The organism is Fodinibius sp. (genome assembly GCF_034521915.1).
Taxonomy (GTDB): Bacteria; Bacteroidota; Rhodothermia; order Balneolales; family Balneolaceae; genus Fodinibius.
The window spans coordinates 507,672-565,342 of record NZ_JAXHLU010000004.1; the positions used below are offsets into that span (position 1 = coordinate 507,672).

General features: G+C 41.7%; 54 protein-coding genes (1 of these 54 only partly in view). 26 read left to right on the forward strand and 28 right to left on the reverse strand.

The genetic code is table 11. The annotated features are described in order from the left end of the window. Positions 1-148: 148 nt before the first annotated feature. On the forward strand, positions 149-1,330 hold the full coding sequence (locus U5J89_RS04915; protein WP_322574492.1) for a sensor histidine kinase: 1,182 nt from the start codon (positions 149-151) through the stop codon (positions 1,328-1,330). 264 nt (positions 1,331-1,594) lie between these two features. Next, positions 1,595-2,008: a hypothetical protein gene (locus tag U5J89_RS04920; RefSeq protein WP_322574493.1), complete on the forward strand. Its 414-nt coding sequence runs from the start codon at positions 1,595-1,597 to the stop codon at positions 2,006-2,008. A gap of 59 nt (positions 2,009-2,067) precedes the next feature. Here U5J89_RS04920 and asd read toward each other — a convergent pair whose 3' ends face one another. After that, on the reverse strand, positions 2,068-3,126 hold the full coding sequence (asd, locus tag U5J89_RS04925) for an aspartate-semialdehyde dehydrogenase (RefSeq protein WP_322574494.1): 1,059 nt from the start codon (positions 3,124-3,126) through the stop codon (positions 2,068-2,070). A gap of 183 nt (positions 3,127-3,309) precedes the next feature. Between asd and U5J89_RS04930 the strand changes: the two genes are divergently transcribed. After that, entirely contained in the window at positions 3,310-4,779 is a 1,470-nt protein-coding gene (locus tag U5J89_RS04930) for a glycine--tRNA ligase (RefSeq protein WP_322574495.1), read from the forward strand. 81 nt (positions 4,780-4,860) lie between these two features. On the opposite strand, the gene U5J89_RS04935 is transcribed toward U5J89_RS04930, so the two are convergent. Together U5J89_RS04935 and U5J89_RS04940 are read right to left on the reverse strand one after the other, a co-directional pair. Continuing rightward, on the reverse strand, positions 4,861-6,255 hold the full coding sequence (locus U5J89_RS04935) for an alpha/beta fold hydrolase (RefSeq protein WP_322574496.1): 1,395 nt from the start codon (positions 6,253-6,255) through the stop codon (positions 4,861-4,863). A gap of 96 nt (positions 6,256-6,351) precedes the next feature. Then, entirely contained in the window at positions 6,352-6,918 is a 567-nt protein-coding gene (locus U5J89_RS04940; protein WP_322574497.1) for a superoxide dismutase family protein, read from the reverse strand. A 222-nt stretch (positions 6,919-7,140) separates the two neighbouring features. On the opposite strand from U5J89_RS04940, the gene U5J89_RS04945 reads away from it, so the two are divergent. Further along, positions 7,141-7,569, forward strand: coding sequence for a VOC family protein (locus U5J89_RS04945; protein WP_322574498.1), 429 nt, complete (start codon positions 7,141-7,143; stop codon positions 7,567-7,569). 209 nt (positions 7,570-7,778) lie between these two features. On the opposite strand, the gene U5J89_RS04950 is transcribed toward U5J89_RS04945, so the two are convergent. Beyond that, positions 7,779-9,743, reverse strand: a complete 1,965-nt coding sequence (locus tag U5J89_RS04950; RefSeq protein WP_322574499.1) for an ABC-F family ATP-binding cassette domain-containing protein — start codon at positions 9,741-9,743, stop codon at positions 7,779-7,781. Between the two features lie 148 nt (positions 9,744-9,891). On the opposite strand from U5J89_RS04950, the gene U5J89_RS04955 reads away from it, so the two are divergent. From U5J89_RS04955 to U5J89_RS04970, 4 genes are all read left to right on the forward strand, one after another. Continuing rightward, positions 9,892-10,974: a hemolysin family protein gene (locus tag U5J89_RS04955; RefSeq protein WP_322574500.1), complete on the forward strand. Its 1,083-nt coding sequence runs from the start codon at positions 9,892-9,894 to the stop codon at positions 10,972-10,974. Between the two features lie 290 nt (positions 10,975-11,264). Further along, positions 11,265-11,825, forward strand: coding sequence for an RNA polymerase sigma-70 factor (locus U5J89_RS04960; RefSeq protein WP_322574501.1), 561 nt, complete (start codon positions 11,265-11,267; stop codon positions 11,823-11,825). Positions 11,826-11,989: 164 nt separating this feature from the next. Beyond that, positions 11,990-13,048 carry a FecR domain-containing protein gene (locus U5J89_RS04965; protein WP_322574502.1) on the forward strand — a complete coding sequence of 353 codons (1,059 nt, stop codon included), beginning with the start codon at positions 11,990-11,992 and terminating at the stop codon, positions 13,046-13,048. 111 nt (positions 13,049-13,159) lie between these two features. Next, positions 13,160-13,504 (forward strand): hypothetical protein, encoded by a 345-nt coding sequence (locus U5J89_RS04970; protein ID WP_322574503.1) that lies wholly within the window; start codon positions 13,160-13,162, stop codon positions 13,502-13,504. On the opposite strand, the gene U5J89_RS04975 is transcribed toward U5J89_RS04970, so the two are convergent. Continuing rightward, complete coding sequence (locus U5J89_RS04975; protein ID WP_322574504.1) at positions 13,476-15,470, reverse strand: ABC-F family ATP-binding cassette domain-containing protein; 1,995 nt, start codon at positions 15,468-15,470, stop codon at positions 13,476-13,478. The two genes, U5J89_RS04970 and U5J89_RS04975, sit on opposite strands and share 29 nt — an antisense overlap. Positions 15,471-15,576: 106 nt before the next feature. Here U5J89_RS04975 and U5J89_RS04980 point away from each other — a divergent pair, with 106 nt between their 5' ends. The 11 genes from U5J89_RS04980 (at position 15,577) to U5J89_RS05030 (ending at position 29,943) form a co-directional block, all read left to right on the forward strand. Continuing rightward, on the forward strand, positions 15,577-16,659 hold the full coding sequence (locus U5J89_RS04980) for a hemolysin family protein (protein WP_322574505.1): 1,083 nt from the start codon (positions 15,577-15,579) through the stop codon (positions 16,657-16,659). 480 nt (positions 16,660-17,139) lie between these two features. Then, positions 17,140-17,700, forward strand: a complete 561-nt coding sequence (locus tag U5J89_RS04985) for an RNA polymerase sigma-70 factor (RefSeq protein ID WP_322574506.1) — start codon at positions 17,140-17,142, stop codon at positions 17,698-17,700. 164 nt (positions 17,701-17,864) lie between these two features. Next, a complete protein-coding gene (locus U5J89_RS04990) occupies positions 17,865-18,923 on the forward strand; it encodes a FecR domain-containing protein (RefSeq protein WP_322574507.1) in 1,059 nt (352 codons plus the stop codon). A gap of 110 nt (positions 18,924-19,033) precedes the next feature. Beyond that, positions 19,034-22,504, forward strand: coding sequence for a SusC/RagA family TonB-linked outer membrane protein (locus tag U5J89_RS04995; RefSeq protein ID WP_322574508.1), 3,471 nt, complete (start codon positions 19,034-19,036; stop codon positions 22,502-22,504). Positions 22,505-22,521: 17 nt separating this feature from the next. After that, positions 22,522-24,009: a SusD/RagB family nutrient-binding outer membrane lipoprotein gene (locus U5J89_RS05000; RefSeq protein ID WP_322574509.1), complete on the forward strand. Its 1,488-nt coding sequence runs from the start codon at positions 22,522-22,524 to the stop codon at positions 24,007-24,009. A gap of 19 nt (positions 24,010-24,028) precedes the next feature. Then, entirely contained in the window at positions 24,029-24,511 is a 483-nt protein-coding gene (locus U5J89_RS05005) for a hypothetical protein (RefSeq protein ID WP_322574510.1), read from the forward strand. Between the two features lie 100 nt (positions 24,512-24,611). Next, the gene (locus tag U5J89_RS05010; RefSeq protein ID WP_322574511.1) at positions 24,612-25,523 is read left to right on the forward strand and encodes a serine hydrolase; all 912 of its coding nucleotides are present in this window, start codon (positions 24,612-24,614) and stop codon (positions 25,521-25,523) included. After that, complete coding sequence (locus U5J89_RS05015) at positions 25,520-26,560, forward strand: LD-carboxypeptidase (protein ID WP_322574512.1); 1,041 nt, start codon at positions 25,520-25,522, stop codon at positions 26,558-26,560. Before U5J89_RS05010 ends, U5J89_RS05015 begins: the two co-directional genes overlap by 4 nt. Before the next feature lie 19 nt (positions 26,561-26,579). Continuing rightward, complete coding sequence (locus tag U5J89_RS05020; RefSeq protein WP_322574513.1) at positions 26,580-27,569, forward strand: hypothetical protein; 990 nt, start codon at positions 26,580-26,582, stop codon at positions 27,567-27,569. Positions 27,570-27,733: 164 nt separating this feature from the next. Then, the gene (locus tag U5J89_RS05025; RefSeq protein WP_322574514.1) at positions 27,734-28,255 is read left to right on the forward strand and encodes a peptidoglycan recognition family protein; all 522 of its coding nucleotides are present in this window, start codon (positions 27,734-27,736) and stop codon (positions 28,253-28,255) included. A gap of 338 nt (positions 28,256-28,593) precedes the next feature. Beyond that, on the forward strand, positions 28,594-29,943 hold the full coding sequence (locus U5J89_RS05030; RefSeq protein WP_322574515.1) for a D-alanyl-D-alanine carboxypeptidase/D-alanyl-D-alanine-endopeptidase: 1,350 nt from the start codon (positions 28,594-28,596) through the stop codon (positions 29,941-29,943). A gap of 32 nt (positions 29,944-29,975) precedes the next feature. On the opposite strand, the gene U5J89_RS05035 is transcribed toward U5J89_RS05030, so the two are convergent. The 3 genes from U5J89_RS05035 to U5J89_RS05045 form a co-directional block, all read right to left on the reverse strand. Further along, the gene (locus tag U5J89_RS05035; RefSeq protein WP_322574516.1) at positions 29,976-31,319 is read right to left on the reverse strand and encodes an aspartate kinase; all 1,344 of its coding nucleotides are present in this window, start codon (positions 31,317-31,319) and stop codon (positions 29,976-29,978) included. Between the two features lie 74 nt (positions 31,320-31,393). Beyond that, positions 31,394-32,455: a serine protease gene (locus U5J89_RS05040; RefSeq protein ID WP_322574517.1), complete on the reverse strand. Its 1,062-nt coding sequence runs from the start codon at positions 32,453-32,455 to the stop codon at positions 31,394-31,396. 153 nt (positions 32,456-32,608) lie between these two features. After that, positions 32,609-34,459 carry a sodium:proton antiporter gene (locus tag U5J89_RS05045; RefSeq protein WP_322574518.1) on the reverse strand — a complete coding sequence of 617 codons (1,851 nt, stop codon included), beginning with the start codon at positions 34,457-34,459 and terminating at the stop codon, positions 32,609-32,611. A 254-nt stretch (positions 34,460-34,713) separates the two neighbouring features. Between U5J89_RS05045 and U5J89_RS05050 the strand changes: the two genes are divergently transcribed. The 3 genes from U5J89_RS05050 (at position 34,714) to U5J89_RS05060 (ending at position 39,453) form a co-directional block, all read left to right on the forward strand. Continuing rightward, on the forward strand, positions 34,714-34,965 hold the full coding sequence (locus tag U5J89_RS05050) for a hypothetical protein (RefSeq protein ID WP_322574519.1): 252 nt from the start codon (positions 34,714-34,716) through the stop codon (positions 34,963-34,965). 74 nt (positions 34,966-35,039) lie between these two features. Further along, the gene (locus U5J89_RS05055; RefSeq protein WP_322574520.1) at positions 35,040-37,163 is read left to right on the forward strand and encodes an amino acid permease; all 2,124 of its coding nucleotides are present in this window, start codon (positions 35,040-35,042) and stop codon (positions 37,161-37,163) included. A gap of 163 nt (positions 37,164-37,326) precedes the next feature. Further along, on the forward strand, positions 37,327-39,453 hold the full coding sequence (locus U5J89_RS05060; protein ID WP_322574521.1) for an amino acid permease: 2,127 nt from the start codon (positions 37,327-37,329) through the stop codon (positions 39,451-39,453). Positions 39,454-39,600: 147 nt separating this feature from the next. Here the strand turns inward: U5J89_RS05060 and U5J89_RS05065 are convergent, their stop codons facing one another. The 18 genes from U5J89_RS05065 to U5J89_RS05150 all read right to left on the reverse strand — a co-directional run bounded on the left by U5J89_RS05065 (position 39,601) and on the right by U5J89_RS05150 (position 52,784). Continuing rightward, on the reverse strand, positions 39,601-41,328 hold the full coding sequence (locus U5J89_RS05065) for a Na(+)/H(+) antiporter subunit D (protein ID WP_322574522.1): 1,728 nt from the start codon (positions 41,326-41,328) through the stop codon (positions 39,601-39,603). Next, the gene (locus tag U5J89_RS05070) at positions 41,318-41,533 is read right to left on the reverse strand and encodes a hypothetical protein (protein WP_322574523.1); all 216 of its coding nucleotides are present in this window, start codon (positions 41,531-41,533) and stop codon (positions 41,318-41,320) included. The genes U5J89_RS05065 and U5J89_RS05070 overlap by 11 nt, the downstream gene beginning before the upstream one ends. Positions 41,534-41,544: 11 nt before the next feature. Then, positions 41,545-42,204 carry a proton-conducting transporter membrane subunit gene (locus tag U5J89_RS05075; RefSeq protein WP_322574524.1) on the reverse strand — a complete coding sequence of 220 codons (660 nt, stop codon included), beginning with the start codon at positions 42,202-42,204 and terminating at the stop codon, positions 41,545-41,547. Further along, entirely contained in the window at positions 42,204-43,022 is an 819-nt protein-coding gene (locus U5J89_RS05080) for a complex I subunit 5 family protein (protein WP_322574525.1), read from the reverse strand. The genes U5J89_RS05075 and U5J89_RS05080 overlap by 1 nt, the downstream gene beginning before the upstream one ends. Positions 43,023-43,043: 21 nt before the next feature. Continuing rightward, positions 43,044-44,543, reverse strand: coding sequence for a complex I subunit 5 family protein (locus U5J89_RS05085; RefSeq protein ID WP_322574526.1), 1,500 nt, complete (start codon positions 44,541-44,543; stop codon positions 43,044-43,046). Continuing rightward, positions 44,540-44,908 (reverse strand): cation:proton antiporter subunit C, encoded by a 369-nt coding sequence (locus U5J89_RS05090; RefSeq protein WP_322574527.1) that lies wholly within the window; start codon positions 44,906-44,908, stop codon positions 44,540-44,542. The genes U5J89_RS05085 and U5J89_RS05090 overlap by 4 nt, the downstream gene beginning before the upstream one ends. Continuing rightward, positions 44,901-45,341: an MnhB domain-containing protein gene (locus U5J89_RS05095; RefSeq protein ID WP_322574528.1), complete on the reverse strand. Its 441-nt coding sequence runs from the start codon at positions 45,339-45,341 to the stop codon at positions 44,901-44,903. Before U5J89_RS05095 ends, U5J89_RS05090 begins: the two co-directional genes overlap by 8 nt. Beyond that, complete coding sequence (mbhE, locus tag U5J89_RS05100) at positions 45,331-45,639, reverse strand: hydrogen gas-evolving membrane-bound hydrogenase subunit E (protein ID WP_322574529.1); 309 nt, start codon at positions 45,637-45,639, stop codon at positions 45,331-45,333. The genes U5J89_RS05095 and mbhE overlap by 11 nt, the downstream gene beginning before the upstream one ends. Then, on the reverse strand, positions 45,636-45,881 hold the full coding sequence (locus U5J89_RS05105; protein ID WP_322574530.1) for a Na(+)/H(+) antiporter subunit B: 246 nt from the start codon (positions 45,879-45,881) through the stop codon (positions 45,636-45,638). Before U5J89_RS05105 ends, mbhE begins: the two co-directional genes overlap by 4 nt. A 6-nt stretch (positions 45,882-45,887) precedes the next feature. Continuing rightward, complete coding sequence (gene mnhG, locus U5J89_RS05110) at positions 45,888-46,205, reverse strand: monovalent cation/H(+) antiporter subunit G (RefSeq protein WP_322574531.1); 318 nt, start codon at positions 46,203-46,205, stop codon at positions 45,888-45,890. Next, positions 46,198-46,473, reverse strand: coding sequence for a monovalent cation/H+ antiporter complex subunit F (locus U5J89_RS05115; protein WP_322574532.1), 276 nt, complete (start codon positions 46,471-46,473; stop codon positions 46,198-46,200). The genes mnhG and U5J89_RS05115 overlap by 8 nt, the downstream gene beginning before the upstream one ends. Continuing rightward, positions 46,473-47,027: a Na+/H+ antiporter subunit E gene (locus tag U5J89_RS05120; RefSeq protein WP_322574533.1), complete on the reverse strand. Its 555-nt coding sequence runs from the start codon at positions 47,025-47,027 to the stop codon at positions 46,473-46,475. The genes U5J89_RS05115 and U5J89_RS05120 overlap by 1 nt, the downstream gene beginning before the upstream one ends. Before the next feature lie 266 nt (positions 47,028-47,293). Beyond that, entirely contained in the window at positions 47,294-48,301 is a 1,008-nt protein-coding gene (locus tag U5J89_RS05125) for a hypothetical protein (RefSeq protein ID WP_322574534.1), read from the reverse strand. Positions 48,302-48,333: 32 nt separating this feature from the next. Beyond that, entirely contained in the window at positions 48,334-48,594 is a 261-nt protein-coding gene (locus U5J89_RS05130; protein ID WP_322574535.1) for a type II toxin-antitoxin system RelE/ParE family toxin, read from the reverse strand. Positions 48,595-48,616: 22 nt separating this feature from the next. Further along, complete coding sequence (locus U5J89_RS05135) at positions 48,617-48,832, reverse strand: hypothetical protein (RefSeq protein ID WP_322574536.1); 216 nt, start codon at positions 48,830-48,832, stop codon at positions 48,617-48,619. 64 nt (positions 48,833-48,896) lie between these two features. After that, positions 48,897-50,159 (reverse strand): histidine--tRNA ligase, encoded by a 1,263-nt coding sequence (gene hisS, locus U5J89_RS05140; protein ID WP_322574537.1) that lies wholly within the window; start codon positions 50,157-50,159, stop codon positions 48,897-48,899. 130 nt (positions 50,160-50,289) lie between these two features. Further along, positions 50,290-51,276 carry an NAD(P)H-quinone oxidoreductase gene (locus U5J89_RS05145; RefSeq protein WP_322574538.1) on the reverse strand — a complete coding sequence of 329 codons (987 nt, stop codon included), beginning with the start codon at positions 51,274-51,276 and terminating at the stop codon, positions 50,290-50,292. Between the two features lie 17 nt (positions 51,277-51,293). Then, a complete protein-coding gene (locus U5J89_RS05150) occupies positions 51,294-52,784 on the reverse strand; it encodes a lipopolysaccharide biosynthesis protein (protein WP_322574539.1) in 1,491 nt (496 codons plus the stop codon). 123 nt (positions 52,785-52,907) lie between these two features. On the opposite strand from U5J89_RS05150, the gene U5J89_RS05155 reads away from it, so the two are divergent. Beyond that, positions 52,908-54,056 (forward strand): glycosyltransferase, encoded by a 1,149-nt coding sequence (locus U5J89_RS05155; protein ID WP_322574540.1) that lies wholly within the window; start codon positions 52,908-52,910, stop codon positions 54,054-54,056. After that, positions 54,056-54,979, forward strand: a complete 924-nt coding sequence (locus U5J89_RS05160; protein WP_322574541.1) for a sulfotransferase — start codon at positions 54,056-54,058, stop codon at positions 54,977-54,979. The genes U5J89_RS05155 and U5J89_RS05160 overlap by 1 nt, the downstream gene beginning before the upstream one ends. Here U5J89_RS05160 and U5J89_RS05165 read toward each other — a convergent pair. After that, positions 54,976-55,887 carry a glycosyltransferase gene (locus U5J89_RS05165; RefSeq protein WP_322574542.1) on the reverse strand — a complete coding sequence of 304 codons (912 nt, stop codon included), beginning with the start codon at positions 55,885-55,887 and terminating at the stop codon, positions 54,976-54,978. The genes U5J89_RS05160 and U5J89_RS05165 overlap by 4 nt on opposite strands. A gap of 85 nt (positions 55,888-55,972) precedes the next feature. Between U5J89_RS05165 and U5J89_RS05170 the strand changes: the two genes are divergently transcribed. Continuing rightward, positions 55,973-56,806 (forward strand): glycosyltransferase, encoded by an 834-nt coding sequence (locus U5J89_RS05170; RefSeq protein ID WP_322574543.1) that lies wholly within the window; start codon positions 55,973-55,975, stop codon positions 56,804-56,806. After that, on the forward strand, positions 56,803-57,582 hold the full coding sequence (locus U5J89_RS05175; RefSeq protein ID WP_322574544.1) for a sulfotransferase family 2 domain-containing protein: 780 nt from the start codon (positions 56,803-56,805) through the stop codon (positions 57,580-57,582). Before U5J89_RS05170 ends, U5J89_RS05175 begins: the two co-directional genes overlap by 4 nt. Before the next feature lie 14 nt (positions 57,583-57,596). On the opposite strand, the gene U5J89_RS05180 is transcribed toward U5J89_RS05175, so the two are convergent. Beyond that, positions 57,597-57,671, reverse strand: partial view of a YfhO family protein gene (locus tag U5J89_RS05180; RefSeq protein WP_322574545.1) — the 3' portion only. It continues 2,424 nt past the right edge of the window; the window shows 75 of its 2,499 coding nt (coding positions 2,425-2,499); the start codon falls outside the window, past its right edge — the gene reads right to left on this strand; its stop codon occupies positions 57,597-57,599.

Here is a 57,671-nt window from a genome sequence, read left to right on the forward strand (position 1 = left end):
ATTGACAAGTAGCTATTATTAATGTTTGTTAGATTAATTTTATTGAATGATAAAAACTAAAGTGCCTGATCAATACTCATCCTAATTACCTCATCCGAGATAATTTATAACCAATTAAGTTTTTAGAATTAGCAATAATTTTTTAAAATTGTTTGATATCAAAGCTTTAGGTACAGGGAGAAACTTTTTGGGAAAAGTTGGCGTGGGTATAAAAGAAAAGGTAGGACAGGCAATTCAAGCGTTAGAATCTGGGGTACAGCTCTCTGAAGAAACTACGCGTTCCATTGTCGATACGTTAAAACAGTCCGAGCAAGAAGTAACGAAGATTAGAAGGTGGATGCAATCAGCGGAACTTCTTGCAGATATAGGGATTTGGGAGATAGATCACCAAAAGGATGAGATTTTTTGGTCGGATCAGATGTATCGCATTTTGGGATACGAACCAGAACAGCATGAACCTTCCTACAAATCTTATTTACGTCAGATGTCTCCTCAAGAGCAGGAGCGAGTTCACCTGAATTTTATTGATTCATTGTACAACAAGAATTCGTTTGAGATTACCTATCGTATTAAACTTCCCAATAATCAAATCAAGTATGTCGAAGCCCGTGCTATTCATTTTTATAATGATGTAGGGGAGCCATTTTTTACTATTGGTACAAGTCAAGATGTAACAGATTGGATACTTGATAAACAACGATTAGAAAAATCGTTAGAAGAAAACCAAACATTGTTGGGGGAGATCCATCATCGGGTAAAGAATAATCTGGCGGTCGTGGCAGGTTTGTTACAGCTCCAGTGGTTAAAAGAAGATGATCCAGAGCTTGTCAAAACGCTTAAAGAGGGAGCAAACCGCATGAGAGCAGTAGCTGGTATTCACAAACAGCTATATGAATCTGGTGATTATAGCAGTGTTGCGTTAGGTGAGAATATTACCAAGTTAGTAACAGATATTGTTAGCACAATGATGTCTGAGAAAGAGATTAATATTAAAAGCAATTGTGATAGAGTTTATCTAAATATCAAACAAACAATGCCTTGTACGTTAATTGTTAATGAATTAGTAACTAATAGTATAAAATACGCATTCGAGGGAAAAGCAAAGGGAACAATTACAGTTGATTTAACAATGTCAGACGATCTTGTAAGATTGGAAGTTAGTGATAATGGTGTGGGTTTACCGGATGATTTTGACAGCGAAAGAGAGTCGTTAGGTATGAATCTTATTAAGACATTAACTAATCAATTGAATGCTGAGTATAATTTTAGATCATCAGAGAAAGGGACAACTTTTTCGATGCAATTTCTTAAAGAGGGAAGAGAAGAATAGGAAATAATCAAAGTGAATCCCGTATAGTGGAAAAGCTTACAATGGCAGAAGTGGTATCGTTAAAGCCCCCTATAATAAAAGAGGGTGAAACTGCTACCAACAGCTTCACCCCGGAAGGACATTTGATATTACTCTCTATTTCAACGGCTTATACGCTTTTACACGTTTCTGTTAGTAAGACCATTGGGATGACGAATCCTTACAAAATTTTTTCAGAAATTTTCTATACTTTTTCTATTCAATATTGAACCTAATAAAACACCCATGAATTATACTTCAAATCCATCCGTTCCTTTTGAAATCTCAAATATTAATCATGGATTGCAAGTTGCCAAGGGACTATTAAAGGTAAAAGAGGAGGGATTGGTTTTTGAATTTGAAGTAGAAGATAGTTTTCTGGGAATAATAAAATCAGGAGTTAAAACTGAAACTATTCCCTATCGAAATTTGGAAAATATTCGTTTTGAAAAGGGATGGTGGAGCGGAAAAGTTATATTGGAGGGTACCTCAATGAAAGTGTTTGAATCATTTCCGGGTAGTGAACAGGGGAGGCTAAAACTTAAAGTCAAGCGTTCAAATAAGGATGATGCTCAGAATACGGTTTCTTCGGCCCGGGTTCATCTCTCTGAGTACAAGCTTAAAGAATTAGATGACGAGAATACAGAAGGGGAGATTTGAGTTAATAATCACTGCCGGAGATCAGATTTCCGACAGTGATGTAATTTGAGGAATAAATATTAGCTTATATATCCTTTCGCAGCTAAAAGTTCAGCATTTAAAATAGCGCCGCCGGCTGCGCCGCGAATGGTATTGTGTGCCATGGTTACATATCCCAGATCCATGACGGTACCTTTGCGTAGACGTCCCACCGCTGTTTGCATTCCACCTTCGCGATCGGCATGGAGTCGCGGCTGCGGATAGCGATCTTCTTTATACAGTCGTACGGGATTTGCCGGCGATGATGGCAGATCCAGATCCGCAATAGGATTCTTCCAATCAGTAAAAGCTTGTTCGGCTTCTTCGATGGAGGATGGAGCATTTTTCAGTTTTACCGATACCGAAAGGAGATGTCCCTCGATCGTAGGGACGCGCACAGCTGTAGCCTGAATAGTGAAGTTGTTAAATGTAATGGAATCATCCGACAGCGTACCTAACACTTTTGTAGCCTCGGTTTGTACTTTGGATTCTTCGCCACCAATATAGGGTACTACGTTTGCTATGATATCCATGCTGGAAACGCCGGGATAGCCAGCACCAGAAACCGATTGCATGGATGTAACTACCAGGGAGTCGATCCCAAAAGCATCGTGTAGCGGACGCAGGGACATCGAAAGTGGTACGGAAACACAATTCGGATTGGTGACAATCCAGCCGCTACCTTCGGAGTCGAAACTCTGTCTTTTAATGAGTTCTGCGTGATCGGGATTTACTTCGGGAACCAACAGTGGTACTTGGTCATGCATACGGTAATTTTTGGCGTTGGAGATTACGGGAATACCTGCTTTGGCAAAAGCTTGCTCAATATCTCCGGCCACGGCTGAATCTAATCCCGAGAATACGAAATCTACTCCTCTGAATTTAGCAGGATTACATGCCAGAACGGTGAGTTCAGCTGCATTCGAGGGAAGTTCGGTTTTCTCTATCCAGTGGGCAGCCTGTTTATATTTTTTCCCGGCTGATCGTTCTGAGGCTCCTAATACTTTTACAGTGAACCATGGATGATGGTCGAGCAAGCGAATAAACTTTTGTCCGACGGCCCCGGTAGCACCGAGCACGCCAACTTGATACGAGTGCATAAATAGATCTTGTTTTTAAACTGTTGTTTGGTTTTTTAATGGAATTGATGGGATTAGCATTCCCAACTAAATCTTACAAAAGCCTCTAAAATACGGATAAAAGGATAATTAATTAAAGCAGTAATTTTTTCTATCTTTGGGCATCTTAAAAATCATTATTGAATCTAAATTCTTAGCACGTACATGTCAGTTACCGAACTCGATAGCTTAGATACGCTTGTGTCGTTGGCGAAGTCCCGCGCCTTTATTTATCAATCCTCAGAAATTTATGGCGGACTCGGAGCCGTTTACGATTATGGTCCGTTGGGTACAGAACTCAAACGAAACATTCGCGATTTCTGGTGGAAAGAAATGACCCAGCGTCACGATAATATTGTTGGGCTCGATTCAGCCATTTTTATGCATCCCAAAGTGTGGGAGGCCAGCGGTCACCTGGAGGGTTTTAACGACCCCATGATTGATGACAAGCAGTCGAATAAACGCTATCGGGCAGATATGCTGATCGAAAATCATATTGCGAAATTGCGCAGTGACGGCAAGGCCGATAAGGCGGATGAACTGCAGGAACTTTTGGATACCGCCGGTTCGCGAAAAGGCGTGTGTGAGGATCTATATGAAATTATTATGGATGAGGAGATCCGGGCTCCTGAATCCGGCGCGTTTGAGTGGACTGAAGTGCGCCAGTTTAATCTGATGTTCAAAACACAGTTTGGTGCTACTTCTTCTGGTAAGGATGATGATGCAGTCTATCTTCGTCCGGAAACAGCGCAGGGCATTTTTGTGAATTTTAAGAACGTAATGGATACCGCTCGTCAGCAGGTACCGTTTGGTATTGCCCAGATTGGAAAGGCCTTTCGTAATGAGGTGGTTGCCCGGCAGTTTGTGTTCCGCATGCGGGAGTTTGAACAGATGGAGATGCAGTATTTTGTTGAGCCGGGAACTGATGAGGAGAGTTATGATCACTGGCTCAACAAACGGCTGGACTGGCACAGGAAATTGGGTATTCGTGAAAGCAAGCTACGTACTCATCCGCATCCCGAGGATAAGCTGGCACACTATGCTGAACAAGCCGCTGATATTCAGTACGAATATCCTATCGGCTGGCAAGAGGTTGAGGGTGTACATAACCGCACTGATTTTGATTTGAGTCAGCATATGGAACATTCCGGCAAAAAGCTGGAGTATTACGACCAGCAGAAGCAGGAAAAATATGTCCCCTATGTAATTGAGACTTCTATTGGATTGGATCGCACGGTGATGATGGTATTGTGCGATGCGTATCGAGAGGAGGAAGTAGATGGTGATACTCGAACGGTGCTAAAGATGAATCCACAGCTGGCACCAACAAAAGTGGGCATCTTTCCGCTGATCAAAAAAGATAAACTGCAGGATCTGGCGCATAAAATTACCGATGATCTGCGCGAAGATTATAACGTGTTGTATGATGAGTCCGGATCTATTGGTAAGCGTTATCGTCGGCAGGATGAAGCGGGTACGCCGTTTTGTGTGACGGTTGATTTTGACGGCGTGGAATCAGAAGGCGAAGATACGGTTACAATACGCTATCGTGATGATATGACGCAGGATCGCGTGCCGGTAAGTCGACTGAAAGAAGTGATTGATGAAAAGATGAAAAGCTGGAAGTCGGAGTAGGTTCTGGAAACTAGAAGTTTGAACTTGGATTTCAGAAGCCTGTTAGGCTTAGGAAGTTTTACAGGCTTTTATTTATAGATCTTATTTTTTGATCCATTTTGAGATTGACTGAATTAATCCGTCCACAAATTCAGGTTCTAAAGTAGCATATTCATTGACTGATCCCGTTTTTGCGTTTTGGAAAAGATGATTGGCTTCAGGAAAGACTTTCATATCATACGTGGTTTCGGCTGAGTCTAAAGCTGATGTTATGGGTGGTCGATTCATCTGCTCAGTAACTTGCATATCTTTACCACCAAATAGCACTAACACGGGTATATTGAGCTTTATTAAGTCGGTAGTAGGGTTATAGCGGAGGAAGGATTTCAATTGTGGAGACTGGTAAGCATTTAATAGCCGATGAGCCTGTCGATTAGCTAAGGTTTCAGCCTGGGAGGAATCCAAGCCAATCGATAACTGTAATTTCTTAAATTTGTTGGTGTAGTTCTTTCTGGCTTCTTCCATATTTTGATCCTTTAAGACGGCTTCCATGAGTTTTTCGCGTGCGTCAATTTCTTCTGTGATTAGGCTGCTATCGATATTGGCCCGAGAAAATGCCTGCCTTGCCTGAAATCGAAGTATTTCTTGCATCGTACGACCTGTTGAAGCTAACAGGATAAGTTTGTCGACACTGCTATTTTCTGCTGCCACTTTACCGGCAACAATTCCGCCCTGGCTGTGTCCAAGTAAAATAATTTCAGAGAAAGATTTGGTATTATCTCGTCTAAAATAATTGATGATTGTTTTTACATCTGTCGCATGCATATTGAGCGAAGTTTCGGAAAAATTACCACCCGACTGACCAATACCGCGATCATCATACCGAAAAGTAGCTATTCCATTTGTAGTCAGAGAATCAGCCAATGACTGATAAGGTTTAAAATCAGTTATAGATAATTCTCCATCCCGATTTTGTGCACCACTGCCGGAAATTATGATAACCAGCTTATTGGTCTGTAGATCCATAGGCCAAGTAAGTGTTCCACCTATTTCAACAGAATCATTTTTGATGATAATATCTTCTTGATTATATGAGGGAGACGAAGTGCTTTTGCGAGTGGTAGTATTTGCAGAAAGTTTCTTGAAGAGTTCAAACGGAAACTGTTGTCCACTTTGATGGAAGGTGCCGGTAATGGTAGTGTCATTTTTTAAATGGCCGCGGAATTCAACGGTACTCATGCCGGCAAAAAAGGAAAAGTTTACTGAGTCACTTCGGGTTATGGTGATATCCTCGAGGCGAATATCCTGGGCTCCTTGCTGAGGGATATCAATAGTGCCGCTTAGAGAATTATTTGCGCAGGAAAAGTCTGTAATTATCACCAATTTGGTTCCCTGCACATTAATGGATCCCTTCCAATGGCCTTGCAGCTCGTGTTGTGCTGTTGCAACTAAGGGAAGGGCAATAATAATATTAAGAATGGCGATAAGTGTTTTCATGACTGTGAAGCTATGTAAGTAATAATAAATGTCTTATATAAAAATGGAGTCCAACCTGTGAGGTGGACTCCATTTTAATTTAAGTTTTTTTTCTTATCAGGCATCGGCATTCGCTACCCCGATAACACCGCATCCCATTCGAGGACCGGCAGCTCCTGAAGGTTGTGATTCAAAATCATCTTCGCCACCGTGAATTACAATTCCTCGTCCGATAATGCTGTTAGGACCGTTTAATTTAATTTTTGGATCAACATAGTTGATGCTGGCCGAGTCACCCTCTGCGACTAAAAGGTTACCCATATCTCCCATGTGACGGTTGTCTTGTGTAGGCGATCCATGATCATTTTCCGTAGGATTGTAGTGGCCACCCGCAGAAGTACCATCGCCGGCTGAACAATCTCCGTATTCATGAATATGAAACCCGTGCTTGCCTTCGCTCAACCCTTCAAACTCACCTTGGACACGTACGCTATCTCCTTCTTGTTGGAAAGTTACGGTTCCTGTGACGTTTCCATTATCGGTGGGATGAACAACTGCCACGGCTTTGGTGAAGTCAGTTGCCGGCTCTGTAGTTTTTTCTTCTTGCTCCATCTTCTGTTGGGCACATCCCACAGCGAAAAAGAGTAGTACAAATGACAGAAAATACTTTTTAAATAATTGCATGAGTGAATATAATTTTTGGTTTTTATTAATGTTTCAATCCTAATTCTTTAACAAGAGCTAATGTATTGTCATTCAATGTAAGTTAAAAATCGGCATCGGGTTCTATGGATAATTATTATCATCTAAGAGATTTACCATGAATGCATGAGTGCATATTGATTTATATCTTATCATCTATAATTAAGAATTAAGAAATTAAAAACCTTCAAATTGTTAGTAATTATGGCAGAAAAAACAACACCGCTTTTTCACTTGGCATTTCCGGTTTCAGATCTCGAAGAAACCCTTACGTTTTATCGGGATGTCCTCGGCTGTGATACCGGCCGCAGTTCAGATCACTGGATCGATTTTGATTTCTGGGGGCACCAGGTTGTTGCGCATTTAAGTCCTGAAGAGGCAGGTAAATCAAGTATGAACGATGTGGACGGCCACGCCGTACCGGCCAAGCACTTTGGGTTGATATTGGAATGGGAACAGTGGGAAGAGCTTGCCGAAAGATTGGAAAATGAGGGGGTAGATTTCATTATCGAGCCATATGTTCGTTTTGAAGGGAAACCAGGCGAACAGGCTACGATGTTTTTTAAGGATCCCAGTGGCAATGCCCTTGAATTCAAGGCCTTTCGAAATAAAGAACAGATTTTCGCTACGTAAGAATAGTCTTGAGTAGTGAGATGGGAGTATTGAGATGGAATTATTATTTATATCGCCTGAAGATAAATCATCAGGCTAAATGCATCTGAGCTTGTTTAAGTTAGTTTTTTCAGTCCAGATAGGTATTATCGCGACAAATTCTAATCTTAATCTATAACCCATGATAAGGTTAAGGTAAAATCTCACTACTTACTACTCAATATTCATAACTAACTACCAAATTCTTCCTCAATTTCGCTCATTTTCATAGCCAGCTCTTCCCATTCGGCATAGATTTCGACTAGTTTACCCTTGAGCTTTTCGTACTCCATGGATATTTCCTTGACCTGATCTTCATCTTCGTAAAAGTCGGGTTCAGCCATCAGATCCTCAATTTCTTCCTTGCGTTCTTCGAGCTCTTCAATCTCTTCTTCCAGCGGATCAATCTTTCTTTTCAGTGGCTTAAGCTTGTCATGCTTTTTCTGTCGCTTTTGGGCGGCCAGTCGCCTTTCTTCTTTTCTGGATAATCCGTTATTGGAAGTGTCTGATCTGCTATCCTGTTGATTTACAGCTTTATTTGTCTCTTCCCGTTCTTCCACTTTATCAAGATAGTAAGAGACATTGCCGTGAAAAGTATTAGTTTTATTGGGACGCACTTCCAGCACTTTGTCAACAATAGGATCAAGGAAGTCGCGGTCGTGACTGACAATCATGTACGTACCTTCGTACTGATCGAGGGCCTGCTGCAGAATATCTTTGGATTGCATATCCAGGTGATTGGTGGGCTCATCAAAAATCAGGAAATTGGCCGGTTGTACCAGCATACGTGCCAGGGCAAGACGACTTTTTTCTCCGCCCGATAGTACCGATACTTTTTTAAATACATCATCGCCCTGGAAAAGGAAACATCCTAAAATAGTACGCAGCCGCGTTTCATCGGTTTTGGGTGCGGCTTCCCGCATGATTTCAAATACCGTTTTGTTGCGATCCAGTTCATCAGCTTGGTGTTGGGCAAAATAGGAGGTCGTCACGTTATGGCCCGGCTCGCGTTCACCCTCATCAAAATCTTCAAGTCCGGCAAGCATACGAATCATCGTCGATTTCCCCGCACCATTGGGACCCACAACCGCAATTTTATCACCGCGATCGATAGAGTAAGAGAGGTCTTCAAAAACGACGTTGTCATCATATTGCTTGCGGATATTTTTGAGCTTCATCACCACCGCACCGCTGCGTTCAGGGGGAGGGAATTCAAAGTATATTTCCTCTTCGCGCTCGTCGAGCTCAATTTTATCCATTTTCTCCAGCTGTTTGATACGGCTCTGCACCTGGGCGGCCTTGCTGGCGTTATAGCGAAACTTGTCGATAAATTCCTGGATCTCCTTGATTTCCTGCTGCTGATTCTCATAGGCTTTGCGCAGGTGTTCTTTTCGCTCGGCATGCTTTTCCTCGTAATAATCGTAATTGCCGGCATAGTCGTGTAGGTCACCCCGTTCCAGGGCCAGTGTGCGTGTGGTAATTTTATTCAGGAACGCCTTGTCGTGCGAGACAATAATGACTGCGCCCTCGTATCCATTCAAAAACTGTTCGATCCAGCGCAGCGATTCAATATCCAAGTGGTTTGTAGGCTCATCCAATAACAGGTACATGGGACGCTGAAGCAGGAGTTTACCGAGCGCAATACGCATCAGCCAGCCCCCACTGAATTCAGTTGTTGAGCGCTGAAAATCATCCGGCGTAAATCCAAGCCCCATCAGAACTTTTTCAATATTTGATTCTAGCGCGTAAGCACCGGATTGTTCAATACGATTTTGAAGCCGTCCCACTTCTTCCATCGTAGAACGGTATTCTGGAGTTCCTTCTTCAAGAGCTGCTAATTCTTCACGCGCTTTCTGTACTTTGTGCTCTAATTTTTGAATATCGGCAAAAGCACTTTCCATCTCTTCATAGACGGTGAGATCCGGATCCGGATCTACGCCATCCTGCGGCAGATAGCCAACGGTAGCTGCTTTAGACATCGCTATATTCCCACCATTGGGTTCAATTTCTCCGGCAATAATTTTGAGTAGCGTGGATTTGCCGGCACCATTCGGACCTACGAGTCCGACCCGTTCACCCGGATTAATGATGGTGCTGATACCGTCGAGTAGCGTTTCGTCGCCGAATGATAGCGATATGTTTTCGAGTTGAAGCAAGAATATAAGTTCTTTAAAATTGGCACTTAATATAACCAACACAGTGCTTTGGCTAAACGTTAATTTCAGATAAATTGGAGAGGCACTTCAAAGGCAAAATTAGCTAATCAGGTTTTTTAATCAGGTGTAATACTACTATTTTTGACCTATGTATTTACTGATATTTTATTTGGCACTTGCTATTGGAGTATCGTTTATGTGTTCTATTCTGGAGGCGGTGCTGCTTTCAGTGAGCCATTCCTATATTGCTATCATGGAACGAAAAGGGGCAAAGACAGGTAAGTTGCTCCATAAATATAAGGAGGATGTAGACCGACCTCTTTCAGCGATTTTGAGCTTAAATACTATCGCCCATACCGTTGGTGCTGCCGGAGTGGGTGCCCAGGCGCAAATTGTTTTTGGGGATGCGTATGTAGCGATTACATCGGCTGTGCTTACCTTTCTGATCCTGGTAATTTCCGAAATTATCCCTAAAACTATTGGAGCAACTTATTGGAGGAAACTGGCTCCTATATCTGCTAAGACCCTTCGCGTGCTAATGTTTCTGATGTATCCACTGGTAGTAATGTCGCAGGCTATTACAAGATGGCTTGCACAGGATGAAAAAATTCCCAGCTTTAGTCGTGAGGAATTTGGAGCGCTGGCCGATCGTGGGGTGGAAGAAGGTATTTTTGAAGAGGAAGAATCACGCATATTTAAGAATTTGATTCGCTTTAATTCACTTCGGGTCAAGGATATTATGACCCCCCGTACAGTGGTAGTTGGTTTTGATGAAACGTTGAAAGTGAGTGAAGTCAGTGAAAATGTTGAACGGCTTCATTTTTCGCGGCTTCCTGTTTATGGCGACGGTCGTGATGAGGTAACCGGCTATGTGCTTAAAAATGATTTATTGCTGATGTTGGCTCGCGGTGAAACGGATAAGGAGTTGAAGGAATTTAAGCGCGATATTCTTATCGTACCTGAGATGATGCCGCTGCAGGATTTCTTTGAACAGCTGATGAAAAAGCAGGAACATATCGCCATCGTAGTTGATGAGTACGGTGGTTTTGCCGGTGTTGTAACAATGGAAGACCTTGTGGAAACACTTCTGGGGATGGAGATTATAGACGAAGTGGATACTATTGAAGATATGCAGAAGATGGCACGTAAAAAATGGATGGAGCGTGCTAAAAGACTGGGTATCGTTCCTGAAGATACCGAAGAGGCCTCCTCTTTGGATTCAACCTCGTAACAGATCTTAAGCCTAGCTCTTCGCTTATTGGTTTGAATTGTTAATAATCATAGTACTGGATAGGAAATATCGTCAGCAGGGATCGTTCTATTCTATTTTCAATTCGACTTACATTTTTTTACTGTTTTAGGTTCGCCATTTGTACATTTATTTATGAGGTTTGAATGAAGGAAATATTTATAATTATAAACTACCGGCCTGCTCGTAACTTTATTTACAACTCATAATTTGTTTTTTTAGGGGAATATTAATTTAGGTCTACTTATTACCGTATTGGCATTTGCTAACATATGAATATTGCAAAAGAAATAAGAGATAAGTCTGGCAATAATTTGGTGGAAAGGATTCGCCAGGGCGATGAGCAGGCTTTCGAAAAGCTCTTTTGCGAATACTATTATGATTTGTGTTCCTTTGCTTACCAGTTTACAAGCTGTGAGGAGCGAGCTAAAGATCTTGTGCAAGATGTGTTTGTAAAAATCTGGAATCGCCGCGAAAAGTGGAAGGTTCACCGCTCTGTTAAAGCCTATCTTTTAAAAGCGGTTCGTAATACTGCAATTAATCATATTAATGAAAGAGGGCATCGCAGCGAAGTGCGCGAGAACTTTTCAAGAGAGATGCTGCAAGATATAAAGCCATCGGTTGATCTGGGACTTGATAAAAAGGATGAATTGGTTGATCAAATATGGGAAGCTGTTGTGGCAATGCCCAAACGCCGCCGCAGGGTATTTATCCTTTATCACCGGCATGGTCTTAGTTATGACGAAATTTCTGGAGTTTTGGATATTAGCCGCAAGACTGTTGAAAATCACATGGGGTTGGCTCTTAAAGATATTCGCGCACAAATTGGGTGAGTTAGTACCTTCAACAGGTTGATTTTTTGCAGTACGAATCCTTCTAAAAACCCTTTCATATTCTTTAAACGAAGTTTTTGGCCATCTTATATTAAAATTGGGGGGAATGCTTGTTACAACTGTCTTATAAGTGAAGAAAAGATCGATTATTTAAAGGCATTGTGATGGAGCTAAATGGAAAAGAATATCAATTGATTGCCAGCTACTTGGCGGGCGAATGCACCGATCAGGAAAGAAGGAAGGTTGAGCAATGGATTGACCAGAGTCATGAAAATAAGAAACGGTTTCAGGAATTACGTCGCATCTGGCAGCTTTCCGGTGAGGCTGTTTCATCTCAGGATATGGAGTGGAATCTGGATCAAGAATGGAATCGGCTGGGCAAGCAAATAAATAATCAGAAGGCTCCGTCAAGCAGTAAGAACTCCGAAGAAAAGCGCTATTGGTCTTTTCGTAGTTCATCCATTCATTCCGGAACTCAGAAATTTATTCGAATAGCCGCAGTTTTTTTAGTTGCAGGACTTTTCGGAATGCTATCGTATCAGAGCTGGGAACAACCCCAACAAAAAGAACCGGTACTGCGACAAATTAGTACTGATAATGGACAAAGAGCGAATCTTACGTTGGCCGATGGTACTGAAGTTATGCTCAATGCTGATAGTGAACTTAAGCTTCCCCAAAAATTCGCCTCTGATGTTCGGGAAGTCCATCTGGATGGTGAGGCCTATTTTAAAGTGTCAGAGAATGAGCAAAAACCGTTTGTAGTTCACTCTAACGGATCAATAGTTCGGGTTCTGGGTACGGCTTTCTCTGTACGAGCATATCCCGAGGAACAACAGGTGCAAGTTGTTGTTGAAGAAGGACGGGTTTCGTTTGGACAGGAAAAAGAGGCAGAGGATCAAAGAGCGATTTTAAACCGTAACGAGTTGGGAACTTTTGACATTTCAACAAGTACCGTAGCCACTCAAAAAGTGGAAGATATTGAATTATATATGAGCTGGCGGGAAGGGTATTTAAAATTTGAGGAAACGAAAATGAGTGATGTGGCTAAAGCTTTGGAGCGACGATATGATGTAAAAATCTTTTTCGAAAATTCGGCTTTAAAAGAGCTAGAGCTTACGTCCTATTTAAAGAGTCGATCGCTTCGCAATGTGCTGGATGTAATTACGACATCTTTGGAGATTGAATATCAATTAGATGAGAATAAAGTCACTTTTATGAAATAATTGAGTGAGATATAAAAATGATGTTTTGTAATCGGTTTCACTAAAACAGAAAACTTGATAACTCAAACGCGATAGTTTTTTAATAAAAAAATCAATCCAAACGGAGGTTCTATGAAAGAATCGTTATTGCATATTTTGTCAAAGTCGGTGCTCTGGTGCCTGGCGGTATTATTGGTTTCGCCAGTAAGTCAGGCATATACGACCGATGCTCAGGGACAGTATCTTACGTCTGCTGCAAATGAGTCCATTACCAAGTCCTTTTACTCGGTTAGCAAGTATTCCGACAGCATTCCGGAATTACAGAGTATCATTTCAGTTGATGTAGAGAACGCACCGATGCGAGAAGTGTTGGAAAATATCGTATCCCGTGCGGATTTGGGAATAGCTTATAATGCCGAAATGCTTTCGTTAGGACAGCCGATAACCGTTAGCATGAAAAACGGCTCATCTTCATAGCCAGCTCTTCCCATTCGGCATACACCTCAACGAGTTTGCCTTTGAGCTTTTCGTACTCCATGGATATTTCCTTGACCTGCTCTTCATCTTCGTAAAAGTCGGGTTCAGCCATCAGATCCTCAATTTCTTCCTTGCGTTCTTCGAGCTCTTCAATCTCTTCTTCCAGCGGATCGATTTTCCTTTTAAGTGGCTTCAGCTTGTCATGCTTTTGCTGCCGCTTTTGGGCGGCCAGTCGCCTTTCTTCTTTTCTGGATAATCCGTTATTGGAAGTGTCTGATCTGCTATCCTGTTGATTTACAGCTTTATTTGTCTCTTCCCGTTCTTCCACTTTATCCAGATAGTAAGAGACATTGCCGTGAAAAGTATTAGTTTTATTGGGACGCACTTCCAGCACTTTGTCAACAATAGGATCAAGGAAGTCGCGGTCGTGACTGACAATCATGTAAGTGCCTTCGTACTGGTCGAGCGCCTGCTGAAGAATATCTTTGGATTGCATATCCAGGTGATTGGTGGGCTCATCAAAAATCAGGAAATTGGCCGGTTGTACCAGCATACGTGCCAGGGCAAGACGACTTTTTTCTCCGCCCGATAGTACCGATACTTTTTTAAATACATCATCGCCCTGGAAAAGGAAACATCCCAAAATAGTACGCAGCCGCGTTTCATCGGTTTTGGGGGCCGCTTCCCGCATGATTTCAAATACCGTTTTGTTGCGATCCAGTTCATCAGCTTGGTGCTGGGCAAAATAAGAGGTCGTCACATTATGGCCGGGCTCGCGTTCACCCTCATCAAAATCTTCAAGTCCGGCAAGCATACGAATCATCGTCGATTTCCCCGCACCATTGGGACCCACAACCGCAATTTTATCACCGCGATCGATAGAGTAAGAGAGGTCTTCAAAAACGACATTGTCATCATATTGCTTGCGGATATTTTTGAGCTTCATCACCACCGCACCGCTGCGTTCAGGGGGAGGGAATTCAAAGTATATTTCCTCTTCGCGCTCGTCGAGCTCAATTTTATCCATTTTCTCCAGCTGCTTGATACGGCTCTGCACCTGGGCGGCCTTGCTGGCGTTATAGCGAAACTTATCGATAAATTCCTGGATCTCCTTGATTTCCTGCTGCTGATTCTCATAGGCTTTGCGCAGGTGTTCTTTTCGCTCGGCATGCTTTTCCTCGTAATAATCGTAATTACCGGCATAATCGTGCAGGTCACCCCGTTCCAGGGCTAGTGTGCGTGTGGTAATTTTATTCAGGAACGCCTTGTCGTGCGAGACAATAATGACTGCGCCCTCGTAGCCATTCAAAAACTGTTCGATCCAGCGCAGCGATTCAATATCCAAGTGGTTTGTAGGCTCATCCAATAACAGGTACATGGGACGCTGAAGCAGGAGTTTGCCGAGCGCAATACGCATCAGCCAGCCGCCACTGAATTCAGTTGTTGGGCGCTGAAAATCATCCGGCGTAAACCCAAGCCCCATCAGAACTTTCTCAATATTTGATTCCAGCGCATAAGCTCCGGATTGTTCAATACGATTTTGGAGCCGTCCAACTTCTTCCATCGTAGAACGATATTCGGGAGTTCCTTCTTCAAAAGCGGCTAATTCTTCACGCGCTTTCTGTACTTTGTGCTCTAATTTTTGAATATCGGCAAAAGCACTTTCCATCTCTTCATAGACGGTCAGATCCGGATCTGGATCTACGCCATCTTGCGGCAGATAGCCAACGGTAGCTGCTTTAGACATCGTTATATTCCCACCATTGGGTTCAATTTCTCCGGCAATAATTTTGAGTAGCGTGGATTTGCCGGCACCATTCGGACCTACGAGTCCGACCCGTTCACCCGGATTAATGATGGTGCTAATACCGTCGAGTAGCGTTTCGTCGCCAAATGATAGCGATATGTTTTCGAGTTGTAGCAAGAATATAAGTTCTTTAAAATTGGCACTTAATATAACCAACACAGTGCTTTGGCTAAACGTTAATTTCAGATAAATTGAAGAGGCACTTCAAAGGCAAAATTAGCTAATCAGGTTTTTTAATCAGGTGTAATACTACTATTTTTGACCTATGTATTTACTGATATTTTATTTGGCGCTTGCTATTGGAGTATCGTTTATGTGTTCTATTCTGGAGGCGGTGCTGCTTTCAGTGAGCCATTCCTATATTGCTATCATGGAACGAAAAGGGGCAAAGACAGGTAAGTTGCTGCATAAATATAAGGAGGATGTAGACCGACCTCTTTCAGCGATTTTGAGCTTAAATACTATCGCTCATACCGTTGGTGCTGCCGGAGTGGGTGCCCAGGCGCAAATTGTTTTTGGGGATGCGTATGTAGCGATTACATCGGCTGTGCTTACCTTTCTGATCCTGGTACTTTCCGAAATTATCCCTAAAACTATTGGAGCAACTTATTGGAGGAAACTGGCTCCTATATCTGCTAAGACCCTTCGCGTGCTAATGTTTCTGATGTATCCACTGGTAGTAATGTCGCAGGCTATTACAAGATGGCTTGCACAGGATGAAAAAATTCCCAGCTTTAGTCGTGAGGAATTCGGAGCGCTGGCCGATCGTGGGGTGGAAGAAGGTATTTTTGAAGAGGAAGAATCACGCATATTTAAGAATTTGATTCGCTTTAATTCACTTCGGGTCAAGGATATTATGACCCCCCGTACAGTGGTAGTTGGTTTTGATGAAACGTTGAAAGTGAGTGAAGTCAGTGAAAATGTAGAACGACTTCATTTCTCCCGGCTTCCTGTTTATGGCGACGGTCGTGATGAGGTAACCGGCTACGTGCTTAAAAATGATTTATTGCTGATGTTGGCTCGCGGTGAAACGGATAAGGAGTTGAAGGAATTTAAGCGTGATATTCTTATTGTACCTGAGATGATGCCGCTGCAGGATTTCTTTGAACAGCTGATGAAAAAGCAGGAACATATCGCCATCGTTGTTGATGAGTACGGGGGTTTTGCCGGTGTTGTAACAATGGAAGATCTTGTGGAAACCCTTCTGGGGATGGAGATTATAGACGAAGTGGATACTATTGAAGATATGCAGAAGATGGCACGTAAAAAATGGATGGAGCGTGCTAAAAGACTGGGTATCGTTCCTGAAGATACCGAAGAGGCCTCCTCTTTGGATTCAACCTCGTAACAGATCTTAAGCCTAGCTCTTCGCTTATTGGTTTGAATTGTTAATAATCATCGCACTGGATAGGAAATAGCGCCAGCATGGATCGTTCTATTCTATTTTTAATACGACTTACATTTTTTTACTGTTTTAGGTTCGCCATTTGTACATTTATTTATGAGGTTTGAATGAATGAAATATTTAATCGGGATTTCAAGAAAAGAGTTTTTCATAGATTGTATCCTTAGAAGGATAGCCAAAATATTAATCCTCAGGTGTAATAAGGCAAGGGAAGGAAAAAATGCTGTATGCCAACTAATCTCTTCAGGATTTAAGTATAAAATGGGATGAATGTAAATGAGGTATTTAATAGGATCTTTTTGATTCAATATTTATAATTATAAACTACCGGCCTGTTTGTAATTTTATTCCCCACTCATAATTCGTTTTTTAGGGGAATATTAGTTCAGGCATTCTGTTTACTATATCGGCATTCGCTAGCATATGAATATCGCAGAAGAAATAAGGGATAAATCTGGCAATAATCTGGTGGAAAGGATTCGCCAGGGCGACGAGCAGGCTTTCGAAAAGCTCTTTTGCGAATACTATTATGATTTGTGTTCCTTTGCTTACCAGTTTACAAGCTGTGAGGAGCGAGCTAAAGATCTTGTGCAAGATGTGTTTGTAAAAATCTGGAATCGCCGCGAAAAGTGGAAGGTTCACCGCTCTGTTAAAGCCTATCTTTTAAAAGCGGTTCGTAATACTGCAATTAATCATATTAATGAAAGAGGGCATCGCAGCGAAGTGCGCGAGAACTTTTCAAGAGAGATGCTGCAAGATATAAAGCCATCGGTTGATCTGGGAGTTGATAAAAAGGATGAATTGGTTGATCAAATATGGGAAGCTGTTGTGGCAATGCCCAAACGCCGCCGCAGGGTATTTATCCTTTATCACCGGCATGGTCTTAGTTATGACGAAATTTCTGGAGTTTTGGATATTAGCCGCAAGACTGTTGAAAATCACATGGGGTTGGCTCTTAAAGATATTCGCGCACAAATTGGGTGAGTTAGTACCTTCAACAGGTTTATTTTTTGCAGTACGAATCCTTCTAAAAACCCTTTCATATTCTTTAAACGAAGTTTTTGGCCATCTTATATTAAAATTGGGGGGAATGCTTGTTACAACTGTCTTATAGATGAAGAAAAGATCGATTATTTAAAGTCAGTTTGATGGAGTTAAATAGAAAAGAATACAAATTGATTGCCAGCTACTTGGCAGGGGAATGTACCGATCAGGAACGAATAAAGGTTGAGCAATGGATTGACCAGAGTCATGAAAATAAGAAACGGTTTCAGGAATTACGTCGCATCTGGCAGCTTTCCGGTGAGGCCGTTTCATCTCAGGATATGGAGTGGAATCTGGATCAAGAATGGAATCGGCTGGACAAGCAAATAAATAATCAGAAGGCTCCGTCAAGCAATAAGAACTCCGAAGAAAAGCGCTATTGGTCTTTTCGTAGTTCATCCATTCATTCTGGAACTCAGAAATTTATTCGAATAGCCGCAGTTTTTTTAGTTGCAGGGCTTTTCGGAGTGCTATCGTACCAGAGCTGGGAACAACCCAAACAAAAAGAACCGGTACTGCGACAAATTAGCACTGATAATGGACAAAGAGCGAATCTTACGCTGGCCGATGGTACTGAAGTTAAGCTCAATGCTGATAGTAAACTTAAGATTCCCCAAAAATTTGCCTCTGATGTTCGTGAAGTCCATCTGGATGGTGAGGCCTATTTTAAAGTGTCAGAGGATGAGCAAAAACCGTTTTTAGTTCACTCAAACGGGTCAGTGGTTCGGGTTCTGGGAACGGCTTTCTCAGTACGAGCATATCCCGAGGACCAACAGGTGCAAGTTGTAGTTGAAGAAGGACGGGTTTCGTTTGGACAGGAAAAAGAGGCTGAGGATCAAAGGGCGATTTTAAACCGTAATGAACTGGGAATCTTTGATCTTTCAACAAGTACCGTAGCCACTCAAAAGGTGGAAGATATTGAATTGTATATGAGCTGGAGAAATGGCTATTTAAAATTCGATAAGAACCGATTGAATGATGTAGCGAAGGCCTTGGAACGACGATATGATGTAGAAATCTTTTTCGAGGATCCGGCTTTAAAGGAGCTTCTGCTTACGGCCTATTTAAAGAGTCGATCGCTCCGCAATGTGCTGGATGTAATTACGGCATCTTTGGAGATTGAATATCAGTTAGATGAGAATAAAGTCACTTTTATGAAATAATTGAGTGGGATATAAAAATGATGTTTTGTAACCGGTTTCACTAAAACAGAAAACTTGATAACTCAAAAGCGATAGTTTTTTAATAAATAATCAATCCAAACGGAGGTTCTATGAAAGAATCGTTATTGCATATTATATCAAAGTCGGTGCTCTGGTGTCTGGCGGTATTATTGGTTTCGCCAGTAAGTCAGGCATATACGACCGATGCTCAGGGACAGTATCTTACGTCTGCTGCAAATGAGTCTAATACCAAGTCTTTTTACTCGGTTAATAAGTATTCCGACAGTATTCCGGAATTACAGAGTATAATTTCAGTTGACGTAGAGAACGCACCGATACGAGAAGTGCTGGAAAACATCGTATCACGAGCGAATTTGGGCATAGCTTATAATGCCGAAATGCTTTCGTTAGGGCAGCCAATAACCGTTAGCATGAAAAACGTGACTGTAGCTAACGCTTTACAAAAAGTACTTAACAATACTCCTTATGAGGCTGTTATCTCTAAAACGAGAGAAATTATATTACGGGAGCGTCCGGATCCTCCACCACTGGTAATACAGTTTGAGCAAGAAATTTCAGGTACGGTGACCGATGCTGAAACTGATGAACCTATGCCCGGAGTGAATGTGTATGTAAAGGGTACAACTATTGGTACATCTACTAACAAAAATGGAAGATATTCCCTGAATGTCCCCTCCGAATCAGATACGCTTGTCTTCTCTTTTGTAGGTTATGCCAATCAGGAAGTGCCGATCCGAGGGCGGACTACAGTTGATGTCGCTTTATCACCTGAGGCTCAAAAATTTGACGAAGTGGTTGTTACTTCCTTTGGTATTGAGCAAGAAAGAAAGTCACTGGGTTATTCTGTACAAGAGATTTCTGGTGATGAAATAGCGGAAAGCGGTGAATCAAACCTCATCGGTGCTTTACAGGGTAAACTTGCAGGTGTCAATATTCAAAATACGAGTGGTGCTGCAGGTGCAGGAATGGATATCACCATTCGAGGGATTTCATCACTAAGTCCCAGTGGGGACAATCAACCGCTGTTTGTGATAGATGGTGTACCGGTGAGTAATGAAACAACATATGGTAATGTATTACCCAGTGAAGGAACAAACTCTCCGGGTAGTGCAGAACAGTTTTCTTTTTCCAATCGTGGTGCAGATATCAATCCCGATGACATCAAAAATATATCAATCCTTAAGGGTCCATCGGCTACGGCACTTTATGGACAGAGGGCCGCAAATGGTGTTGTCGAAATAACTACCAAGAAAGGGCAATCGGGTCGCACACAAGTAAATTATAATGCCTCTATTGGAGTCAGTGAGGTAAATAAAGTGCCAGAAATCCAAGATGATTTTCAGCACGGCTATTATGGAGCTTTGCCGTATAGAGAGTTTTCATTCGAATTTTGGCAATATGGACCGCCTACAAATGAATCTTCTAAAATTTGGAATAACTATCGGCGATTCTTTCGAAGAGCAACGAATTACAGCAATTCCTTGAGCATTTCCGGCGGTAATGAAAATACTACTTACTTCAGCTCGGTTTCTAATGTTAATGAAGAGGGAATTGTTCCGAATACAACTTGGGATCGAACGACCTTCAAATTGACGGGGTCTCACAAAGTTTCAGATCGTTTTGATATTTCCGGATCAGTGAATTATTCAAACTCCGGAGGTGTGAGGCCAACCGGAGGCGATAAGTCCATCATGAGTTCACTGAGTTATTGGACTTCTTCAAACGATATAACCGATTATAAATTTCCGGATGGAGATCAGAAAAACTATTCTGGTTTTAGAAGTAATCCTAACTCAGGCTTCATTGATAATCCTACCTACTTCGCCCATAACAGTACACTTGAAGATGATGTGAATCGTGTACTGGGTAATTTAGGAGTTAGTTTTGATATCACGGATTGGTTAACGCTCGATTATAAATTTGGAGCCGATTACTACAATGATTCCCGTGAGCGCTTTGTTCCACCAAATTTGGATGTCGGTACTCAGGTTGATGGTTTTCTTGTTAAAGAACAAATAAACTATCGACAATTGAACTCCAACCTTTACTTGAGAGCTAACAGGAGTTTTACAGACAAGTTGAAAGGATCGTTGGTATTGGGTAATCAGGTAACGGATATTAATTCTGATCGCTTAAACACCCGCGGTGAAGGTTTGAATATCCCTGGTTTCCGTTCATTGGCGAACACTACTAACATTTTTACTAGTGAAAGTGGGTTCCAGAGACGGTTAGTAGGTGTCTTTGCTGATGCCAAGTTAGAATACGATGGCACGTACTTCCTAACCGTCACCGGAAGAAATGACTGGTCCTCAACATTGCCTGCTGATAATCGATCCTTTTTCTACCCCTCAGCAAGTCTTGGATATGTCTTTACGGAGGATTTGGGACTTTCTGATAGTGATATACTCCCTTTTGGGAAGCTGCGATTATCTTGGGCCAAGGTCGGGAAAGATGCCCCCGCTTACAGTGTAGGACAGTATTTCGAAGGAGCTTCGAACTTTCCATTTAGTGGAACCGGTGGATTTAGTAAAGATACCCAGGCCGGTGATCCGGATCTGAAACCTGAAATTACCACTTCAATTGAAGTAGGAACTGATCTTCGATTCTTCAACAATCGACTTCGATTAGATCTTACATACTTCAACCAGACAAGTAAAAATCAGATTGTGGCCTTCCCGGTTAGTAATCCCTCTGGTTTGTCAAGATTCACCACCAATGCGGGTGAAATTGAGAGTCGAGGAGTAGAGGTTCTATTAAATGGTACTCCTGTTGAACGAAGAGACTTCAGCTGGGATGTCTCAGTAAATTGGTCATCGGTTACCAGTGAAGTGACAGAAATGCCGGAAGGACTCGATGTTATTGAATTTGCTAACAGCGGTTTTGCCGGTGTTGTCAACCGTATCCAAGAGGGGGGAGAAATGGGAGATCTCTATGGATATAAGTTTGAATACAACGATAATGGTGAGTTGCTTATTGCAGACGACGGATTGCCGACAATTAACACGGATACTTTGGTTAAAGTCGGCAATGCATTGCCGGACTGGCAAGGTGGTATTACCAATACATTTAATTACAAGAATTTTACTGCATCGTTCCTTTTAGAGGTTCGATGGGGGGCTGATGCCTATGATTCCGGCCAGCGAAACAGTATCAGAAATGGTATTATTGAACTCACGAAATGGCGTAATGATGAAGTCATTTTCCAAGGCGTGAAGGACGATGGTTCAGTGAATCAAACACCTGTGAGACTGGGACAAGGATTTTACCGAAGTTCTACGCGCTTCAACAGGGCTTCAGAAGTACTTGTTCAGGATGCTTCTTGGATTCGGCTGCGAAGGGCTCGTATTTCCTATAACTTGCCATCCGAGATACTGGAAACCTTGCCGATTACATCTGCATCATTTAGTGTGACGGGGAGGAACCTATTTTTGAATACGCCATTCAGAGGTTTCGATCCTGAAGGACAACAATACGCTGCTGGTTCAAACACTTATGGATTTACGGGTTTGAATATACCACCTACACGCAGTCTTTCCTTCAGCATGAATCTTAAGTTTTAAATTAAGTGAGAATATCCATGATACGATCAAAAAAATATATTTCGATCTTAGCAAGTATCCTGATTGTTTTCGCCTTTGCAGCATGCGAAAATTATTTGGGTGGTGACACTAATCAAGACCCAAACAGGGTTTTTAAAGATGATATCGGGTTAGAGGCTTTACTGCCTCCGGTATTAGTATCAACAAGTGAAGCTCATTACAATATTGCTTTTACTTTTTCCAGATATGCTCAACATATTTCTTTCACGTCCGATATTGCTCAGCAAGAGACCTCGTTGAATGGAGCTTGGACAGAAATTTATCTGGCAACGCTTAATAACTTGGATGTAATGGAGCAAAAAGCGACTGATGCCGGTGCTTCACACTACTTAGGTATTGTGAAAGTAATGCAGGCATATAACTTAAGTTTGGCCACACATGCCTGGGAAAATATTCCGTGGTCAGAAGCCTTCCAAGAGGGTGAATTTTCTCCGAGTTACGATTCACAAGAGCAAATTTATTCAGATATTCAAACACTCTTGGATGAAGGTATTGCAGAACTTCAAAAATCATCACCATCTGGATTAGATGGCCCGGGTAGTGATGACTTAATTTACGGAGGCGATATCTCTAAGTGGATTAAAACTGCTTATGCTTTAAAGGCTCGAAATGCGATTCATCTGACCGAGAAAGGTGCGGTTTCAGCAGCAAATGAGGCACTTTCGGCTTTGTCAAATGCATATACCAGTAATGCTGATGATTTTCAAGTAGCATATAATACCGATAAAAATCTTAATCCCTGGCACACTAGTGCCTATCTGGCAGCGCAAACTGGTAACCCCGCACCTGATCATGCAGATCAGCTCATCGATATGATGAATGGTGAGACATACCCTGAAGAAGATCCCCGCCTTCCGATCATTGCAAGCAACGGTGGTAATGCCGAATATTATGGAAGTGAGAGTGGTAACTTTGGGGTAAACAATGATGCTCCTGATAATAGTTCTAACACCGTTTTTACTGACGAAACTTTCCATTCAAGGGCAGATGCCCCCATCATTATGATGACCTATGCTGAGATGAAGTTCATCGAAGCAGAAGCTGCATTTCTAGCATTTAATAGCGGAAACGCTTCGGCTACCGGAGCTTCACAACAAGCTTATAATGCCTACATGGATGGCATACAGGCCAACATGGATAAACTTGGAGTTCCAGAACCTGAAAGAGATGATTACATGAATGCACCCAGTGTAGATGTTGGACCGGCGAATTTAACGATGGAGCTTATCATGAAAGAAAAGTTTAAAGCTCTGTTTTTAAATCCTGAAGTGTATAATGATTATCGTCGCTACGATTTTGATAATGCGATTTTCAAAGACTTAGAACTTCCTGCTAATCATAATCCCAAATTAAACGGTGAGTGGATTCAAAGAGCTGTTTATCCGAGTTCTGAGTTAAGTCGTAATTCAGAAGAAGTCGGAAAGGCACAAAAAGATATTGGAACCCCAATGTGGTTTTATAACTAATTAAAAAGAATATCAGATTATGAAAACACTAGCGATTATAAAGAAATTAGTTCTGTTTGTAGCTGTTGGTCTCTTGCTAATGTCTTGTCTTAAGGAAGATAATTGGTTAAAAGATAATATTGAGGAGACGGGCAGGCATTATCCGAATATTTCTGACTTCGAAATTGAAAATTTAAAGGATGAATATAATGAAGGGGAAGTTGTACAATTGGATCTTCTGTTTTGGTCAGAAGACCCAATAGAGGAGATTGTACTGCGCGATTCTGTTGTTAACGAGAGTGCTCAACAGGTATACAGTCGGTTTTCTCCCGATGAGGCAACGTTCTCTGAAGCAAGTCAGACTGACTCGCTGAGAATTGAATATCAGATTCCAACGGTACCGAATGATCCGTCACAGATTAATTTGGAAGTCGAAATTGTCAACCAGAATGGATTGTCAATGACCAATGTTGAGGCGGATAATTTCGCGGCTGGACCTATAAATATCACTGTTATTAAGTGATCTCAAAAAGATAAGTATTCATCACTATGGTAAAGCTCTTCCTCGAATAAGAGCTTTACCATTTCTATTCCAGATTAAGAGAAAAATATTTTTTTGTAGTATGGATGTAGATAAAGTACGTTATTTTTTTATAGCCTTTCTTTGTTTTGGGATGATTATTGGTTGTAAGCAGCAGGAGGTTCCTAAAAACAGTTCTGAATTAAAATCTGATATCCAGGAAAGACTGCAAGAATTAGAAGGGGATTTTGCGGTAGCGTTTAAAAACATAGATGATTCCAGCCAGAGTGTTCTGATTAATGAGCGGGAGATGTTTCATGCGGCAAGCACAATGAAAACGCCAGTAATGATTGAGCTCTTCAAACAGGCTGAGGCCGGACAGTTTTCATTAGATGATTCCATTGAAGTAAAAAATGAGTTCCGAAGTATTGTCGACAGCAGCCGTTATCAGATGGATATCAGTGAGGATAGCGAAGGTGAATTGTACAAGAAGGTCGGTAAAAAGCGTACTATTCGCCGGCTTATCGATGATATGATTACGATGAGTAGCAATCTGGCAACGAATATTCTCATAGAAAAAGTGGGCGCCCAAAACGTAACACAAACGATGCGCAGTTATGGGGCTGACAGCATTAAGGTGTTGCGGGGGGTCGAGGATATTAAAGCATATGAACGGGGTTTAAGTAATCGTACAACAGTTTTGGATGAATCGATAATTTACGTGCGGTTGGGCCGTGGACAGGCGGTAAGCGAAGAGGCTTCAAAGGAAATGATCGAGATTCTGAAACAACAGAAATTTAATGAGATGATTCCTGCCAAGCTTCCAAATAATGTAGAAGTTGCACACAAAACGGGTTGGATAACAGGAGTACAGCACGATTCGGGGCTCGTTATACTGCCCGATGGGCGAAAATATGTGCTGGTATTACTTTCTAAAAATGCTCCCAACAGAGAGAATGTGATATCTGCATTCGCAGATATTTCAAATTTAATTTATAAATTCGTTACTCAATGAGCAGCCGAAAAGATTTCTTAAAAGTGTTAGGGCTATCGGCTTTTGCCCCTTTTTTTAATAATGCCGTTACGGGGCTATTCCGTCCACAAAATATTGTAAAACCTAAACGGCTTAGTAAGGGAGATACTGTTGGGATTGTGAGTCCGGCTGCCCCTGTTTACGGGGAAGAAAAAATCGAAATCATGAAAGAGTCGATGCAAGCCTTGGGCTTTAATGTGGTAATCAGCGATCATGTGACTGATCAGTGGGGATATTTTGCCGGGCAGGATAAATTACGGGCTCAAGAAGTCAATAAAATGTTTTCCGATCCTAAAATTGATGGCATTGTCTGTGCCCGAGGCGGGTGGGGATGCAGCCGAATCTTGCCTTACTTGGACTATGAGATGATTTCTGAAAATCCTAAAGTTATCATTGGCTATAGTGATGTAACCTCTCTGCTTTTGGCTCTTCATGCAAAGACAGGTCTGGTAACATTTCATGGTCCCGTAGGAACATCGGAGTGGAAGGATTTTTCCGTCAATTACTTTAAATCTATTTTGATGGAAGGCAAGACAGTAGAGATGATTAATCCCCAAAAAGTTGAAGATACACTGACCCAAATTGATGACAGGGTATCAACAATTCGCAAGGGCAAAGCTAAAGGCCCGTTAATGGGAGGAAATCTTACGGTGTTAACAACAATTATTGGCTCAGATTTTCTGCCGGATTGGGATAATGCAATTTTGTTTTTAGAAGATGTGAATGAGGGTATTTACCGGGTAGATCGAATGCTTACGCAGATGAAGTTAGCGGGTATTCTGGATCAAATTAATGGATTTGTATTTGGTAAATGTACAGAATGTAATCCCGGAAGTGGGTATGGGAGTTTTACCCTTGACCAAGTTTTTGACCATCATATTGAGCCGCTGAACATTCCAGCATGGTCGGGGGCCATGATTGGACATATCAGTAAGAAATTTACCGTTCCTATTGGCGTAGAGGCTCAAATCGATGCTACGAAAGGAATCATCAAAACGCTTGAACCAGCTGTTCGATAAAATTATTTAGCACCTTTTTATGCTCAATATCATTCAATTAGGACTTGGCCCCATCGGCCAACAACTAACACGCTATCTTGTTGAACGAAAAGGAATTTCAATTGTGGGAGCAGTGGATCCCGATCCTCAAAAAGTCGGCAATGATGTTGGATTATTTGCCGGTATTGAGGAGTTGGGGATCAGAATTTCGCCGAATCTGGAATCCTGCGAAGCAACTGATAGTGCTGATTTAGCGGTGATCTCGACGGTTTCATCTCTGCAAAAGATGGAGTCTCAAATCAAAGAGGCTGCTGATTATGATTTGGATGTCGTATCAACGTGCGAGGAGCTTTCACATCCCTGGCAAACGCAGCCCGAGCTTGCTCAAAGCATTGATAATTATTGCAAACAAAAAGAGATTGCTTGTGTTGGAACGGGTGTAAACCCGGGCTTTTTGATGGATTATCTGCCATCGGTTCTGACATCGGTTTGTCGAAATGTTGAGCATATCAAAGTAGAGCGTATTCAGAACGCAGAGCCGCGCAGGAAGCCGTTTCGAGATAAAATTGGAGTGGGCCTTACCGAATCAGAGTTCAAGGAAAAAGAACACTCTATTCGTCATGTCGGGCTAAAAGAGTCGGTGTATATGATTGCGGATGGTATGAACTGGACGTTGGATAACGTTGAGGAAACACTTGTGCCTGTAAAGGCTGATAAGGCAATTCAAAATGGCAAAATTAATGTAAGTGAAGAGCAGATTGCCGGTGTAGAGCAAGTAGCTCGTGGATACATCGACGGGAACGAAGTAATTGTACTTGTTTTTAAGGCTGCCGTCGGAATTCAAGAACCGCACGATACGGTGACTATTTCCGGAGTGCCGGATTTTAAATCAACAATTCCGGGAGGAATCAACGGAGACATTGCAACTTCTGCTATTATTGTGAATGCAATACGCACCATATGCCACGCTTCACCAGGACTTAAAACGATGCTTGATATACAAGTGCCGGCTTATTTTTCTAACATCTAATTTCAAATCAAATGATAAAATATTTCTCAATATCCCTTTTATTAATATCGGTTATATTCGCGGGATGTGGGAATCAGCCCTCATTTAAAATTCACCAGAAACCTATTCAATTCGATTCTACTCGTGCACAGCTTTCACTACAGTATCTGTCTAATCGATATGGGATGGAGCAAGAGAAGCCAACCATCACTCCGAAAATGATTGTTCTGCACTGGACGGCTATTCCTACTTTTGAAAAGTCATACGATTTCTTTTACGATTCGCGTCTTAATCCCAAAAGGAAAGATATTGAAGATGAAAGTGCATTGAATGTATCGGCCCATTATATGGTGAAACGGAATGGCGAAATCTATCAGTTATTGCCGGATACTCTTTTTGCCCGGCACGTAATTGGGCTAAATCATGCCGCTATCGGAATCGAAAATGTGGGAACGAAAAATAATCGGCTCACGGATGCTCAGTTGCAAGCGAATGTCCATTTGATTCAAGAGTTAACCGAGAGGCATAACATCGAGTATTTGATTGGGCATTATGAATATACTTTGTTTGAGGAGCATCCTCTTTGGAAGGAAAAGGATGACGGATATAGGACGAAGAAAATAGATCCGGGTAAAGAGTTTATGGAAAAAGTTCGAAATCAAGTTGCCGATCTTAATTTAAAAGGACCTCCCGAACGTATCAGATAATTGGAATCGGGGTTATTTTGTTTTCCTCAAAAAAAATATTGGATAGATATTAATAAAATCGAAGTAAGTAACGTGAGTTCGACATAAGAAAATGTTTACAAAGGTCATAGGACGCCATACCCCTTCCTGTCATTTCGACCAACGTGGAGAAATCTCATTAATGGTAGTAAAGGCTCCTGTTTCGTTGCTTCCAACCAACGAATGAGATGTCTCGGCAAGCTCGACATGACTACAGGAAGGGGTAAAGAACTCTATTTGATGGAATTTATCTCGAACTCACATTAAGTGATAAAAAAGATTATCTATGAGTTTGGTTACGTTCAAATATTTCAATGTTTGTGCTTCTAATATTATTGGGCATAAGTGCATGTCAATCTACAGAGGAACTTACCGAAGAGCCCCCGAAAATTGAGCAAAAAGAAGCAACCCCGCTGGCAACAATGATTGACACTTCCCAGGTATTTTCGGCAAATCTTACGGGATTTGCCCTCTATGATCCGGAGACCGATTCAATGATTCACAGCCAGAACGGCAATCGCTATTTTACACCGGCCTCCAATACCAAGCTCTTTACCTTTTACACCGGGTTAAAACTCCTGCCGGATTCGTTAAAAGCGCTTGAATACGAAGTGCGCGGAGACTCACTGATTTTCTGGGGAACGGGTGATCCTTCGTTTTTGCATCCCGATTTTGGTAACAAGAAGGTCTACGAGTTTCTAAAAAACCGGGATGAAGATCTCTATTTTTCCGATTCCAATTTTGACGATGAGCTGCTGGGACCGGGATGGTCTTGGAGCGATTATCAATATTATTATCAGACCGAAAAAGTGCCTTTTCCTATTTTTGGGAATGTAGCAAGGTTTACGATACAGGAGATTGAACTTCGCAAGATTGCTGAAACCGATAGTGGGCTGGCGGTCTCTCCCAAATATTTTCAGTCGTTTGTAAAAGAAAATGGACACCGTGATGATTTTCTGCATCGCGGTATGACTGACAACACATTTTCTTATAAAGCTGAGGCCGATACCAATACTTATACGATTGATAAACCGTTTCATTACAGCCCCGAATTAGTTACCGATATGTTGTCGGATACTCTCGGCAAAACAGTTGAATATGTGGAAATCGAGCGTCCGGAATCTCCCCAAAAGATATACAGCATTAAATCGGATACGGCCTATAAGCGTATGCTGCGTCCCAGTGATAATTTTATTGCTGAACAGTTGCTACTGGTAACCGCTTCTGAGCTGGGTAAGCCGCTGAATTCCAGAACGGTGATCGAAAAAATGAAGGAAGAGTATTTGGATTTCTTGCCCAGAGAACCGCAGTGGGTAGATGGATCGGGATTATCGCGCTATAACATGTTTACACCCAAATCCATGATCCGACTCTTGGGGGCTATTGATAATGAGTTTGTCGATGATGAAAAGTTGTTTCATTTACTCCCTGCAGGCGGAGAGCGGGGAACAATCAGGAGTTGGTATGCCCCTCGTGATGACAGAGAAAAACCGTATGTTTTTGCAAAAACGGGCACACTCAGCAATAATCATTCACTGAGTGGTTATTTACTGACTAAAAGTGGCAAGAAGCTGTACTTTAGCTTTATGAATAATCATTATGTGGGTTCTTCATCTGTCGTAAAAGAAGAGATGGAAAAGGTGCTCTGGTATATCCACAGTAACTTCTGAGGCTGTAAAAGTTACAAATACTAAAGAGGTGATCAGCTGAATAGTTTCTGATGGATATCTTTTACAACAGGAAGAACCTGATCTTCATCAACGACAATATTGAGATTCCCTTTAAACTTGCTATAGGAGATTAAATTTTGTGGTACGTTTTTAACCTTGGAAAGAATATCTGTAACCAGGGAATTTTCGTTGCTGCAGCCAACCAGGCTGATAATACCCTGATTGTTTAATATCTCTACCGAGCCATAGCTATTAAGTTGTTCAATGGCATTGTCAAGATTATCACCATTTTCGATACCAATTGAAACGGATGCCTCGGTGGTTGTTACAACATCGACAGCAAGATGGTGCCAGCGCAGAATGTCAAAAACGCCCGCCAAAAACTCGTATCCCATTACCGTTTGTGATGATGTGACCGTAACGATGGTACAATTTTGTTTATAAGTGATCGCCTTAACTGGTCCGTTTTTTGTAGATTCTGAAGAAATACAGGTTCCGGGTTCATCAGGGTCAAAAATATTTTTTACCCATATGGGGATTTGTTTTTTGGAGGCTGGCTTAGTCGTAGCGGGATGCAGAACCTTGGCACCAAAGTATGCCAGTTCGGTGGCTTCTTGAAAACTGAGTTGTGGGATTGGTTGTGCATCGGGTACAAAGCGGGGATCACAGGTATAAATTCCGCTTACATCAGTCCATATTTCAATGGCTTCGGCATCAAGAGCTGCACCGATAAGACTTGCGGAATAATCGGAGCCCTCGAATCCCAGCGTGGTCGTTTGGCCGTTTTTATCCATCCCATAATAACCGCCCATAACGGGAATGTTACCTTTTATAATTAACTTTTTGAGGGATGGGGCTTGATTGGCAATATAATTTTCATCGGGATTGGCTTGTCCGAAATCAGAGTCAGTGCGAATAATGTCGGCGGCGTCGATCCATTGGGTAGCGATTCCTGTAGCTGATGCACACTGGGCAAATAAGTAAGAGGAGAGCTGTTCTCCGATCGAGGCTATGGCATCCTTCTTTTGTTCCGTTATTTCCTGTTCGCTGCTGATGGCCTCAAGCTGGGTTTCCAATTCTTCAGTACGCTGATCTATCCATTTGTTACAATTGTCCAAAACGGACTCCTCACTCTGGTGTTCATCAAAAAAAACCGTAATTATTTCTTTGTGTCGCCTTTTGATGTCTGATGCTATACGATGAGCCTCTTCGACATCAACGAGGGCTGTTCTTGCTGCTTTTATGAGTTCACGGGTTGTTCGAGCCGTAGCAGAAACGACTACAAAAGGAGATTCATAGCGTTTAATAATATCAATTACCTGTTGCCAGGTTTTTGCATCGCTCATTGAAGTTCCGCCGAATTTGAGAATGCGCATCAACTGCTAATTTTTAGTGATAATTTGTTTATGAGCGTAAAAAATGGGGAAGAGATGATTTTACTATCAAAAATTTAACGTTGCAGTGTGGATAGTCGTTTAAATCCCTTGCTTTCAAGAAGGGGTTGTTGGGCACTCAAAAACTCTTTTACCTGGTTGATGGGAATGGCTTGAGTGATCCCATAATTAATACGGGTTTTTTGTTGTACAAAAACCGAATCGGAATAGGGACGTGTTATTCGGCTATAGTTGTCGCTTTCTGGACGTGGTACAAGCACTTGTTCTCTGGTAGCCGTTGACGAACTTGCCATCCCCACCCATTGGAAAGACTTAAAATTATTATTGCTGGCTAATATCAATCCTCCGCTGATACCTGGATTAAAGGAAGCATCAGTAACGAAAAAACGATCATTCCAACTTTCTGAAGAGCTGGCTAGCCCCCGGGTAACCATGGGATAGCTTTTTGGAAAACCAAGTACATAAATCAATGAACCCAATTGTAGAAAATCACTGTTTCCTGCTTTAACTGAAAGGGGATATAAGTCCAAGTTTCCTGTTTGGTCAAATTCAACATTTAAAAGGGCTAGATCGAAACGCTTATTTGTAGCTAAAACTTTGAATGGTTGTAATTCGGTAGAAGTATAAACGAGATTGGTTTGATTTTTTTTGATACTGATAGATTCAATATAGGTCTCATCCGGTATTTCCGGTCCTTCGTAGTAGGTGATCATTGTATCAGGAAAAAAGACCGCATGTTGGCAAGTGATCAGCAGGGAGTTGTTAATATTCTGGTCAAGGATAATAGCGGTACCGCTTGTACTTTCTTCAGCGGATGTTCGAGATGTAGCAATATCTTTTGGCTTGTTGGTTTTAATATCGGCCAGTGTTATAGCTTTTCCGCTAAAACTATAATTGTCATAAAATCCGGTAGATACAATTCGTACAACTGATTGCTGAGCATCTTTTAATTGAGAACTGATATCCCGGTGCGGAAATGCAGAAGTATAATATTCAGAATACTCTGTTTCTGGCTGTTGATCAGAAGATTCTGTGGACAATGATTGCTGAGAGCTACTACAGAAAGTAAGCGTTAAAGCAATTATTAATAACGATGATATTGCTAACCAGTTTTTCATGGTATAGTTATTTAGTTAATCATAAGTAGGTACTACAATAACACGATACAATGAGTTTTACTGAATTGCACTATTTAAGTTTACAAAATCCTCTACCTATTTATAAAACGGATTGGCGAAATGGGTAGTATATGTTTCAGTATTTTATTTTACCTACTCGAGTTCAGAAGCCTCAATAGATGGGTTCTCCTGCTTTATTTGTTGTCGGGTTTTTTCATCCAAATAGATATAAAATGCTTTATCGCCAGCAGTGGGTGAGGGCGGATTATTAACCGTATAGGGATGAATTTGGTTATTTGAGTCGATTAAGAACAGGGGGATATATTGCTCTCCAATTTGCTCTTTAAATTCACCAGCAGGATTTTCCTCATCAAATGTTTTCGATTGGATTTCCGGATGTTCTGTAAAAAAGCGTGATAAATTATCATAATTTAATCGTTCATGAAATAGAATGCGTCCACTCAAATGGCTGGTTATATCCTTATTTTCTATCTCGCCCTGTGTATTGGGGGCAAGCTGAAAAACGTGAGATCGACCAAGAATATCTTCAAACCGAAGAGCTGCCAATGAATTTGTTTCATCATTGGGCGTTAGTGATAGCATTCGTCCTACGCCGTCAAGATCTAATTCTTCCATGGCAAATTCTGATAGGATATTACCGTGGTAGGTTTCAAGTCCCATAGACTTCGCCTGGCTTATATATTTCCAGTTCGTATCTGCAACTAACACTTTAAATCCTTCATCTTTAATTGCTTTGGCAATTTTTAAGGCCCAGTTGTGAGCCCCAAGAATTAGAAGCCCATTGGGTACCGGCTTGGCAACACCTAATTTACGGGCTACCCATGCTGCCGGCAGACCGTAAATAGTGACCGTGCCGATAATCACGAGGAAAACAATAGGTACGAGTTGATCGGCATGTTCAAAACCATTTTGTGTTAAACTTATTGCGAAAATAGAAGAGATTGATGCTGCTACAACACCACGCGGTGCCATCCAGCATAGAAAAAGTTTTTCGCGCCAGTTGATATCAGAAAAATATGTAGAAATGTATACTCCAAGGGGACGAGCAACAAGAATGAGGATAGCAAGAAAGACTGCCAGGTCCCAGCTCAAATTTTGGATTAAGCTACTCAACTCTACCCGGGCTGCCAAAAGTATAAATAGAGCAGAAAGCAAGAGTACTCGCAAGTTTTCCTTGAATTCTATGATGTGACGAATGTGAGCCGTTTTTTGATTTGCTAATGCGATACCCATTAAGGTGGTAGCCCAGAGACCCGATTCATGTTGGATCATATTGGAAATGGTGAATACTGTGACAACTACCATAAGGTTGACTGGATTTTGTAGATAATCGGGTAACAGGTGACGCTTTAGGAGAAAATAGATCAATGCGGCACCGCCCAAACCTACCAGCGTACCCAGAAAGATTGTTTTCATGATGCTTATTACAGCAACACTGGTAGCCGCTGAAAAGCTGGTGCTTAAAATAACTTCAAAGACGAGAACAGCAAGCATTGCTCCAATGGGATCGATTACAATCCCTTCCCATTTTAGGATGGAACCTACCTGTCCTGAGGGGCGAACTTGACGAAGCAAGGGAATGATAACTGTTGGTCCGGTAACTACGAGGATCGCCCCTATTAGTATGGCAAGTTCCCAATCAAATACAAAAAGGTAGTAGGCCGAAACGGCTGTAATACCCCAGGTTAAGATTACACCTATACTTACAAGGTTGCCAACGGTGCTGCCAATATCTTTAAGTTCAGAAAAACGAAGGCTTAAACCTCCTTCGAAAAGAATAATAGCAACAGATACCGAAATGAATGGAGGAAGCAGATCACCCATTAATTGATCGGGATCAAGGAGTCCAAAAACCGGACCTGCAAGGACTCCGCTAATAAGCAAAAGGAGAATAGCGGGTAATTTAAAGCGCCAGGCAGCCCATTGTGCGCCTATTCCAAAAACTAAAATGCTTGTTATTCCTATTAAGAGAGATTCGCCCATGAATTGTGAGGAATAAGGTTTAATTGTTCCAAAAGGTGAAAATCTATAAATGAGGTGTTAGAAACAACATTATTTCGGATTTCTTGTTAAGGGGTATTTGAAGACTAGTTGTTTGTTTAAAATAAGTTGAGAAGGAGCTTTTAAATATCGCTATGGAATTAAAAACATTTAAAAACTGCTCTAATAATTTTAGGAATAACACAATCCTTGTATTTTAGTGGTTACAATCGATTTAACATATCAAGCAAGGACTGATGAACAGCCAAATAAAAAATAAACTCATTACAGAATTTTCCTGGCTGTTGGGAATTATTATTGTATCAGCTGTATTAGAATATGCTGTTATCGTATTTTTTAACCTGCATCCGATATTAAGTGTTAAGATACAGGGATTTATCGGACTAATTGTAATCGCTTATATTATTCGTATGGTTGCAAGAATGGGTAAACAGGGAGTTATTGTTTTTGAGGATGATGAACAGGAAGAATCCGGTGAACGGGAATAATACTATTCAATAATTATTTTTAAACAGGCTGTTTTCTCAATTCTGAACAGTTTTAAAACCATAATTATTTAACTTTGGCAGAACTGAAAGATTCTAAAAAACTGAACAAGACACTCGGAGCATTTGATGTGTTCGCAATTGCAACGGGAGCTATGTTTAGTTCCGGCTTGTTTTTATTACCGGGCTTGGCTGCAAGCGTTACGGGTCCATCGGTATTTCTGGCATACCTGGTTTCGGGCATATTAGTACTACCAACGATGTTGAGCAAAGCAGAACTTGGTACGGCTTTTCCGCGGGCTGGCGGCACTTACTATATTATAGATCGTACTTTGGGCCCATTGATGGGAAGTATCGGTGGATTTGGCTCGTGGTTATCGCTTGTTTTCAAGAGTGCTTTTGCACTCATCGGAATGGGAGCCTATATCTCGATCTTTTTTGATGTACCCATAACACCGATTGCAATTATTCTTACCATTGCTTTTGGAGCATTGAATGTTTTTGGCGCAAAAGAAACTAGTAGGTTGCAGAATATCCTTGTTATCATACTGCTATCGGTTATGGCTTTTTACCTAGTGCAAGGGTTTTCGCACCTTTTTTCTTTGGAGATACTGGATATTCACCGGGAGAAGTTCACTCCATTTTTTAAGGATGGGATGCAGGGATTCTTTGCTACAGTAGGGATGGTGTTTGTTTCATATGCGGGACTTACCAAGGTAGTCAGTGTGGCTGAAGAGATCCAAGATCCTGATAAAAATATACCGCGCGGAATGTTTCTATCAATATTAACCGCCATCGTAGTATACGTTGCCGGAGTTATTTTGATGACTTCTGTCTTGGAGCCCGAAGCATTTTATAAAGATTTAACTCCTGTTGCCACCGCCGGTAATGTATTTTTGACTTGGCTGCCGGGTGATACCGGACTCATTTTAGTGGTTATTGCTGCCATTGCTGCGTTTGCCTCCACCGGTAATGCCGGGATTATGTCGGCCTCTCGATTTCCATTAGCTATGGCCCGCGATAAGCTGGTTCACTCTAAGTTCTCGAAGCTGGGTAAATTTGATACGCCGGTCTATTCCATTGTTGCAACAACCGGGATGATGATATTTCTACTGCTGGTTTTTAATGTAAAAGAAGTGGCCAAGCTGGCCAGTACTTTTAAATTATTGCTATTCGGGCTTCTTAATTTGGCGGTTATTGTGATGCGCGAAAGCCAAATTGAAGAGTATGATCCCGGTTATATATCACCATTTTATCCGTGGGTACAAATGATCGGGATGTTAACTTCGGGACTACTTATTTTTGAGATGGGACTTCTGTCCATCCTGTTTACCGTAGCTATCATTATATTGTCGGTAGCCTGGTATTATTACTATGCTTACGGTGAGATTGATCGCCAGGGAGCTATATTTCATGTACATGAGCGGTTGGGACAATATAAAGATCGCGGCCTTGAACATGAGATGCGCCATATTTTAAAGGAGAAAGGTTTGCGCGATGAAGATCCATATGAGCTGGTGGTCAGTAAAGCTACAATCCTGGATGTGACCGATGATGGGATATCCTACGAAGATATTTTAGATAAAGCCTGCACCACACTGGCAACAAAAGTAAGCATGGATAAGGAAGAGCTGATCAAGGCATTCCACAAAGAAGATGATTTTGGAGCCCTTTCGATTGGGAAGGGGGCGGCGCTTAATCATACAAGAATACCTGTTGAGTCAGAGCCGAAGTTGTTTATCGTGCGAATAAAAGATGGACTGCTTACACGAGATACCTGTTTTGAGGATGAGAGCAAAGATCAGAAGAAGCATACCTTTTATGCTCTGTTCTTCTTGGTCAGCTCTGAAAAGGATGCTACCCAGCACCTGCGATTTTTGGCCCATATGGCTGAAATGATTGATCAGGAGCATTTCTTTGAACGCTGGATTTCGGCAAAAGATGAAGCAGAGCTTCGCGAAATATTACTACGGAACGAACGGTTTATTAATATTTATGTTCGCTCGGATGATAAAACAGCCAAGTTGATTGGAAAGAAAATATATGAGATTGACCTACCCGGAGAAAGCCTTGTGGCGATATTGGAAAGAGGGGATAGTGTTAATATTCCTCATGGCAATACCGAAATCCGAGAGGGAGATAAATTATCAATTATTGGCCAGGTAGAGGATATTGAGGAGATTAAAAAACTAAGAGGTTAAATAGCTGAAGTGTTATTTTGGAGCGATAACTGTAGAAGATATTTTATGACCTTTCTGAATCTTCAATCAACAAGATCGAATAGATAAGAAGTTTTTTAAGAAAATGACTTATTTTCTTAAACTCTGAATTAAAAATTTAATAATCGCTTTAATCTAAAAGAGCATGCAGCACGAAAAACTGGAAAAGCAACTGGGATTGTGGGATGTATATGCAATTGCTACGGGAGCAATGTTTAGTTCCGGTTTTTTCCTATTGCCGGGTATTGCTGCAGCTATAACAGGCCCGTCGGTATTCATTGCTTATTTTGTTTCGGGTCTTCTGGTGTTACCTACAATGTTTAGCGTAGCAGAGCTGGCGACAGCTATGCCCAAAGCAGGAGGGACCTATTATATTATTGATCGCAGCCTTGGTCCGGTGATGGGTACGGTTGGCGGCTATGGTTCTTGGCTGGCCTTGGTGTTAAAAAGTGCCTTTGCGTTGATTGGGATGGGGGCCTATATCTCCATTTTTATTGATCTGCCGATTTTGCCGGTAGCTATAGTGCTGACTCTGGTTTTCGGACTCTTAAACATTGTAGGAGCTAAAGAGACTACCGCTCTGCAGAAGGTATTGGTAGCCGCGCTGATAAGTATTATGATCTTTTATATCGCCCAAGGGTTGTTTTCGGTATTTTCTGCTGATTTCTTTGAAGTTACCCGGAATCAGTTTACGCCACTTTTTATTGGTGGGGCTACCGGATTTTGGGCTACGGTAGGGATGGTGTTTGTCTCTTATGCGGGGCTCACAAAAGTTGCCAGTGTGGCCGAAGAGGTTCGAAATCCCGATAAAAATATTCCCTGGGGCATGTTCTTCTCAATCATGTCGGCGATATTTGTATATGTAGCCGGTGTCTTTATCATGGTTTCAGTGTTAGATCCCGGTGAATTTCGCGAAGATCTAACACCTGTTGCTACTGCCGGAGAAGCTTTTATGAGCTGGTTACCAGGAGAGTTGGGAGTGATACTGGTTGTTATTGCAGCAGTGGCTGCTTTTGCCTCTACAGGTAACGCCGGTATTATGTCAGCCTCCCGTTATCCTTTGGCAATGGCCCGTGACAAGTTGATGGATGAACGGTTTTCACGCATAGGAACGAAGGGTACTCCGGTAATTGCCATCATTGCCACTGTTCTGTTAATGATTTTCTTTCTCATAGCTTTTGATGTCGCTCAGGTAGCAAAGTTGGCCAGTGCATTTCAGTTGCTGTTATTTGGTTTGCTAAACCTCGCAGTAATTGTGATGCGCGAAAGTAAAATTGAGGAGTATGATCCCGGTTTCAACTCACCGTTTTATCCCTGGATACAGATTATCGGTATGATTCTCTCGGCTGTTCTTATTCTGGAGATGGGACTCCTCTCTATTCTCTTTACCGTAGTTGTGAGTATCTTTAGTATAGGATGGTTTTATTACTATGCGTATGGTAAGATCGATCGCGAAGGAGCTATTTTTCATGTAACAGCTCGTCTTGCGAAGCGAAAAGACTATGGATTGGAGCGAGAAATGCGGGATATACTTCGAGAGAAAGGACTTCGTGAAGAAGATCCATATGAACAGGTAGTGGCCAGTGCTGCGGTTATTGACGAGCCAAATAAAGAGCTGAGCTATAAAACGATTATAAAACAGGCTTCAGATATTTTAGCTGATCGATTGGATATGGATCAGGATTTTCTTGTTAATAGTTTTTGCAAGGCTCAAGATATGGGGACAATACCGCTTGGCAATAGTACAGTTATCAATCATATTAGGATTGATGAAGACTGTGATCCGCAGATGGTACTGGTTCGTATTCCAGAAAGCATTGCTGTTTCTACTGAGGGCTTTGATGTGCTTGATGAGGACGCAACCGGAGAAGTTGAAAACTTGTGTGCAATGATCTTTTTGGTTAGTTCATCTGAGAACTCCAGTCAACACTTGCGATTAATTGCACATTTGGCTGAGATGATTGACAGCAGACACTTTATTGAACGATGGAAAAGTGCGGAAAACGAATCAGAGTTACGAGAAATTCTGCTTAGGGATGAACGCTTTATCAATATAAAGATCAGTAGAAATAATAAAACGCAAAAGCTAATTGGTAGAAAGATCATGGATATTGATCTGCCCGGAGAGAGTCTCATTACCATTCTCAAACGGAATGGCAATATCAAGATTCCTCATGGACAGACAGTGTTAGAAGAGGAAGATGAAATATCTATTATTGGAGAGGTAGAAGATATTGATGCCGTTAAAGAGTGGAAAAAATCTGTCGACTAAATATAATTATTGTATAAAGTGGTATTGGCCACACTTTTTAGTGTTGAATGATGTCGCTTTATAGATCGTCCTAGGCCTATTGTGAAAGTAGGGAGATGAGGGACTTCACCTAACGACAGTTCAATATTAGCAGTGGGTGACTACTGCTTAGAATAAAACTACCAGACTGGCCACCAGAAATCCGAAAAGTATAAAGGCCAGTGCTGCACCTATAGATGTAGAGAAGTCATCCGACTTTACAGATTTACCATTTGCCCAAGAGCTAAAGGGAATTCTCTGTAAGGGATTTCGGGCAACTTCCGATAATTTTTGAGCCAATTGCAGTGAGCTTTGCTCAACAAAGCCATAGAAACGATCGGGGAGTTTCACAAAAGCATAACGAACGGTATCGGCCGGACGTCGGTAAAACCAGTCGGTATCGAGGGAAATATGTGAAGTCGCTTGGAGTTTTTTGCGAAGCAACCAAAATCCGACGAATGCCAGTACAAGAATTTGAGTCATTTCGACGAAGTTATAAATAGAATAAGGTTGAAAATCAGTAGCGTATGGAAGTTGGCTGTACAATAGCTGTGGAAATACTCCAAATAGGATGCAGAAAAAAGCTCCGATGCCCATCGCCACTTTCATATTTGAAGGGATAGCTGAAAGATTGAATTCACGCTCTTTCTCGCTAAACCAAGTAAAGTAGGGTAGTTTAAGTCCGGTATGCAGGAATGTACCAATGGTAGCAATTAATAGCAGTAAAATGGGCCACTCAAGATGAGCATCCCCAAGCGCGCCTGAGATCATAGTTTTACTAATGAATCCGTTTAAAAATGGAGCCCCGGAAATTGATAATGCTCCAACTATGTACAGTCCAAGGATTAAAGGTATTTTCTTTGCAAGTCCCCCCAGCTCACTCAGCTTGCTTGTTCCGGTTGCATGTATAACTGCTCCAGCGGCCATGAACAAAAGAGATTTGTAAATAATATGATTGAATGCATGAGCTGCTGCTCCATTTAAAGCTAGCTCGGAGCCCACACCAATTGCTGTGACCATATATCCAATTTGACTGATAATACTATAAGCTAAAATTTCACGGATGTCGTTGGCAAGCAGGGCATAAATGGTTCCGTAAATGGCCATTACTACACCAGTCCAAATCAATATTTCCCAACCAGGGAATAAACGAATTAGCACGTATACTGCTGACTTGGTGGTCAACGCACACATGAAGACAGCACCGGTGATGGTTGCTTTTGGATACGCATCGGCCAGCCAAGCGTGTAATGGAGGAATAGCGGAATTCAGTCCAACTCCTAAAAGTATTAAAATATTTGCAAGGGAATAGGTTTGTTCTAGGTTCTGTATCAGGAATGATCCTCCGCTATTTAGGTGCAGAAGAATTCCTGACATTAGAAGTCCACCTCCAAAAATATGAACCAGCACATAGCGCATACCTGCGTTGTCGGATTCTTTTGTCTGACGGGCCCAGATTAACCAGGTAGAGGCAGCAGCCATAATTTCCCAGAAGAAAAAGAGAGTAAAGAAATCTCCGGCAAAAGTGACACCAAGAGCGCCTCCGGCATAGGCAAGGGCAGAAGTCTGCTGACCAAGATCTTTTATATGAAAAGCATAAATACCGCCAATAATTGTTATTAGAGCAAAAATAATTCCAAAAATACGGCTCAATCCATCAACCGCTAATAACTGAAGTTCATAGCTGGCAAAGGGTAGTTGCAGCAGGCCTCCTTCGGGCAGATTCCATAGTATTCCCAGTGCTATTAGGGGAAAAAGTATAAATGCGGAACTTCGAAGGCGTTCCGGTATAAGTGGGAGCAGGAACGCTCCTAAAATAAGTATAATTGCAGGTATTGAAAGAAGCTCAACGATCATAGTAATCTTCGTCGCTTAAAATGAAAAGTTTGCCTAACCACTTTGAGATATAGATGATACCTACACATCCCACAAATCCCCAGAGGGCGTAAAATGCAGGGATGTGATTCCACCAGTGGGAGTCATAACCAGATAAAAAGGTAAACTCAAGTACTAAACTGATGATAAAAACGATGCCGAGTGATATCCAATGCCACTTCTTCATAGGTACATGTGTTAAAAAATGGTTGAAGCTATTTCGGTTGCTAAATCAAAAAAGTTGAAAAACAGGTTTGGGTATATTCCAAAGAGTATTGAAAGTACAGCGGTTCCCATCAGCGGAACGACCATAAACGGTGATGCTTCGGTGTGTCCTTCAAGTTCCGGTCCACCTTCTTTAAAGTAAGCTCTGTGGATGATTGGGAAGAAGTATCCCACGTTAAGTAATCCACTAATTATCAAAATAATAAGTGGAATTATCATGTTGCCATCAAGCACTCCCGAAGCTAGGTACCATTTACTAACAAATCCATTTATGGGCGGGATGCCGGCTAATCCCATCGATCCAATGGTAAAAGCGGCCATCGTCCACGGCATCACCCTGGCGATACCATTTAAGTTGCTAATATTCTTTTTATGTAGATTTACCATGATAGCTCCCGCACAGAAAAACAGGGTAATCTTCATAGTAGCGTGCGTAGAAATATGCATGATGCTACCGATCAATCCTGTTTCGGTAAGCAGGGCTGCACCGAGCACGATGTAGGAAAGATGGCCCACGGTGGAATAAGCCAGCCGACGCTTTAGGTTGTCCTGGGCAAAGGCAAGTAGCGAAGCTACAATAATAGTGATTCCTGCCAGTACCATCAAAATTTCGTTGAGTCCGAATGTAGCCATTACATCTGGGACCGAAAGATAAATCCAACGACGCGAATAACGCCAAAAACTCCGGATTTTACAACGGCTACGGCATGGAGCAAAGCGCTAACAGGAGTGGGAGCCGCCATAGCCGAAGGCAACCAGCTGTGCAGGGGCATGATGCCGGCTTTTACCCCAACGCCTCCTAAGAAGAGTAAGAAAATAGTTACCGCCATGGAATGTGAAAGTTCTACATCCCCAAAGATACCGCCGGCCTGGAAATCGAGTGTGCCGGTAATAGAATAGGTAATTCCCGCTGCGGCAATGAGCAAGAGTCCGGCTGTAAGGGTATAGGTTAAATATTTTCGTCCTGCTGCAATGGCTTCTTTGTTTTCGCTGTGGATAACCAGCGGATAAGTAGCCAGCGTCAACATCTCGTAAAAGATGATGAACGTAAGCAGATTGCCGGAGAAGGCGATTCCGATGGTAGAAGACAGACAAACGGCGAAGCTGGCAAAATAACGGGTCTGCTTTTTCTCATTGTGACCTCGCATGTAGCCAATAGAATAAAACGACGTAAAAATCCATAATCCCGATGCAATGAGGGCAAAAAACACGCCAAAGGTATCGGCTTTGAGTACCAATGGCAGATCAGGGGCGATTTCGAGGAGCGTGAGTGTTACGGCTTCGCCTTCGAGGGCGGAGGGCACTAAGGTGAGTACCAGTATAAATTTGACGACTCCGGCTAGTATCGTCCAGAATTCGCGGAGATTTGGTTTATTTGAACTTAGCAAGATAAACGGCACCGTTGCCAGCGATACCAACACAGCTAATAAAGGAATATATGTAAGCTCCATGTTTCTAAATCAATACTTTGTTTAAAATCCTGCCGGAAACATTGTTACAATTATTTCGACGATATAGGCATTGAAAATTCCCACGACGAAAAGTCCGATGGCCATAACGCTCATAGGAAACATCATACTGGCTGAAACTTCGTTCTTTTGAACGGGTGTCTGGGCCATCTCGGCGACTTCGCTTGCTTCGGGACTCTTCATATACACTTTTTCGAGGATACGGAAGAAATAGACGGCATTGAGCAGTGAGCTGATCAGAATAACCGCTAAGAGCATCCAGCTGCTGTTTTCGATAGTGCCCAACGCGAGATACCACTTGCTAAAAAATCCAGCCAGCGGAGGTAAACCAACCATCGATACCGCTGCAGTTGTAAATGCGGCCATTGTCCATGGGTATTTTTTGCGGTAGCTGTCGTCAAATTTTGTAATGATTGAATGGCCTTCTTTCAGTCGCATGCTTCCCGAAACCAAAAATAAGAGTGCTTTCATTAAGGCGTGGTTAAGTACGTGTAATATAGCACCAATAAATCCAAAGGGGTTGGCTAGGCTTAGTCCCATAATGATATATCCAATTTGGGAAACACTACTGTATGCCAACATCTTTTTGAGTTCACTTTGAGCAATAGCCATAATCGATCCGTAGAGAATGCCGATACCCGCAAAAATGCCAATGATAGTTGTTACGGGAAGTTGGGAATCAATGAGATCAACGCCGAATAGGAAAAGTACAACTCGAAATAAAATATAGGCGGCTACCTTGGTGCCGATAGGTGCAATGATGGCCGAGGAAGTTGATGAGGCATAGGTGTATGAGTCGGGCAGCCAGCCGTGAAGGGGAAACAGTGCGGCCTTAACGCCAATCCCAATGATCATTAATATGAGTGCTACTATGACCGAGGAGTGGCCGATAAATTGGGGCAGCATCTCATGCATATCAATTATGTTGAGCGTACCCGTAACGGTATATAAAAATCCAACGCCCAGCAGATACAGCGATCCGCCGACGGTACCAATAATCAAGTAGCGGAAAGCAGCGAACGGTGCTCGTTTTTCGCCGATGGCAATGAGGGCATAACTGGATAGTGAGGAGATCTCTAAAAAGACATAGAGATTAAAAAGATCACCGGTAAGCACCATGCCATTAAAGCCGAGCATCATCAGCATCACAACAGAAAAGTATCCCGTCTTTTTATGGGGAAACTCGGCCTCGCTGATCTTTTTAGAGTGAATAAGAACCAAGAAGGCAATGGCATTGATGACCAGCACGATAAATGCGGCCAGTCCGTCATATACAAACTCAATACCAACGGGGGGCATCCATCCCCCAAAAAAGTACCGGATAGTTTCACCCGTTTGGATAAAATGAAGCATGCCATAAGCAGAAAACAGGGTGGCAATACCCGACCCTAGTAGGGCAAGATGCCAAGTAATATGTCGCTTCCACACTCCGATAACAGGAATGAGAATAGCGAAAAATATAAATACAATGGGGATTAAGGCCGGTATCTCGGATCCAATCATTGAATCTTATCTAAAATTTCTTCTTCGTTGAGAGTTTCGTAGCGGTTGTAGATGGTGACGATTAAAGCTAAGGCCACGCCCAGCGTTGCTACCCCCACCACAATGGCAGTGAGCATGAGCGTATGTGGCAGTGCATTCATATAGTTGGCGGCTTCGCTCACGGGTAACCCCTCCATTTTGACGGGCACGGTAGCACCGTCTTTCATTGCTACGGATACAAAAAACAGGATTACGGCTGCCTGAAAAATGGAAAGTCCAATCGTTTTCTTAACAAGATTTTTCTTCAGAAGCATGCCGTACAGCCCGATTGCCAACAAAATAATGGTAAACCAATAGGCGTAATGGCCCATGAAAAAATCAAGCATAGTCTTCACCTTTTACCATGTTATCATAAATAAGTACCAGTACCGTCATTACAGTGATGCCAATACCCAGTTCAATAATTAAAATACCCCAGTACCGTAGGTCTGCGGGTTCGAGTCCGGGAATGGGCAATTGTTCATAATCCAGAAAATATCCGCCGTATATAAGGGCTACCAATCCGGTGCCGAAATAGATGAGCACGCCAAGGGCTGCATAGGGCGTCGCAAGGTAATCCTTGAATTGTATTTTGGCGATTTCGGTCCCACCAGCAATCCGGATTAACAGTAACGAGGCTGCCAGCAGGGTACCGCCCTGAAATCCACCACCGGGCGAATAATGCCCGTGAAAGATTACATAAAAGCCAAATAGCATGATATATGGACTCAAAAATCGAGAGCCCAGCAAAATAATGGGACTGTGTTGTTTATTCGTCATCTTTGCGCCCCCGTTTTCTTAACAGCAAGAAGCAAATAATGCCCGCTGTGAAAATTACAATCTGCTCTCCGAGCGTATCAATGCTACGATAATCCCCTAACACTACTGTTACAATATTGGGTGTGTGGGCATCATTGTAGGCTTCTTGGATGTAGTAATTGCCTGGCACTTCGGTACCTGTAATACTTACCTCCTGATTCATCCGATTATCGGGGTTGCCCCGAAGTGGCAGGTCGGAAGCAGCATAAAGCAGCACCAACGTAAAAATTAGGATTACAAGTAATTTTAAGTACTTCAATCTACTGTGGTAAATTTAGTTTGATAAATTGCTATGACGAGTAAGATACCGGTGACACCGGCGCCCACTACAGCTTCGGTAAAACCTACATCTACAGCACCCATAACGGTAAATAGCAGAGCCATTAAAAAACTAAAAATAGTGAGCATTACCACTGCAATAAGCAGGTCATCGGCCTCTAATGCGATGTAAGCAGTCGTCAGTAAAAATAAAAATAGAATGAGTTCGAGTTCCCAGTACATTAAGATCTACTCTTTTTTGTTATCGAGAAAGCGCGGTTTAAGTCCTGACTCATGTGCTGCTCGGGCCAGGGCATGTGCTCCAATGGGATTGGCCAGCATGATAAAAAGTAAAACCAGGAACAGTTTGCCGCTGTTGATAGTGAGTCCTTCAAAAATAATAAGTCCGATGATAATGAGCATCATCCCCAGCGTATCACTTTTGCTGGTGGCATGGGTACGGGAATAGAAATCAGGCAGCCGAATGGTGCCAATGCTTCCTATCAGCAGGAAGAAAATTCCCAACACCACAAAAATGATCGTTAATATTGAGCTAATGTTAATCATCGAAGCGTACCTTGGTTGTTGTGAAGTATTTTGCAATGGTTAGCGATCCAATAAATCCTAGAATAGCATAGGCCAGCGTAATATCAATAAACATGCCAATGCGTCCATACAAGTAGCCAATAAGGCAAATGAGGACAATTGTTTTAGTAGCGATGGCATTGGTAGCAACGAGACGATCAAATACAGTTGGTCCCTTGATTACGCGGTAAGCGGGCACTGCTATAATGGCCGTTAAAATTACTGCACTGTACAGAAAAAATTCTTCCATTAGAGTTCCTCCTTACTTTCAAGTACTTCGAAATCCGAAACGACAGAATGTTTTTCGTTCGTAAATAACCGTAATACTTGTTGGGGCATTTTGTCGCTGGCTATACCTTCGAATGAGGTAGGGGTGATCGCGTGTACAATAAATTCATCGCCATTAATATCAACGGTTAGTGTTCCGGGTGTTAGGGTAATCGAATTACCTAATATTACCTTACAATGTGGATTTGGGAAATCAACTTTGAATCGTACAACGGATGTTTGGATAGGAAGCGAAGGACTCAATAAAATTTTTGCTACCTCTATTCCAGAGATAATAATCTGTACGAACAGCCAGGAAAAGTAGTAAGGTACGTAAAAGAAACGCATATCCTTAAGGACGTCGGTTTCATTCTCATAAAAAGAGAAAGTTTTCAGTTTATGGTTGATCCCCATAACGATGCCGACGCTTACAACACCCATTATTGTGTGGACAACATCAAAGAAACCACTCATGAGATACCAAAATCCCATTAAGCTCAAAAAGGATACAACTAAACTTTGAATTGATAACTTCAAAATGCAGATCAGTTATATGGCGGTTACAAATATGCGGCTCCTAAAATATCAAAAAAGGGGAATATCCCGAAATGAAATCTATCTCATATAGTGGAGATAAAAAAATTCAGTAATTTTATTAGGGCCAACTCAAATGCTGAGTACAATTTCTGAAAGGAGAATATAAACTGTGATTCAGATTTCCAAAAGGATAAAAGACGAGTAGACTGGATTTTTTTTAAAAGTTGTAAATGGCCAATGAGCAGAACTGCAGAGGCTTAAAACTGTTACTGTGCAATAGAAGGATTTGATATGGTTCCTTTTAATTTGAGGATGATCTGGTCATCTTTTTTAGGGAGTGAAGTATCCAAAAGTTGCTCAATATTGGACAACACATTTTTGAGCCTATCTGAAAAATCAGAGAGTGAAACTTCTACATTGTGTATCGGCGAATCCTTAAGTGGTTGTGCAATTTTTAGTGATCCCGAAGCGGTAAGCAAAGCCAAATCAGATTTGAGATTTGCATTCAGGATTAGGATATCAGCAGAGGTGCCGGGTTGGGTGTTGAGTTGCGCGTAGTCGAAGGGAATGCTATCGCTGTCGTATCCAAATCCTTTAATGAAGAAGTTGTATTTTTGCTGGAATGATTCTGGAGGTGTCCACGTCAGTGAATCCAATTGAATATTGTGTTTTCCTTCTAACCAGAAGTTTGTTTGAGCATCTGAAATAGATCCCGTGTATCGTAGCTGTTGCGTTTTAACTTTGGTAAGAAAAGTGTTTGGTAGCGAAAAGGTAATATTTGGACTTTCTATTTCGAGCGAATGCTTGTTTTGAAAAGGAGTGCCATTTATGGCATTTGCAAGTCCGTCAAGTGCATTACCACGATAGGAAATATTTATGGCGTCGGATTTTATTTCTTGTCGGGCTGATCGGTTGGTATATGAAGGTGATACAGCTGTAATAAAAGCACTGTCTAATTGATTGAGTCCATATTCGGCACCGAAAAAATAGATATTGAGGAAATCCCAATATCCTATATCGAACGTAAGTTGATTGGAACGCTCAATATGATCGCCAAAGATTATTGTCAGATCGCTGATGCTAACATCCGCCGAAAATGGAGTAATATCAATGCTGGAATATTTTATTGATAACGTTTCTTCCTGTTCATCGTATTCCTGCAGGGTTTCATCAATTTGTTGCTCGGCTCGTGAGGCAGCTATATAATGATAGCCGACGATCACAATCAGAAGTGCCAGAAACCCGAAGAGATAGTATTTTTTCTTTTTTGTCATATTATTAATACTACAGAGTATTAGGAATAGGCTTAACGATTTTGTTGTCGGTGATCTAATATAGTATACACTTGGATCGTGTCATTGTTAATTTCATAAATTACGGAATGATGTTTTGTTATGGGAGCTTTTCTTAGCTTGGGATGTTTTTGAGAGGCCGGATATAGTTTTGGAAAATGAAGAACAAGCTCTTCGAACTTATGAAGCTTCTTTAAAAAGTTCTGGACTTCTTTCTTACTCCACTTTTCTAACAAATATTTTTTGATAGATTGGATCTTCTTCGATGATTCCATTGACCAAATCACTTTTCGTGAGTTAGTCATGCTGCTTCCAAAATTCTTTGCTGCTTAAAGTATTTCCTTTGCTAAAATCGCTTTTTCCCTTTGAAATAGATTTTTTTTCACTTTTAGAAAGATTATCGAACCAATCTTCTGAAGAAGCGTCTTTAATAAGTTTCAGTATTTCTAACAGCTCTTCATTTTCAGGCTTAGAGATCCACTCTATTACTTCTTCTTTTACTGCGTTATCCATTACGAGATGGTTTTATTATCAATTATAATCATGATAATAAATTTCACTTTAACAAGCAGAAGACTTAGTTACTACTAAGCTTTGAAAGAATTTCTTCAAAGGTATAGCTTTCTTCTTCGCTGGCTTTCATGTTCCGAAGCGTGAATTTACCCTCGGCCAGTTCGTTGCCGCCCACAATAATAACATGACGCGCATTCTCGCGGTCAGCATCTTTCATCTGTGCTTTGATGGAGCGACCGATATAGTCCATGGAGGCAGAGAGTCCGGCCTTGCGTAGCTTCGGCAGATGTTTAATTCCCCACTTTCGAGCTTCTTCACCTAATGTGACGATGTAAACATCCAGCATTTCTTTTTCAACAAGATCAATACCGAGCTCTTCGCAAGCAATGAACAGGCGCTCCATACCGGCTGCAAATCCCACGGCAGGGGTATGCTGTCCGCCGATTTCTTCAATTAGCAGATCGTAACGTCCGCCGCCGCCGAGCGCATCTTGGGCACCTAAATCGGGACTAATAAGCTCAAAAGCGGTGCGCGTGTAGTAATCGAGACCGCGCACCAAGTGAGGATCTTCTTCGAAGGGGATTTCCAATTCTTGCAGCAGCTCTTTAACGCGGGCGTAGTGAGCTTCTGTTTCTTCCGTAAGGAAGTCCGTAATTACCGGTGCGTCTTCAATAAACGGTTGATCCTCTACTTCTTTGGAATCCAGAATACGCAATGGATTTTTTTCGAAGCGTTCCTTGGAAATCTCGCTTATCTTATCGAGATGGGGACGAAAATAATCTTTAAGTGCATCAGTATAAGCCTTTCGACTATCGGGATCTCCTACAGAGTTAATCTTCAGAGAGGTATTGCTGATGCCGACGCGATCGTAAATTGACATCATAAGCGCAATAATATCCACGTCGGCAGCGGGATCATCGGCCCCAATAATTTCGGCCCCGAACTGGTGGAACTGGCGCTGTCGACCTTTTTGAGGTTTTTCGGCGCGGAACATCGGTCCGATGTAGTATAGATTTTGCGTGCCACCGCGTTGTTCCAGGTGGTGTTCAACAAATGCGCGTGCTACGGGTGCAGTGCACTCTGGACGCAGGACGTACTGGTCATCACCGCGTTCAAAGGCGAACATTTCTTTGGAAACGATATCGGTAAGTTGACCCACGCCACGAGCGATGAGCTCGGTCTGCTCCATGATGGGCGTACGGATCTCCTCAAAGTTAAACTTTTTGGCCTCTTCGTGGATGATGCGTTCCAGTGCTTGCCATTTTTTTACTTCGCCGGGCAGGATATCCACCATCCCCACATGCGTGCTAAAAGTCGGTTGCGCCATGAATATAAATCAGTTCAGTTTTAAAAATAATTCGCTCCAAAGATAACAGAGGATTGGCAGAAATGGAACACGGATAACGCGGATTATAAATCTGTGTTAAATCAGTTAGATCTGTGTCATTTGTGTTCTATTACATCCCAGTTAGCACAATTTTGCCGGTGTTTTTGTTGTTTTGCATGCGCTGGTGAGCCGCCTCGGTTTCTGTCCAGTCGTAAGTAGAATCGATAACTGGTTCAAGGGTTTTATCTTTAAAAAGAGTTAGTGTTTTGGAGGCGAAGGCCTGGGTGAGCCTGATTTTGTAATCTTCGGATCGATTGCGGAGCGTTGATCCCATAACAGTTAAACGCTTTCTGAGGATAGGTACTAAGCTCAGCTCCTCAATTTTGTGTCCTCCCAGAAACGACAGATATACCACGCGCCCATCCATAGCCAGCACGTCCATATTTTTATGCCAATAGGGCTTTCCGATAAAATCTACAATCACATCTACCGAATCTTTACCAATATCATTGATAATCTCCTTGGCATAATTTTGTTCTTTATAATTGTAGGCAAAATCAGCGCCTAGTTCTTTAGCTGTATCCAGTTTGTGCTGCTTGCCGGCTGTAGCAATAATTTGGGCATCAAATAGGTGATGAGCCAGCTGAATAGCAGAAGTACCCACGCCACTGCCTGCTGCATGAATAAGCACCGTTTCTTTTTCTTGAAGTTTGCCCAGCCAATCCAGCGCCTGGAAGGCCGTCAAAAAGGTTTCGGGGATAGCTGCGGCTTTTTCAAATGAAAGGTTCTCCGGAATCTCCATTGCCATATCTTCGTGGATGGTGCAGTACTCAGCGTATCCACCCCCGGCCAGCAAGCCAAAAACGCGATCGCCGGGTTGCCACTTTGTGACTTTATCGCCCACTTGTTCTACCACGCCGGACATCTCCAGTCCCAATATTTCGCTGGCGCCTTCTGGTGGAGGATAGTTGCCAGTGCGCTGAAGCAGATCGGCTCGATTAAGAGCTGTGGCTTTAATTTGCACAAGTATTTCACTGGAACTTGGTTTCGGCGTTTGTACTTCTCCGATTGTCAGTGATGACCTTTTTCCGAGATTTTGAACTTGAATGGCTTTCATAATGATATCGAGAAAAATTATCGCTTAAAGATGTTTGTGACATTGCGAATAGAATCAAAAACAAGCTGGTTGAATTGCTCAGAAATTTCTAGCCCGATAATTGGGACTAAGTATATTCCACAGATAATAATCGATCGTATCAAAATGTCGGCATAGGTGTTATAAAGGGTTGGGATTTGGAATATAATTCCTAAGGTTATTGCGCCTATTAGAATTACTGGAAAAATACGTTTTTCGAATGGCTGCATTGAGAATTTTATCCACACAAAAAACAATTTGAGTATATTATATATTGCAATTGCAGATGCTGTTCCTATTGCTGCTCCGAGGATGCCGTAGATAGGAATCAACCAATAATTTAGAAGTACTGTAATGACAATGAGAATTAATGTAGAGTAAAGATCGAAACGATAGTGTTTGGAATTAAGAATAATAGCCCCATTAACACCGCATGCCATATCAAATACATTTGCTGATGCAATTATAATTATCACCAATATCCCTCCAGTGTATTCGGATGGAAGTAGGTTCATAAGGTTATCTATATTTGCAATCACACCACAAAAAACGAGTCCCCCGGCGATAATAAGATTTAACGCTGACTGACGATAAACTTTATCAATTAAGTCGAAATTTTTGTTTTTAAAAGCGTCTGAAATAACCGGTGATGAAATTTGGAAGATAGATTTTCGGGGAATGGTAATAGCCGATCCTATATAGAAAGCGATGGCGTAAATTCCGGTATCACTTAATCCCGCTAATGAACTGAGCATGATAATATCAATATTGTTAACCAATATTGACGCGACTCCACCAAAGAATGCAAAGAGACTGTAATTGCCCATATTTTTGAGAAGAGATTTTCGAAGAAACTTGAAGTCTGGTTTTAGATTTACTTCGAACTTGCGGAGGGTGTAAACAAACAGCCACAGCATTATGAATCCGTAGGTAGATACAAAAGCAATCATAAACTGGTTGAAAGTAATCCATTCAAACAGGTAAAGGATGAGAATAAAGGCTGCCAGAAAACGTATTACTACGTTTATCAGAAACGAAGACATTACTGTATCATAAAGTGCGCGCACGTAGGATGAAAGGACGTGAAAAAAAAGGATGAAGGCGGCAAGAGGCAGAATTAACCAGTAGTATTCAACTAGCAAGGCTGAACGCTCAATGAAATACTGAGTGATATGTGGACGGAAGGCGTAGAGGATGATTATTAATAGAAGTAATCCTATAAATGGGACGACAAGGGCTAGGAAAAGAGAACCGTGGTGTTTGTTTTCCTTGTCCCGAAAGAAAGGGAAGTATCGTATAATTGTATTTTGGGTGCCCAGATTAGCCAGTTGCGTAGAAACCATAGCCAGTGAAAGCAGTACCCGAGTTAATCCATACTGCTCTGGTGACAGTATGTTAGGATACATCCAGATAGTAATGACAAATCCCAAAGCTACTCCCAAATACGATAAAATCGTATTTCGAATGCTCTGGCTGATAATAATTCCCAAGGCTGCTATGCTTTGTTTAAAAAGAGTGGGAAGTTAATAATATTCTCGATCAAAATAATTTCATTATAACGAAACAAAACATGTAATTTAAGCCCTTCAAATTTCGAATTCTAAATTTTGCAGATGCGATCTATTCATTTTGTACATTCGTTTTCTAAACTTTCTGAGACGTTTATTTATGATTATGTGACGAGTCTCCAGGATCAAGAGGTGGACGTTGAAGTTCTTACTTTTAACCGCCTGAACAGAGAGGAACGTCCCTTTGAGCCGGTAACGAAAATATCACTGTCGTGGTGGAATGTAACCCGAATTTGGAATATTATTCGCGATAATATTTTAGGTAGAGATACTGAAACTTCTGCCTGGCCGGCATATCGCAAACGGATTAAGGAGAAGGTGTTAGATGAAAAGCCGGATGTACTACATGCTCACTTTGGGCCGATGGGCGTGTTGCTGGCACCAGTAGCAAAAGAGTTTGATATACCGTTGATAGTTACGTTTTATGGTTACGACATTTCGGAAATTATTCGACGGGATTTTTGGAAGCAGGCCTACCAAGAGCTCGCTGATATTGCTTCGTATGTCACGGTTTTATCAGAGGAAATGAAAGAACGGGCGCTAGGCGTAGGATTCTCAAAAGATCAGATTAAAGTAGTTCATCTAGGAACTCGGATTGATAACATTCAATACCGACAACCTTCCTATCCTATTTCAAAATTGCTAAGTATTGGTCGTTTGGCAGAAAAGAAAGGTCATCTGGATACGTTGCAAGCTTTTAAATTGGTGTTGGATCGCAGTGACCGAGCGCTGCAGCTTAATATTATTGGGGATGGGGATTTGCGACCAGAGTTAGAGGAGTATATTCAGCGCAATAATTTACAGAATCACGTTCAATTATTGGGACGACTTCCGCATTCCCAAGTTGTAGAACAGTTGAAAAACGCCGATACTTTTGTGTTGAACAGTAAGACGGCATCCAGCGGAGACAAAGAGGGCACACCTACAGTACTTGTAGAAGCCCAGGCGGCTGGACTGCCGTGTATTAGCACTTTTCATTCGGGTATACCCGAGATAATTCCCGAAGAAAACCACCGATTTTTGGCAGAAGAGGCTAATGTACAACAGATTATTTCCAATATGATTGATCTGTTGAATGCTTCGGAAAAGGAAGTTATAGAAGTCAGTAAACGGGGACGCAAGCGAGTTGAGGAAGCGTTCGATGTGGTTGGAGAAGCCTCAAAATTTAAACTTTTATATGAAGAATTGATTTAATGGTATTTATACTCGGTATAGAGCGTTCAGCAACAACTTGGGTCTCAAATCTTTTGGAAGCTCATCCAGATACTCGTGTATATGTTGAACCAATGTCTGAAATTACGGCACGATTTAAAAAATGGCCGGATCGTTTTGAGTATATTGCAGATTTTGAGGAAAAGGCAAGATATTTTCAGCATGAGTTAGAGCATATAAAAAAGCACAAAACTTGGTTTTTAACTAAGTATCTAAATAATGGACTTGCTTGGCAGTTTGATTTATGGTTTTCTAATTTCCTGGTTCGGAAAGAATTAGCAAGTGAGGCGGCAAGGGATTTTTCAGAAATTAATTTTCATCGCAAAGCACAGCCTTATGTGAAAAAGAGCAAGAAGCCAAAAATTGATGTAATTAAAGAGTTACGCCTGAATTTTAATCCGGGAATTATTGCCAATATAGATAATAATGCTCAAGTCTTAGTTGTCATTCGAAATGTTTTTGCAAATATCGAATCAATATTAGAAAATATGGAACGGGGTAATTTGGCTGAATTAAATCGATTGCTCTTAGAGTATTATGGAGCAATTAATGTCGAAGTTATTTATAAATATTGGAGAGATAGTTACAATAGTCTTCTGAAAGGGCTTGAGGGTAGTAAAATCACATATCAAATAGTATATCATACATCTTTAATTCAGAATCCTAAGCGTGAAATTAATAAACTGGGTAATTTCATCGGAGTTGATGATACAGATAGTATTATAAATTATTTATATCAGTCAAATAAGAAGGGTAGTGGAATTCATAATACAAATAGAAGTCACGCTGTACTTCAGAAACGTAACCTAAATGCACGAAAAAAGATTTGGCCAAAAATCAGGGATATTATTGATATTGAAGAATTGCATCCTGAGTTGAAAAATATCGTTGAGCTATCAAACTAGTTTTCAAAATATCCTTCCCAGATCCATTTTCTAAATCGAAACAGCATGATGGCTTTTGATGGCTGCAGTATGGCAAGATATCCCAATGCCAAAGGAAATGAGCCGAGCAGTTTAGCTGTTTCCAAAATCCAGTTTTGAAGTTTTTGTAAGGTTGAAGCCTCTTTGAGCTGTAACTTCATACTTTGTCCCAGCCCGAGGGCTTGTTTGTGGATATATTCTTTTGTCAATCGATCTGCATCCACGCGATGATATAAAAGGGCATTAGGCACGTAATAAATATCGCTGTAATTTTCTCGAATTCGTCGAAATAGTTCCTTTTCTTCCCCGGCATTCAGCGATTTTCCCTTACGTCCCAAGTCCGGATCAAACAACCCAACTTCATCAAAAATAGATTTTTTGAATCCCATATTTCCGCCGAACGGATATTTATTTTTGGGATATTTTTTAAGAGAATTGCCGAGATCGTGATGCCCCAGTAGTGGAAGTAGAAAGTGCGACATCCACGGTGGACGCGGATCATCAAACTGCACGTGTATTTTTCCTCCGGCGGCGATGGCATTGGGATGTTGTTCATAAAACGAAATCCAGGCTGGAATCAGCGATTCGCTGGCTCGGATGTCATCATCCAGAAAAACGATATATGGACTTTTTGCTTCTTTAATTCCCCGATTTCGGGCATGCGAAAGTCCCTGTGAGGTTTCTTTGATATAACGCAGGGGTTTGCCATCTTTATTGGTCGATTTTTGATATTCTTTTACTACCTCAGGCGTTTCGTCATCCGAGTTGTTGTCGATTACCAATAATTCAAAATCGGGACTGTTTTGATTCTTTAACAGTGAATACAAGGTATCATCCAGGTAGTGGGCCCGGTTGTACGAGCAGATGATAAATGTAATGACCGGTTGCATGGCGATTACGGTAAACGTTGTTTGTTAATCGGCTGAAAATATATGTTTTTAGCAGAAGAATGCGAATTATAGATCCTAATTTTTAATGGCTAAAGCGGACTCAAAGCCACTTGTTTCGGCTATTATTACGACCCACAATCGGGCCGACCTGCTTCCCCGTGCATTGGATTCGGTTATTGTACAGTCTTATGACAATGTGGAAATTATTGTTGTTGATGATGGATCAACGGATAATACTCCAGAGATTATGGAGAAATACCGTGAGCAGGTGCCGGTAAAATATATCCGATTGGATAAATCGCTTGGAGCACCCCGGGCACGGAACAGGGGAATTGAGGCCTCAAGCGGAGAATTTGTAGCAGGTTTGGACGACGATGATAAATGGCATAAAAATCGCATTCAAGGATTGATGGCTGTTTATGATGATTGCTTTGCTGCGGTAACGTCGGATACTGTGATGGTGCACAGTGAGGGACAAGCAAGGTGGAGAAAGAAAAAGATTATCGATCTGGATACTCTTCTTTATACCAATCAAGTGGGCAACCAAGTGCTCGTACGGCGCGATCGTGTGCTGGATGTCGGAGGATTTGATCCTGACTTAAAGGCGGCTCAAGACTATGATCTTTGGATTCGACTTTGTGAAAAATATGGCCCAATTCGTAACGTCCAAAAACCGTTACAAACTATTTACATGGATCATGAAGAGGGACGGATTACAAGCTCCTCGTTCCAAGGATACCTTCAGTTTTATAACAAGCACAAGGAGAAATTTGACCGATCACAGCGTAAATACCAGCTATATAAAATCCGAAGGGCACAACAGAAACCTTTAGCTTTTGGTGAATTTGGGTCATGTGTCCCGGCATTTCGGTATTGGAGTGAAATGAAAAATGAAGTCATCAAGAAACTATGGGAATGATTATTAGAAAACGAATATCAGCACTTTTTAACGAAGTCCGACTATTGGTCTGGTTTGGGTTCCGGAAAATTGGTTTCCCGGGGTATCAAATTCATATTATAGAACTACAGGATGAACCGTTGATTTATATTCCCATCCCGAAAAATGCATGTTCAACAATTAAGCACGCCCTGTACGAAATTGAGTACAGGAAAGAGTTTGATTACGATTGGGCTGATGAGTGGGGATATCGGGATATTCATGATTATTACGAAAAGCGTTCCCGTGCTTTTACGGGGATAAATACGTTAATGCAAAAAGATAACGTTTTTACAGTGATTAGAGAGCCATTAAAACGATTAATTTCCTGTTATCGAAACAGAGTCGTGGATCTCGGGGACTTGGAAAAAAGTAAGTCGATCCTGCATCAAAGGGGCTTGCCACTTGAGCCCGACCTGAATACTTTTGTGTTGCGATTGGAGGAATATCGCTCGGCAAATAAGATCATTGAACATCATTCGCGTGCTCAGCACGAGTTTTTGAACGGTAGTTTGGCATATGTAGATGAGATTTATCCAATCGATAAGATGGATGAGCTGAAAAGAATGCTGAAGGGATACAAGGCTGATCTGCAAATGAGAGCAGAAAAGTCAGGAGGCACCTCTTTTAGCTTAGCAGATTTATCAGAAAGCGCATTAGAAAAAGCGATCCGGTTTTACCGGAAAGACTATGATTTATTATCTGACTTTTACAGTCCGGCCCAAATACGTGAGGCTTATTCCCAATCGACTTCGTGATAAGTGTCTGATCGTTATTCTTCTTTGTCAGCTTGTTTAAACCAGCCCACCTGGCGTGCTATGAGTCCCAAGCCTGTAATCCAAAGTAT

Excerpts from the sequence above, each read along its gene's own strand:
- U5J89_RS04920 (WP_322574493.1), top strand. The coding sequence starts at position 1,595 with ATGAATTATACTTCAAATCCATCCGTTCCTTTTGAAATCTCAAATATT.
- asd (WP_322574494.1), bottom strand. The coding sequence starts at position 3,126 with ATGCACTCGTATCAAGTTGGCGTGCTCGGTGCTACCGGGGCCGTCGGA.
- U5J89_RS04930 (WP_322574495.1), top strand. The coding sequence starts at position 3,310 with ATGTCAGTTACCGAACTCGATAGCTTAGATACGCTTGTGTCGTTGGCG.
- U5J89_RS04935 (WP_322574496.1), bottom strand. The coding sequence starts at position 6,255 with ATGAAAACACTTATCGCCATTCTTAATATTATTATTGCCCTTCCCTTA.
- U5J89_RS04940 (WP_322574497.1), bottom strand. The coding sequence starts at position 6,918 with ATGCAATTATTTAAAAAGTATTTTCTGTCATTTGTACTACTCTTTTTC.
- U5J89_RS04945 (WP_322574498.1), top strand. The coding sequence starts at position 7,141 with ATGGCAGAAAAAACAACACCGCTTTTTCACTTGGCATTTCCGGTTTCA.
- U5J89_RS04955 (WP_322574500.1), top strand. The coding sequence starts at position 9,892 with ATGTATTTACTGATATTTTATTTGGCACTTGCTATTGGAGTATCGTTT.
- U5J89_RS04960 (WP_322574501.1), top strand. The coding sequence starts at position 11,265 with ATGAATATTGCAAAAGAAATAAGAGATAAGTCTGGCAATAATTTGGTG.
- U5J89_RS04965 (WP_322574502.1), top strand. The coding sequence starts at position 11,990 with ATGGAGCTAAATGGAAAAGAATATCAATTGATTGCCAGCTACTTGGCG.
- U5J89_RS04970 (WP_322574503.1), top strand. The coding sequence starts at position 13,160 with ATGAAAGAATCGTTATTGCATATTTTGTCAAAGTCGGTGCTCTGGTGC.
- U5J89_RS04980 (WP_322574505.1), top strand. The coding sequence starts at position 15,577 with ATGTATTTACTGATATTTTATTTGGCGCTTGCTATTGGAGTATCGTTT.
- U5J89_RS04985 (WP_322574506.1), top strand. The coding sequence starts at position 17,140 with ATGAATATCGCAGAAGAAATAAGGGATAAATCTGGCAATAATCTGGTG.
- U5J89_RS04990 (WP_322574507.1), top strand. The coding sequence starts at position 17,865 with ATGGAGTTAAATAGAAAAGAATACAAATTGATTGCCAGCTACTTGGCA.
- U5J89_RS04995 (WP_322574508.1), top strand. The coding sequence starts at position 19,034 with ATGAAAGAATCGTTATTGCATATTATATCAAAGTCGGTGCTCTGGTGT.
- U5J89_RS05000 (WP_322574509.1), top strand. The coding sequence starts at position 22,522 with ATGATACGATCAAAAAAATATATTTCGATCTTAGCAAGTATCCTGATT.
- U5J89_RS05005 (WP_322574510.1), top strand. The coding sequence starts at position 24,029 with ATGAAAACACTAGCGATTATAAAGAAATTAGTTCTGTTTGTAGCTGTT.
- U5J89_RS05010 (WP_322574511.1), top strand. The coding sequence starts at position 24,612 with ATGGATGTAGATAAAGTACGTTATTTTTTTATAGCCTTTCTTTGTTTT.
- U5J89_RS05015 (WP_322574512.1), top strand. The coding sequence starts at position 25,520 with ATGAGCAGCCGAAAAGATTTCTTAAAAGTGTTAGGGCTATCGGCTTTT.
- U5J89_RS05020 (WP_322574513.1), top strand. The coding sequence starts at position 26,580 with ATGCTCAATATCATTCAATTAGGACTTGGCCCCATCGGCCAACAACTA.
- U5J89_RS05025 (WP_322574514.1), top strand. The coding sequence starts at position 27,734 with ATGGAGCAAGAGAAGCCAACCATCACTCCGAAAATGATTGTTCTGCAC.
- U5J89_RS05035 (WP_322574516.1), bottom strand. The coding sequence starts at position 31,319 with ATGCGCATTCTCAAATTCGGCGGAACTTCAATGAGCGATGCAAAAACC.
- U5J89_RS05040 (WP_322574517.1), bottom strand. The coding sequence starts at position 32,455 with ATGAAAAACTGGTTAGCAATATCATCGTTATTAATAATTGCTTTAACG.
- U5J89_RS05045 (WP_322574518.1), bottom strand. The coding sequence starts at position 34,459 with ATGGGCGAATCTCTCTTAATAGGAATAACAAGCATTTTAGTTTTTGGA.
- U5J89_RS05050 (WP_322574519.1), top strand. The coding sequence starts at position 34,714 with ATGAACAGCCAAATAAAAAATAAACTCATTACAGAATTTTCCTGGCTG.
- U5J89_RS05060 (WP_322574521.1), top strand. The coding sequence starts at position 37,327 with ATGCAGCACGAAAAACTGGAAAAGCAACTGGGATTGTGGGATGTATAT.
- U5J89_RS05065 (WP_322574522.1), bottom strand. The coding sequence starts at position 41,328 with ATGATCGTTGAGCTTCTTTCAATACCTGCAATTATACTTATTTTAGGA.
- U5J89_RS05070 (WP_322574523.1), bottom strand. The coding sequence starts at position 41,533 with ATGAAGAAGTGGCATTGGATATCACTCGGCATCGTTTTTATCATCAGT.
- U5J89_RS05075 (WP_322574524.1), bottom strand. The coding sequence starts at position 42,204 with ATGGCTACATTCGGACTCAACGAAATTTTGATGGTACTGGCAGGAATC.
- U5J89_RS05080 (WP_322574525.1), bottom strand. The coding sequence starts at position 43,022 with ATGGAGCTTACATATATTCCTTTATTAGCTGTGTTGGTATCGCTGGCA.
- U5J89_RS05085 (WP_322574526.1), bottom strand. The coding sequence starts at position 44,543 with ATGATTGGATCCGAGATACCGGCCTTAATCCCCATTGTATTTATATTT.
- U5J89_RS05090 (WP_322574527.1), bottom strand. The coding sequence starts at position 44,908 with ATGCTTGATTTTTTCATGGGCCATTACGCCTATTGGTTTACCATTATT.
- U5J89_RS05095 (WP_322574528.1), bottom strand. The coding sequence starts at position 45,341 with ATGACGAATAAACAACACAGTCCCATTATTTTGCTGGGCTCTCGATTT.
- U5J89_RS05105 (WP_322574530.1), bottom strand. The coding sequence starts at position 45,881 with ATGTACTGGGAACTCGAACTCATTCTATTTTTATTTTTACTGACGACT.
- mnhG (WP_322574531.1), bottom strand. The coding sequence starts at position 46,205 with ATGATTAACATTAGCTCAATATTAACGATCATTTTTGTGGTGTTGGGA.
- U5J89_RS05115 (WP_322574532.1), bottom strand. The coding sequence starts at position 46,473 with ATGGAAGAATTTTTTCTGTACAGTGCAGTAATTTTAACGGCCATTATA.
- U5J89_RS05125 (WP_322574534.1), bottom strand. The coding sequence starts at position 48,301 with ATGACAAAAAAGAAAAAATACTATCTCTTCGGGTTTCTGGCACTTCTG.
- U5J89_RS05130 (WP_322574535.1), bottom strand. The coding sequence starts at position 48,594 with ATGGAATCATCGAAGAAGATCCAATCTATCAAAAAATATTTGTTAGAA.
- U5J89_RS05135 (WP_322574536.1), bottom strand. The coding sequence starts at position 48,832 with ATGGATAACGCAGTAAAAGAAGAAGTAATAGAGTGGATCTCTAAGCCT.
- hisS (WP_322574537.1), bottom strand. The coding sequence starts at position 50,159 with ATGGCGCAACCGACTTTTAGCACGCATGTGGGGATGGTGGATATCCTG.
- U5J89_RS05145 (WP_322574538.1), bottom strand. The coding sequence starts at position 51,276 with ATGAAAGCCATTCAAGTTCAAAATCTCGGAAAAAGGTCATCACTGACA.
- U5J89_RS05155 (WP_322574540.1), top strand. The coding sequence starts at position 52,908 with ATGCGATCTATTCATTTTGTACATTCGTTTTCTAAACTTTCTGAGACG.
- U5J89_RS05160 (WP_322574541.1), top strand. The coding sequence starts at position 54,056 with ATGGTATTTATACTCGGTATAGAGCGTTCAGCAACAACTTGGGTCTCA.
- U5J89_RS05165 (WP_322574542.1), bottom strand. The coding sequence starts at position 55,887 with ATGCAACCGGTCATTACATTTATCATCTGCTCGTACAACCGGGCCCAC.
- U5J89_RS05170 (WP_322574543.1), top strand. The coding sequence starts at position 55,973 with ATGGCTAAAGCGGACTCAAAGCCACTTGTTTCGGCTATTATTACGACC.
- U5J89_RS05175 (WP_322574544.1), top strand. The coding sequence starts at position 56,803 with ATGATTATTAGAAAACGAATATCAGCACTTTTTAACGAAGTCCGACTA.